General features: G+C 68.6%; 55 protein-coding genes and 1 pseudogene (1 of these 56 cut by a window edge). 27 read left to right on the top strand and 29 right to left on the bottom strand.

Annotated features, from left to right (window positions below; genetic code table 11):
• Positions 1 to 103: 103 nt before the first annotated feature.
• The 3 genes from AQJ84_RS20400 to AQJ84_RS45110 all read left to right on the top strand — a co-directional run bounded on the left by AQJ84_RS20400 (position 104) and on the right by AQJ84_RS45110 (position 3,130).
• Positions 104 to 616 (top strand): YbaK/EbsC family protein, encoded by a 513-nt coding sequence (locus tag AQJ84_RS20400; RefSeq protein WP_030039120.1) that lies wholly within the window; start codon positions 104 to 106, stop codon positions 614 to 616.
• Positions 613 to 1,389, top strand: a complete 777-nt coding sequence (locus AQJ84_RS20405; RefSeq protein WP_030039121.1) for an EamA family transporter — start codon at positions 613 to 615, stop codon at positions 1,387 to 1,389. The genes AQJ84_RS20400 and AQJ84_RS20405 overlap by 4 nt, the downstream gene beginning before the upstream one ends.
• 877 nt (positions 1,390 to 2,266) lie before the next feature.
• Entirely contained in the window at positions 2,267 to 3,130 is an 864-nt protein-coding gene (locus AQJ84_RS45110) for a macro domain-containing protein (RefSeq protein WP_220450771.1), read from the top strand.
• 80 nt (positions 3,131 to 3,210) lie between these two features.
• Here the strand turns inward: AQJ84_RS45110 and AQJ84_RS43100 are convergent, their stop codons facing one another.
• Positions 3,211 to 4,170 carry a DUF6414 family protein gene (locus AQJ84_RS43100; RefSeq protein ID WP_128092220.1) on the bottom strand — a complete coding sequence of 320 codons (960 nt, stop codon included), beginning with the start codon at positions 4,168 to 4,170 and terminating at the stop codon, positions 3,211 to 3,213.
• A gap of 263 nt (positions 4,171 to 4,433) precedes the next feature.
• Here AQJ84_RS43100 and AQJ84_RS41085 point away from each other — a divergent pair, with 263 nt between their 5' ends.
• The gene (locus AQJ84_RS41085; RefSeq protein ID WP_164873023.1) at positions 4,434 to 5,315 is read left to right on the top strand and encodes a hypothetical protein; all 882 of its coding nucleotides are present in this window, start codon (positions 4,434 to 4,436) and stop codon (positions 5,313 to 5,315) included.
• Between the two features lie 187 nt (positions 5,316 to 5,502).
• Positions 5,503 to 6,417, top strand: a complete 915-nt coding sequence (locus AQJ84_RS20415; RefSeq protein WP_030039123.1) for an aminoglycoside phosphotransferase family protein — start codon at positions 5,503 to 5,505, stop codon at positions 6,415 to 6,417.
• Between the two features lie 3 nt (positions 6,418 to 6,420).
• Here the strand turns inward: AQJ84_RS20415 and AQJ84_RS20420 are convergent, their stop codons facing one another.
• Positions 6,421 to 7,794 (bottom strand): hypothetical protein, encoded by a 1,374-nt coding sequence (locus AQJ84_RS20420; RefSeq protein WP_030039124.1) that lies wholly within the window; start codon positions 7,792 to 7,794, stop codon positions 6,421 to 6,423.
• A gap of 210 nt (positions 7,795 to 8,004) precedes the next feature.
• Between AQJ84_RS20420 and AQJ84_RS20425 the strand changes: the two genes are divergently transcribed.
• Positions 8,005 to 8,562 carry an ATP-binding protein gene (locus tag AQJ84_RS20425; protein ID WP_030039125.1) on the top strand — a complete coding sequence of 186 codons (558 nt, stop codon included), beginning with the start codon at positions 8,005 to 8,007 and terminating at the stop codon, positions 8,560 to 8,562.
• A gap of 331 nt (positions 8,563 to 8,893) precedes the next feature.
• Positions 8,894 to 9,193, top strand: a complete 300-nt coding sequence (locus AQJ84_RS20430; protein ID WP_030039126.1) for a hypothetical protein — start codon at positions 8,894 to 8,896, stop codon at positions 9,191 to 9,193.
• Between the two features lie 410 nt (positions 9,194 to 9,603).
• On the opposite strand, the gene AQJ84_RS20435 is transcribed toward AQJ84_RS20430, so the two are convergent.
• Positions 9,604 to 10,383: a GntR family transcriptional regulator gene (locus AQJ84_RS20435; protein WP_030039127.1), complete on the bottom strand. Its 780-nt coding sequence runs from the start codon at positions 10,381 to 10,383 to the stop codon at positions 9,604 to 9,606.
• 165 nt (positions 10,384 to 10,548) lie between these two features.
• On the opposite strand from AQJ84_RS20435, the gene AQJ84_RS20440 reads away from it, so the two are divergent.
• The 4 genes from AQJ84_RS20440 to AQJ84_RS20455 all read left to right on the top strand — a co-directional run bounded on the left by AQJ84_RS20440 (position 10,549) and on the right by AQJ84_RS20455 (position 14,037).
• Positions 10,549 to 10,896, top strand: a complete 348-nt coding sequence (locus tag AQJ84_RS20440; protein ID WP_030039128.1) for an SCO3933 family regulatory protein — start codon at positions 10,549 to 10,551, stop codon at positions 10,894 to 10,896.
• Positions 10,896 to 12,197, top strand: a complete 1,302-nt coding sequence (locus AQJ84_RS20445; RefSeq protein ID WP_037802498.1) for an FtsK/SpoIIIE domain-containing protein — start codon at positions 10,896 to 10,898, stop codon at positions 12,195 to 12,197. The genes AQJ84_RS20440 and AQJ84_RS20445 overlap by 1 nt, the downstream gene beginning before the upstream one ends.
• Positions 12,194 to 12,391 carry a hypothetical protein gene (locus AQJ84_RS20450; RefSeq protein WP_003991451.1) on the top strand — a complete coding sequence of 66 codons (198 nt, stop codon included), beginning with the start codon at positions 12,194 to 12,196 and terminating at the stop codon, positions 12,389 to 12,391. Before AQJ84_RS20445 ends, AQJ84_RS20450 begins: the two co-directional genes overlap by 4 nt.
• 374 nt (positions 12,392 to 12,765) lie before the next feature.
• Positions 12,766 to 14,037, top strand: a complete 1,272-nt coding sequence (locus AQJ84_RS20455; protein ID WP_404817997.1) for a replication initiator — start codon at positions 12,766 to 12,768, stop codon at positions 14,035 to 14,037.
• 747 nt (positions 14,038 to 14,784) lie between these two features.
• On the opposite strand, the gene AQJ84_RS20465 is transcribed toward AQJ84_RS20455, so the two are convergent.
• Positions 14,785 to 16,233 (bottom strand): recombinase family protein, encoded by a 1,449-nt coding sequence (locus tag AQJ84_RS20465; RefSeq protein WP_030039133.1) that lies wholly within the window; start codon positions 16,231 to 16,233, stop codon positions 14,785 to 14,787.
• Between the two features lie 26 nt (positions 16,234 to 16,259).
• Between AQJ84_RS20465 and AQJ84_RS42365 the strand changes: the two are divergent.
• A pseudogene (locus AQJ84_RS42365) lies at positions 16,260 to 16,382 on the top strand (EamA family transporter); the annotation flags it as partial.
• Between the two features lie 35 nt (positions 16,383 to 16,417).
• Here AQJ84_RS42365 and AQJ84_RS20470 read toward each other — a convergent pair.
• A complete protein-coding gene (locus tag AQJ84_RS20470) occupies positions 16,418 to 16,825 on the bottom strand; it encodes a RidA family protein (RefSeq protein ID WP_030039134.1) in 408 nt (135 codons plus the stop codon).
• Between the two features lie 174 nt (positions 16,826 to 16,999).
• On the opposite strand from AQJ84_RS20470, the gene AQJ84_RS20475 reads away from it, so the two are divergent.
• Complete coding sequence (locus tag AQJ84_RS20475; protein WP_030039135.1) at positions 17,000 to 17,275, top strand: DUF1876 domain-containing protein; 276 nt, start codon at positions 17,000 to 17,002, stop codon at positions 17,273 to 17,275.
• Between the two features lie 9 nt (positions 17,276 to 17,284).
• On the opposite strand, the gene AQJ84_RS20480 is transcribed toward AQJ84_RS20475, so the two are convergent.
• The 6 genes from AQJ84_RS20480 to AQJ84_RS20505 all read right to left on the bottom strand — a co-directional run bounded on the left by AQJ84_RS20480 (position 17,285) and on the right by AQJ84_RS20505 (position 22,133).
• Positions 17,285 to 18,457 (bottom strand): serine hydrolase domain-containing protein, encoded by a 1,173-nt coding sequence (locus tag AQJ84_RS20480; protein ID WP_053193084.1) that lies wholly within the window; start codon positions 18,455 to 18,457, stop codon positions 17,285 to 17,287.
• Positions 18,458 to 18,510: 53 nt separating this feature from the next.
• Positions 18,511 to 18,957, bottom strand: a complete 447-nt coding sequence (locus AQJ84_RS20485; RefSeq protein ID WP_030039138.1) for an organic hydroperoxide resistance protein — start codon at positions 18,955 to 18,957, stop codon at positions 18,511 to 18,513.
• 124 nt (positions 18,958 to 19,081) lie between these two features.
• Positions 19,082 to 19,549, bottom strand: a complete 468-nt coding sequence (locus tag AQJ84_RS20490; RefSeq protein WP_030039139.1) for a MarR family winged helix-turn-helix transcriptional regulator — start codon at positions 19,547 to 19,549, stop codon at positions 19,082 to 19,084.
• Positions 19,550 to 19,559: 10 nt separating this feature from the next.
• Complete coding sequence (locus AQJ84_RS20495) at positions 19,560 to 20,327, bottom strand: energy-coupling factor ABC transporter ATP-binding protein (protein WP_030039140.1); 768 nt, start codon at positions 20,325 to 20,327, stop codon at positions 19,560 to 19,562.
• Positions 20,315 to 21,076, bottom strand: a complete 762-nt coding sequence (cbiQ, locus tag AQJ84_RS20500) for a cobalt ECF transporter T component CbiQ (RefSeq protein WP_030039141.1) — start codon at positions 21,074 to 21,076, stop codon at positions 20,315 to 20,317. Before cbiQ ends, AQJ84_RS20495 begins: the two co-directional genes overlap by 13 nt.
• Position 21,077: 1 nt before the next feature.
• On the bottom strand, positions 21,078 to 22,133 hold the full coding sequence (locus tag AQJ84_RS20505; RefSeq protein WP_030039142.1) for an energy-coupling factor ABC transporter permease: 1,056 nt from the start codon (positions 22,131 to 22,133) through the stop codon (positions 21,078 to 21,080).
• A 168-nt stretch (positions 22,134 to 22,301) separates the two neighbouring features.
• Here AQJ84_RS20505 and AQJ84_RS20510 point away from each other — a divergent pair, with 168 nt between their 5' ends.
• Entirely contained in the window at positions 22,302 to 22,676 is a 375-nt protein-coding gene (locus AQJ84_RS20510) for an SsgA family sporulation/cell division regulator (RefSeq protein ID WP_030039143.1), read from the top strand.
• Here the strand turns inward: AQJ84_RS20510 and AQJ84_RS20515 are convergent.
• Both AQJ84_RS20515 and AQJ84_RS20520 read right to left on the bottom strand, forming a co-directional pair.
• A complete protein-coding gene (locus tag AQJ84_RS20515; RefSeq protein ID WP_030039144.1) occupies positions 22,653 to 24,329 on the bottom strand; it encodes a penicillin-binding transpeptidase domain-containing protein in 1,677 nt (558 codons plus the stop codon). The two genes, AQJ84_RS20510 and AQJ84_RS20515, sit on opposite strands and share 24 nt — an antisense overlap.
• Before the next feature lie 95 nt (positions 24,330 to 24,424).
• Positions 24,425 to 26,062 (bottom strand): penicillin-binding transpeptidase domain-containing protein, encoded by a 1,638-nt coding sequence (locus tag AQJ84_RS20520; RefSeq protein WP_053193081.1) that lies wholly within the window; start codon positions 26,060 to 26,062, stop codon positions 24,425 to 24,427.
• Between the two features lie 241 nt (positions 26,063 to 26,303).
• On the opposite strand from AQJ84_RS20520, the gene AQJ84_RS20525 reads away from it, so the two are divergent.
• Positions 26,304 to 26,594: an SCO0607 family lipoprotein gene (locus tag AQJ84_RS20525; RefSeq protein ID WP_030039145.1), complete on the top strand. Its 291-nt coding sequence runs from the start codon at positions 26,304 to 26,306 to the stop codon at positions 26,592 to 26,594.
• Positions 26,595 to 26,779: 185 nt separating this feature from the next.
• On the opposite strand, the gene AQJ84_RS20530 is transcribed toward AQJ84_RS20525, so the two are convergent.
• From AQJ84_RS20530 to AQJ84_RS20580, 13 genes are all read right to left on the bottom strand, one after another.
• Complete coding sequence (locus AQJ84_RS20530) at positions 26,780 to 28,045, bottom strand: tyrosine-type recombinase/integrase (RefSeq protein WP_030039146.1); 1,266 nt, start codon at positions 28,043 to 28,045, stop codon at positions 26,780 to 26,782.
• Positions 28,046 to 28,127: 82 nt separating this feature from the next.
• Positions 28,128 to 28,370: a helix-turn-helix domain-containing protein gene (locus AQJ84_RS20535; protein ID WP_030039147.1), complete on the bottom strand. Its 243-nt coding sequence runs from the start codon at positions 28,368 to 28,370 to the stop codon at positions 28,128 to 28,130.
• Between the two features lie 447 nt (positions 28,371 to 28,817).
• The gene (locus tag AQJ84_RS20540) at positions 28,818 to 30,296 is read right to left on the bottom strand and encodes a hypothetical protein (protein WP_053193079.1); all 1,479 of its coding nucleotides are present in this window, start codon (positions 30,294 to 30,296) and stop codon (positions 28,818 to 28,820) included.
• A 2-nt stretch (positions 30,297 to 30,298) separates the two neighbouring features.
• The gene (locus AQJ84_RS20545) at positions 30,299 to 31,210 is read right to left on the bottom strand and encodes a bifunctional DNA primase/polymerase (protein ID WP_225877170.1); all 912 of its coding nucleotides are present in this window, start codon (positions 31,208 to 31,210) and stop codon (positions 30,299 to 30,301) included.
• Positions 31,211 to 31,296: 86 nt separating this feature from the next.
• Positions 31,297 to 31,764, bottom strand: a complete 468-nt coding sequence (locus AQJ84_RS20550; protein WP_030039150.1) for a hypothetical protein — start codon at positions 31,762 to 31,764, stop codon at positions 31,297 to 31,299.
• 204 nt (positions 31,765 to 31,968) lie between these two features.
• Entirely contained in the window at positions 31,969 to 34,095 is a 2,127-nt protein-coding gene (locus AQJ84_RS20555) for an FtsK/SpoIIIE domain-containing protein (protein WP_053193077.1), read from the bottom strand.
• Between the two features lie 106 nt (positions 34,096 to 34,201).
• Positions 34,202 to 34,519: a hypothetical protein gene (locus tag AQJ84_RS20560; RefSeq protein WP_053193075.1), complete on the bottom strand. Its 318-nt coding sequence runs from the start codon at positions 34,517 to 34,519 to the stop codon at positions 34,202 to 34,204.
• Positions 34,519 to 34,866 carry an RRQRL motif-containing zinc-binding protein gene (locus AQJ84_RS20565; RefSeq protein ID WP_030039154.1) on the bottom strand — a complete coding sequence of 116 codons (348 nt, stop codon included), beginning with the start codon at positions 34,864 to 34,866 and terminating at the stop codon, positions 34,519 to 34,521. Before AQJ84_RS20565 ends, AQJ84_RS20560 begins: the two co-directional genes overlap by 1 nt.
• The gene (locus AQJ84_RS20570; RefSeq protein WP_053193074.1) at positions 34,866 to 35,726 is read right to left on the bottom strand and encodes a hypothetical protein; all 861 of its coding nucleotides are present in this window, start codon (positions 35,724 to 35,726) and stop codon (positions 34,866 to 34,868) included. Before AQJ84_RS20570 ends, AQJ84_RS20565 begins: the two co-directional genes overlap by 1 nt.
• Entirely contained in the window at positions 35,723 to 35,989 is a 267-nt protein-coding gene (locus tag AQJ84_RS20575; RefSeq protein ID WP_053193072.1) for a DUF6284 family protein, read from the bottom strand. Before AQJ84_RS20575 ends, AQJ84_RS20570 begins: the two co-directional genes overlap by 4 nt.
• A gap of 200 nt (positions 35,990 to 36,189) precedes the next feature.
• The gene (locus tag AQJ84_RS43105; RefSeq protein ID WP_157875023.1) at positions 36,190 to 36,360 is read right to left on the bottom strand and encodes a hypothetical protein; all 171 of its coding nucleotides are present in this window, start codon (positions 36,358 to 36,360) and stop codon (positions 36,190 to 36,192) included.
• Between the two features lie 89 nt (positions 36,361 to 36,449).
• The gene (locus AQJ84_RS43110) at positions 36,450 to 36,626 is read right to left on the bottom strand and encodes a hypothetical protein (protein WP_157874918.1); all 177 of its coding nucleotides are present in this window, start codon (positions 36,624 to 36,626) and stop codon (positions 36,450 to 36,452) included.
• 91 nt (positions 36,627 to 36,717) lie between these two features.
• The gene (locus AQJ84_RS20580) at positions 36,718 to 37,101 is read right to left on the bottom strand and encodes a RapZ C-terminal domain-containing protein (RefSeq protein ID WP_059198848.1); all 384 of its coding nucleotides are present in this window, start codon (positions 37,099 to 37,101) and stop codon (positions 36,718 to 36,720) included.
• A 410-nt stretch (positions 37,102 to 37,511) separates the two neighbouring features.
• Here AQJ84_RS20580 and AQJ84_RS20585 point away from each other — a divergent pair, with 410 nt between their 5' ends.
• A complete protein-coding gene (locus AQJ84_RS20585; protein WP_030043473.1) occupies positions 37,512 to 38,306 on the top strand; it encodes a GntR family transcriptional regulator in 795 nt (264 codons plus the stop codon).
• A complete protein-coding gene (locus AQJ84_RS20590) occupies positions 38,303 to 38,977 on the top strand; it encodes a YdcF family protein (protein ID WP_030043472.1) in 675 nt (224 codons plus the stop codon). Before AQJ84_RS20585 ends, AQJ84_RS20590 begins: the two co-directional genes overlap by 4 nt.
• A 622-nt stretch (positions 38,978 to 39,599) precedes the next feature.
• Here the strand turns inward: AQJ84_RS20590 and AQJ84_RS41090 are convergent.
• Together AQJ84_RS41090 and AQJ84_RS42370 are read right to left on the bottom strand one after the other, a co-directional pair.
• Positions 39,600 to 40,025, bottom strand: a complete 426-nt coding sequence (locus tag AQJ84_RS41090; protein ID WP_078632289.1) for a PIN domain nuclease — start codon at positions 40,023 to 40,025, stop codon at positions 39,600 to 39,602.
• A complete protein-coding gene (locus tag AQJ84_RS42370) occupies positions 40,016 to 40,216 on the bottom strand; it encodes a type II toxin-antitoxin system VapB family antitoxin (RefSeq protein ID WP_157874917.1) in 201 nt (66 codons plus the stop codon). The genes AQJ84_RS41090 and AQJ84_RS42370 overlap by 10 nt, the downstream gene beginning before the upstream one ends.
• Before the next feature lie 1,027 nt (positions 40,217 to 41,243).
• On the opposite strand from AQJ84_RS42370, the gene AQJ84_RS20595 reads away from it, so the two are divergent.
• Positions 41,244 to 41,870: a hypothetical protein gene (locus tag AQJ84_RS20595; protein WP_030043471.1), complete on the top strand. Its 627-nt coding sequence runs from the start codon at positions 41,244 to 41,246 to the stop codon at positions 41,868 to 41,870.
• Positions 41,871 to 42,269: 399 nt separating this feature from the next.
• Here the strand turns inward: AQJ84_RS20595 and AQJ84_RS20600 are convergent, their stop codons facing one another.
• Positions 42,270 to 44,012, bottom strand: coding sequence for a dolichyl-phosphate-mannose--protein mannosyltransferase (locus tag AQJ84_RS20600; RefSeq protein ID WP_053190319.1), 1,743 nt, complete (start codon positions 44,010 to 44,012; stop codon positions 42,270 to 42,272).
• Positions 44,013 to 44,109: 97 nt separating this feature from the next.
• On the opposite strand from AQJ84_RS20600, the gene rsmI reads away from it, so the two are divergent.
• From rsmI to AQJ84_RS20645, 9 genes are all read left to right on the top strand, one after another.
• Positions 44,110 to 44,982 (top strand): 16S rRNA (cytidine(1402)-2'-O)-methyltransferase, encoded by an 873-nt coding sequence (gene rsmI, locus AQJ84_RS20605; protein WP_225889112.1) that lies wholly within the window; start codon positions 44,110 to 44,112, stop codon positions 44,980 to 44,982.
• 244 nt (positions 44,983 to 45,226) lie between these two features.
• Entirely contained in the window at positions 45,227 to 45,595 is a 369-nt protein-coding gene (locus AQJ84_RS20610; RefSeq protein ID WP_053190317.1) for a hypothetical protein, read from the top strand.
• Positions 45,596 to 45,642: 47 nt separating this feature from the next.
• Positions 45,643 to 46,524, top strand: coding sequence for a TatD family hydrolase (locus AQJ84_RS20615; protein WP_053190316.1), 882 nt, complete (start codon positions 45,643 to 45,645; stop codon positions 46,522 to 46,524).
• A 140-nt stretch (positions 46,525 to 46,664) separates the two neighbouring features.
• Positions 46,665 to 48,041: a resuscitation-promoting factor gene (locus AQJ84_RS20620; RefSeq protein ID WP_030043465.1), complete on the top strand. Its 1,377-nt coding sequence runs from the start codon at positions 46,665 to 46,667 to the stop codon at positions 48,039 to 48,041.
• Between the two features lie 33 nt (positions 48,042 to 48,074).
• The gene (rsmA, locus tag AQJ84_RS20625) at positions 48,075 to 48,968 is read left to right on the top strand and encodes a 16S rRNA (adenine(1518)-N(6)/adenine(1519)-N(6))-dimethyltransferase RsmA (protein WP_053190315.1); all 894 of its coding nucleotides are present in this window, start codon (positions 48,075 to 48,077) and stop codon (positions 48,966 to 48,968) included.
• Entirely contained in the window at positions 48,965 to 49,864 is a 900-nt protein-coding gene (locus tag AQJ84_RS20630; protein WP_030043463.1) for a 4-(cytidine 5'-diphospho)-2-C-methyl-D-erythritol kinase, read from the top strand. The genes rsmA and AQJ84_RS20630 overlap by 4 nt, the downstream gene beginning before the upstream one ends.
• 78 nt (positions 49,865 to 49,942) lie before the next feature.
• Positions 49,943 to 51,754 carry an ABC-F family ATP-binding cassette domain-containing protein gene (locus AQJ84_RS20635; RefSeq protein WP_030043462.1) on the top strand — a complete coding sequence of 604 codons (1,812 nt, stop codon included), beginning with the start codon at positions 49,943 to 49,945 and terminating at the stop codon, positions 51,752 to 51,754.
• 193 nt (positions 51,755 to 51,947) lie between these two features.
• The gene (locus AQJ84_RS20640) at positions 51,948 to 53,750 is read left to right on the top strand and encodes an outer membrane protein assembly factor BamB family protein (RefSeq protein WP_053190320.1); all 1,803 of its coding nucleotides are present in this window, start codon (positions 51,948 to 51,950) and stop codon (positions 53,748 to 53,750) included.
• 82 nt (positions 53,751 to 53,832) lie between these two features.
• Positions 53,833 to 55,349: the 5' portion of an outer membrane protein assembly factor BamB family protein gene (locus tag AQJ84_RS20645; protein WP_053193653.1), read on the top strand. 457 nt of this gene lie beyond the right edge of the window; the window shows 1,517 of its 1,974 coding nt (coding positions 1–1,517); it begins with the start codon at positions 53,833 to 53,835; its stop codon lies off the right edge, out of view.

The raw sequence follows: 55,349 nt of genomic DNA on the forward strand, positions 1-55,349 counted from the left end.
CCCCCCCCCCCCCCGGGGCGCGCGGTGCGGCGGGTTCCTCCCGACGTGAGCCGGGCATGAAACGGGGTCGCGTGTCCCGTACACGCACCGCTAGCGTTCGGGCATGACGACAGCCGCCACTGACAGTCAGGGCTCCGGGGCCCACCCCCGTTTCGTCGAGGCCCTCCGCGAGCTCGGCCTCGACGACGTGCACCCCCGTATCCGCCGCTTCCCCGACGCCACCCGGACCGCGGCCGAGGCCGCCGCGGCGATCGGGTGTGAGCTGAGTCAGATCTGCAAGTCGCTGATCTTCGCGGCGGACGGGGTTCCGGTGCTGGTGCTGATGGACGGCGCCTCCCGGGTCGACGTGGACCTCGTCCGGGAGGCACTCGGCGCCGAGAAGGTCACCCGGGCCAGGGCGGACGTCGTACGGGAGACGACGGGGTACGCCATCGGCGGTGTGCCGCCGTTCGGGCACCGGACCGCGACGCGGGTGCTCGCGGACCGGTCGCTGCTCGACCACGACGTCGTGTGGGCGGCCGCCGGCACCCCGTACACCGTTTTCCCCATGCGGCCGAAGGACCTGATCGCCCACGCCGGCGCCGCCCTGGTGGACGTGCGCGAGCACACCTCGTGACCCCGCTGGTCACCACGGCCGTACTGCTCGCCGCCGTCACGCACGCCGGCTGGAACGCCCTCGCCCACCGGATCACCGACAAGCTGGTCGGATTCACTCTGATCGCGGGCGGGGGGTCGCTGATCGGGCTGGCCATGATCCCCTTCGTGCCGGTCCCGGCGGCGGGGGCGTGGCCGTATCTGATCGCCTCGGCGGTCATCCACGTCGTCTACTACGTCCTGCTGATGAAGTCCTTCCGGCTGGGCGACTTCGGGCAGGCCTATCCGATCGCACGCGGCACCGCGCCCCTGGTGGTCACCCTGCTCGCCGCGGTCTTCGCGCACGAGGTGCCGGACGGATGGGCGGCGGCGGGCATCGCCTTCTCCTGCGCGGGACTGACCGGCGTCGCCCTGTGGGGCATGCGCGGCCGCCGGCCCGACTGGGCCGCGATCAACGCCGCCCTGGCCACCGGCCTGGCCATCGCGTCGTACACCGTCGTGGACGGACTGGGGGTGCGGGCCTCGGGCTCCTCCCTCGGGTACATCGCCTGGCTGATGGCGCTGGAGGGGGTGGCGATCCCGGCGTACGCGCTCTACCGCTGGCGCGGGCAGTTCACCACCGTGCTCCGGCCGTTCGCGGCCGTCGGACTGCTGGGCGCGGCCCTCTCCGTGGGGGCGTACGGGCTCGTCCTGTGGGCCCAGACCAGGGCGGAACTGGCGCCGATCGCCGCCCTGAGAGAGTCCTCGGTCAAGCTCCGCTCATGCAGCAATAACGTCATCGCTCAGCAGGCTTGAGGACGATAGTTCGGAAGTCTGGTCCTTAATGCTCATCGTGCCTGTTGAGGACCACCCTTGCTGTCTGCGATCCTCCCGACATAGCCGCATAGGGGTGGGTTCATGGCTGATGTTTGGAACGTTGCGAGCACAGTGATTGCGGCCGGCGGTGTGGGCGTTGCTGTCGCATCGCTGTGGATACCGCACCGACGGGCCATAAAAGCTGATCAAGAAGCCATGGATCGAGCGGCCAAGGCTGCGCGGGGCCGAGCTTCTTTGGTGACCGCCTCAGTTCCGTGGTCCAGCAGTACGACCCTGGACGTCTGCATCACCAACGGTGGGCCCAGTCCCATTGGTGATGTCGAAGTCCTGGACGTTCGTCAGGCGCCTTCAGGGGGTGCAGTGGGATGGCGCCTGAACCCCAGCATCAGGCCGAACACGAAGAGCGCTTGCATCCTTCAGCCCCAGGAGACACTGACTGCGAGAGTGCAACTGATCGATCCGCATGATGAGCCGGTCCACCCTGTCTCAGATGCGAGGCTCGTGATCGTCTTCGGGTTTCGGGATACGGATGGCCAGTGGTGGAAGCGGGAGATTGGCAAGCCACCACAGCCGTGGCATGCCAGATCGGTTGGTTGACTGTCCCCCGAAGCTGTCCAGTTCTTCTTATCCAGCGCAATCACTGCTGACGGGAAGACGGCCGTACCGTCGCGCGGGGGCGTCCGGCCCTCCGAGGACCAATCACTACCGGGGGTGTGGGGGTATCCAGCCAGGTGTCGGATAGAGAGTGCCCCACCCGGCCCACGTGTTTAGATGCCCGGTCCGTCTCTGAATCATGGGCGGCCTTCTTGGGCATGACTGACCCCAAGATCTATTCTCACGCCGAGGAGTGACGTGCATGCGAGACGTGGCACGCGAAGTCCTGCTGACACGACAAGGGATAGGCGCAGTAGCTTCGGCGTCATTAGCCGCATTTGGGCTACTCAGCGCCGCCTTCCAAGTAGCTCTCGCCGTATGGCCTGGTTTGACACGTCATGATCTTTGGATTTTGGTGTCTCTGTTTGCTAGTTGCCTTCTCGTTGGTTTCTGGCGCGCTTGGCCCAGGTTCGAGACAAATCACGACTATCGAAACCCGAGCTTCGTAATTCAGGTGAAGTGTGGAGATGTGTTGAATGAGTCAAGCAATGTTATCGTCGGATTCACGGACACTTTCGATACCGATTTGGAGGATGGCGTTGTCATAAACCCTCGTAGCGTGCAAGGGCAATTTCAGCATAGGTTCTACGGTGGGTCTACTGAAGAGCTTGATTCTCAAATCGAGGCTCAATTGACTTGCATTGAGGCAGCAGATCTTGAGGACTCTGAGGATAAGCCCAAGGGGAAGCTAACTCGGTACCCTATAGGAACGACTATCGTTCTCAGGAGCTCACGAACTCGATTTTATGCCGTGGCGTACGGCTATATGAGGAATGACCTGAGAGTCAGTTGCTCTGTTGATGCCCTTTGGAGGAGCCTTACCTCAGCTTGGGATGCCGTGAGAGTCCATGGCGGACTTGATCCGGTTGCTGTTCCTGTTATCGGATCAGAGTTGGCACGGGTCGGATCACTGGATCGAACCAGCCTGATCAAAATGATTGCCCTCTCCTTTGTGGCCTCATCCCGTGAAGAAATCGTGTCTCGTCAGCTGACGATCGTCGTGCACCCGAAAGATCGTCAAACCGTTAACCTGATAGATGTCGAAAAATTCTTGCGCACTCTCTAAATGTCGTTGTCGGCGGCGGAATGGCTTGCCGCTGTCGCCAGCGATCGGGGCTCCACGCAAACACGATTGCGAGGTAGGCCTCATACAAAGATTGCCATGGGCAAAATTTGCACGGCAGGGTACCTGACGAACGGTTCGTTGGATTGCAAATTGAAGCCAGGGATGTTGGTCATTGTGTCAGTCACAGAATCCGACACATCCTCCATTTTCCCCACAACGGTTCGTCGCGAGAGATTAATGGACTCGCCTTCGCGCAATACGCGGGTTACTTTGCCCAACACGACGAAGTCCCCGGAGCTTAGCCTTTCTGCGACGGCTGCGTCATAATAATCGGAGGATACTGTCAGTACAGCTTTGACCCCTGATGCTGTTTCAAGCACGACATCGTGGATGGGGGAGGACTCTAGCTCTTCCTTCATTCTCCTCACGAAACGCATCTCGATGCTCTGTTCGAATTCACGGAACTGCTCACTCATCTCGGCATACGGATGCGGCGTACCCTTCTTCCCCGCGAGCTCGCGGTTCTGTGGATTTCCTGACTTTCGGTTAGCGGACTTCTGTGAGCGCGCTTCTTCAACGCTGTGCGAAATCTCTCCCATGTAGGACATCACCTGCGTGAAGATAGCCAGCATTTCCTCAAGCGGGTTCCCAGTGTAACGCCCGGAGAGTTTTACGAATGCGCCAGTCGCCACACTGGCCAGTTGCTCTTTATTCTCCAGTGTTTGGATTGCGTCATCTTGGTGTAGAAAACCGTAAAGGGCGTTAAACAGGCTAGCTGCTGTATGGTGACGCGCTACTTTGGTTTCAGTGCTTTCCCCGCGGGGGTGACTGCCTTCCGCGTCGAGAGACGCCCCAAGCCCAAGAAGTGCCCCCAGTGAAGGCAGCTTCACCTCATCGCGCTCAGGTTTTCCTGCACGAAGTTTTTCTCTCTGAAGGGTTTGTTCACTGGAGAGGTGTACCCCGCCCTCAAGGTATGCGAGGAAACTAACCATCATCTGCACGTCAAGGTACAAGGGGTGGGCAAGCTCGTAGTCAGCCATGTGGCAGGCATAGCACATGACGCAGTGGTGCATCACGTATTGGGGCAGGATTTAGCTCGTTCGAGGCATCTAGGTGCATGCTCGCCAGGGCTCCCCGATTCGCATATCGGGCAAATCGCGTATAGGTGGTAAAGGGTGCGACCATTGCGTGCTTCCCATCCGATAGCTCTGGCGGTCACCGGCAAGGCCTTGGGGGTGCCGCGCCGGCCAACTGTGTCAGCAAAAGCGCCGGCGGCGATAGCGTGTTCCGTTAGTCTGCTTGCATGGCCTTGCAGACGATCACGTTGAGCGTTTTGATTGCTTCTCCGGGTGACACCGCCTCCGAGCGTAACGCTGTCGAAGACGTCATCCGTAGCTGGAATAGCGACCACACGCTGCGGCGGAAGATCCACTTGCTGCCCCTGCGGTGGGAGTTGGGAGCCGTTCCGATGCTCGGCTCCAGGGATGCCCAGCAAGAGATCAATGAGCAGTTCGCCGACGCGGCAGACATCGTTATTGCCTTGTTTAACAGTCGTCTCGGTAAAGCGACCAAGCGAGCCGTGTCCGGAACTGCGGAAGAGATTCTTCGGGCTCGTGAGCGCGGAGCTGCGGTGCACGTATTCTTCTCAGAGGGTTCGATCCCGCGTGATCACGACCCCGATCAGCTGAAAGCGTTGAACGAGTTCCGCAAAGAGTTGCAGGAACACGGCTTGACGGGGAGCTATGTATCCGTTGATGACCTAGTGGCCAAAGTGCGTAGGTGCCTAGAGCATGATGCTTACGACTTGGGCGAGCTAAGCAGCAGTGAAGCTGACGTCTCCGGCGCAGTTTCAGGTGCAATTCTGCGATCAACCTATCTTTATGATCGAGAGCCGGCGACGGATAGCAAGGGGCGAGTCAAAGTAAAGTCGGTAAATGAACGCCTCCGTGTAGAGAATATCGGAGATGCGGCCGCAGAAGATGTGGTCTTGGAGCTCCGCTCTGCTGGAGAGGGGGAGGCGCCGATTACTTTCGGTGACCTCACTGCAACACGCATTCTTCCTCGCGCGCATGTTGATTTTCCGGTGGGGATGCACATGGGCGTCTCTATGCAAGGGACTGTGATTCACCGATGGAGCGAGGGCGGGGAAGCTCACTCGGAGGAACAAACCATCTCGTGGACCTAAGAAAGTTGACTGACGGCATAGTCGGTGCGCTACGTCGCTGTGGCGGTCGTGCTCAGGATTGAAGTGCTCTACGTAGCTGGCTCTCCGGTAGGTGGGTAGCGTCAAGGTCATGTCCGGTGTGCGTCGGGGTGGTCACCCGTACGCGCACGCTGGTTGATCGCGCGCGACTAGGGGAGCTGGTACGGGCATGGCGGTTGACGCTGCTCGATCGGAAGAGGGGTTCACGTCAGCGAGGGCTGCGCAGGTGATGAGTGCCGCGTGCCGGACTGCGGGGCTCGATGACGGAGGCGCGAAGTTGCTCCGGCTCGGGGAGAACGCGTTGTTCAGACTGGCCTCCGTGCCGATCATTGTGCGTGTGACTCGCGGACGGGAGTGGCTGACCACGGCTCACAAAGAGGTGACTGTCTCGCGGTGGTTGGCGGGTGAGGGATACCCTGCCGCTCGGATCGTCGAGGATCTTGAACAGCCCCTTGTGGTCGACGGGCATCCAGTGACGTTCTGGCATCTCATCGTTGAGGGTGAGCGCAAGGCCTCGTATGGGGAGCTTGGGGCGATCCTCCGGGACCTTCACTCGCTAAGGGTCCCGGACGGGCTTGAGTTGCCCTCGTTCGATCCCTTCGACAAGCAACAACGACGGCTCGATCTGGCTGTGATCCCGGAGGACGACAGGCTGTTCCTCCGGAAACGGTGGCACGAGCTGCGGGACAAGTTCGACGAGCTGCGCTTTGAATCGCCCAAGGGACCGGTCCACGGGGACGCGCACGTGCAGAACCTGATGGTTGATGATCAGGGGCAAGTGATCCTCATCGACTTCGAGGCCTTTTGCTTCGATCACCCTGAGTGGGACCTCATGGTCACGGCCGTTGAGCACCACAGCCTTGGATGGCAGACCGATGCGCAGTACGCCGACTTTGTGGCCGCATACGGCCGCGACCTGTACGACTGGCCGGGATACAAGACTCTGCGCGGAATCCAAGAGTTCGGCATGACGACATGGCTCATGCAGAACGTTCAGGAAGACGAGCGGACGGCGGCCGAGTACCGCCGGCGCATCGCTGGCCTGCGTGATGATGACGGACCGCGCGACTGGCGGCCCTGGTAACCACTACTCGTCGTCGTCCAGGCGGGCGAGTGCTTCTCGCACCTGATCGTTGAACGCGGCGACAACGGGATTCGCTGAGTGGGCGCTCACCTCAGCCTGGAAGTCGGTCACGTAGCGCTGGAAGCGGGTGGACTGGAGGGAGTCGCCGCCGTCGACTGCCAAGCTGGCGGTAGTGACGGCAGCCTCCAGTTCACCGTTCAGCAGCTGACTTTGCGCGAGCACCATCCGGCAGAACCCCAGGGTGCGGGCGTACTTCGGGTCGGTGGCGTTCACGGCGTGCTGAGCCTGCTCGATGGCCTCACGGCGCATCTTGAGGTCGCGGTAACAGTGGCAGAGTTCGCCCATGAGTTCTGCGGAGTCGAAGTAGGCGAGCCATGCGGGGTCGTCGGCTGTGTCGGCGCGCTCGAAGTGGCGCTCTGCCTCGTTCATCGCGCGGCCGGCTGCGCTGCGGTCACCTGCGTTGGACAGGGCACGGGCTTCCATCGCGGAGTAGTTCGCCATTGCCCGTGGGGTCGCCCGGCCCTTGGCACCCTCGACGGCGGCTCTGGCGAGTTGGATCGCCTGGGCGTGGTGGCCGAGGTAGTTCGCCTGGTGGCTGAGGTTTCCGAGGATGCGGGCGCCGAACATGCGGTCGTCGATGACCTGGGTCAGGCGGAGCGTGGACGTCAGGTAGCGGTAGGCGAGTCGGTGGTTTCCCGTGTCGTATGCGGTCCACGCGAGTAACTGCGAGACCTCTGCGGCGGCACCGAATAACGCGGTGCCCACCTTCTCGCTGTAACTGGCGTCCAGCAGGGGAAGAACCTCGTGCCGGAAGTAGTGGCGTAGAGCCTTATGGCCGTGACCGCCGCCGTACTTGAAGTCGAGTTGCATGAACATGCCTGCGGCGTCCCTGATGGCGCGGACGTCACGCATGCCGACTCGTTGGTGCGCGGGTCGTTCGGCCTGGATGCCGTCAGGGCGCGCGATCATCCAGGACAGCACCGCTGAACTGAGATCACTGTCCTCGACCATGAACCGGTCGGCGGAAGGGGCGTCGGAGCGCTCGTCGGCGAGACCGTCCAGTGTGGAAAGTGCATCGGGCAACGTGCTTGGGTAGCCGATCGGCTGAGGGGCGGCCGGCCGCGCGAGATCGAAGAAGCCGAGATCACCGGGTGAGACGCGGCGGCCCAGTTTGACGCTCAGGACGTCAGCCATGATGGCCGCTGCCTGCGGCTGGATGCCCGCGCCCTCGCGCCAACGCTTAACGGAGACGTGTGTGGTCCCGAGGGTGATGCCGCGTTGTGCAGCGGCGTCCTGCATTCGCTTCGCCAGGCCCTTGTTCGAGACCTTCGCCTCGTCCATGAGGGCGATCAACTGCGCGTTCGGCTCTCGGCTCATGCTCCCCTGCCAACCCGAGAATGACGGCGAGTGTTCATCGTGTCACAGCATTCTCGCGGCGGGGGGTTCATTGGTGAACCCCCCTTGGCTTTGCCGGTGTTCACGTGAACCCCCTGGTGAACGCTCCCGGTGACGTCCCGTGCGCCGTGTACTGGGTTTCCGGAAAGCAAGCGGTGCCATGAGGGCGGTAGAGGTTCGGAAGGGGACGTCATGGATGCGGGGAAGGCCATGCACCTGGCGAGTGAGTTGGATGCTTACGCGCACTGGTTCGTGGCACCGAAGCCGTCCTCGGGCGGGCACTTTCTGACGCTGACGCTGTTCGCCGAGTGCGGTAACACGGCGCGCATTGCACGGGACACGACGTCCGTGTTCCTGCGCGGCGTTGTTGCGGAGGAACTCATCTACGACGCTCGGCTGGCTGTGTCCGAACTGGTCGGGAACGTCGTGAACCACGCGGTGCCGGATCGAGGCAAGGCGCATCCCGGCTGCTGTCGACGCATCGACGTGGCGTTCAAGCTGTACCCGAAGTGGCTCTTCATCGGCGTCACGGATGAGGACTCGACGCCCCCGCTCCTGCCCATGGGCGACGTGTACTCGCCCGAGCTGATGGCGGACATCTCGGAAGCGGTCCTGCCCGACAGTGGACGCGGGTTGCTGATCGCTCAGCGGGTGGCAACGGCGGTCTGGTGGACGCCTGGCGAGCGGGGCGGCAAGACGGTCTGGTGCCGCTTCGACCTGGACGGCCGGCAACTGAGCGAACCGTCCTGATGATCTCCGGGCCTTTGCCTCCTCGTTACTCCCACGCGATCGGGAGTCGGTGGTGGCCCGGAACCCCGGCCGGAGCTGACCTTTCCGGCCAATGGGGCGCGGCCTTCGTGCGTACGGGACCCCGCAGGATCCCCTGACCCGGAGCACGGGGCCGCGCTTCACAGCCTCATACCGAGACCGGACCACCCCCGCGCCTGGCAGCAACCGGGGTGGTCCGGGAGGGGACACAGCGTTCCCCGGTGCCCGATGGTACCGGGGTCGTTGTGGTGCTCATACGCCCCGGGCCACCAAGAGTTGACGATCCGTTACCTGTACGGATGGGAGTGGCCAAGTGACTGGCGCGGGTGAGGACTGGCTGCGTGACGGCCTGGACGACATCGCGGACGCGGAGCCCAGCATGTGGGTGCGCGGCGTCGACTACATCGCGGGGTGGCGTGAGGCGCGCGCTGCCGCAGACCGGTTGAACAGGGCCCTTCTGGGAGTCGGGTTCGAGTTGTCCGGTGTGCGTGCGGTGGCCTCGACCGACGGGGCTGGGCGGGGCGTCGTCCGGCTGGCGGGGCGGCCGATCGAGGTGGAGGAGCTGGCCGGTCTTCTGGAGACGCTTCCGACCACTGACGGCGGCGTGGGATGAACGGCGTTTTCGCTGATGAGCGGCGCGGGTGGGCACGTCGTCGGCTGGAGAGACTTTGGGCGGGAGCTGCCATGGGGCGAGTGAACAGGGGGCCCTACGCTCGCCCGGCGAATCGGGCAGGTTCTGGTCCTGCCCGCGTTTGTGCCCGATGGGCCCCCTGTTCTTCGAGGCTCGCCCCATGGTGGCTGCCTAAAGTCTCGGAGGCCGGCGACCCCCAGCCCGGTGGGCTCCGGCCCTCGGCGACCGGCCGAGGCGCGAACTCCTCGGGCGCGGTGCGGTGCGGGGCGTCGGGCGACCGGACGGGACCGGCGGTCACGCCGCACGCCCGGCCGGGGCGGCCGGGCGCCCCGGCGCGCCGCAGGCGCGCCCTTGAGGAAGTGAAGGTGGTTTCGACCGATCATCGGTGCCACTCAGGCCTGACGGCGTTTGGCGGGCTGCTTGGCGGCGGTGATCCGGTAGGCGGCTTCCGCGCGGTCGGCTCCGATGCGGAGTTCTTCGAGGACCAGGGCGCGGTCTGCGGTGCCGTGGGTGACGCGGGTCAGGTGCAGGATCGGGGTCGCGTCGGGGAGCTGGAGCGTGGCGCGCTCGTCGGGCAGCGGCATACGGGCGCGTACGGTTTCCGACCACCACAGCGTGTGTCCGGCATTGGTGAGCTCCTCGTAGACCGCTGTCGGGCGCTGGCCCGGTTCTTCCGCGAGTGCGGGCACGGTCTCGGCGACCTCGAAGGGAACCAGCGTGCGGTGCATCGCGCGTGTACCGGTGGTGGCATCGGCAAGGAGCCTGTCGCAGCCGAACAGTTCCTCTTCTTCGCCCAGGTTGAGCAGTCGGCCGGTGGCCTTCGTGGTGCGGGTGCGGTAGACGCTCGGTTCCTCGGCCTCGTCCCAGACGTCGCTGTTGGGCATGACGAACTGCCCGTTCGGGGCGCGGTTGATGCGGCGTTCGAGCGTGAGTGTTGGCTGTCCGTCGGAGCGTACGAAGCTGCCCTTGCCGTGCCGGACCTCGATCAGTCCTTCGGCGCGCAGTGCCGCGATGGCGTTGCGGACGGTGGGCCGGGAGACGCCGTAGCGGGCCATGAGCTGAGCTTCGGACGGCAACAGGGACTCGGGGGCGAACTCTCCCGACAGGATCGCTTCCCGGATCGCTGCGGCCACCTGTTGGTAGAGGGCTCCGGGGCGCTGGATCTCCGTCATCTCGGCATCTCCGGTTCGAGGTCGTAGGCACGTCGCACGCGCGACATCACTCGTCAGCATAAGTAGTTGCACCCCCGCCGTACAGCACTCCATAGTCGTAACTCGTAAGGACAAGTGACGTCAGTGCATCACTGGCAATTTGGCGGGCCAAGGAGGCCACAGAACATGCAGTCCATTCCCGTGGACACGACGCGGCTCGGCGTACTGCGCTGCGCCATCGCGCCGGAAGCCAAGCTCAGCAACCCCGAGACACAGGAGGTGAAGAAGGACCGGGACGGCAACCCGGTCTACACCGTGGCCGTGACCGTGCGGCAGGACCGCCGGCGGATCTCCGTCATCGAGATCGCCGTGACCGGCGAACCCAAGGGCATCGAGGAAGGCCAGATCGTCAAGGTCACCGGGCTGACCGCGTTCGTCTGGTCGATGGGCGAACGGCACGGAGTCAGTTTCCGTGCCGACGCGATAACGCCCGTACCTGGCACAACTGCGCACACCAAGGGGGGTGCGGCATGATGCGGCCGGTCCTGCTCGCCTTCGCCTTGGCGGCGCTGGCCTGGGTGCTCGTTGTGGGGGACCTTGTGCGCCGGCATCGTCCGGCCTGGCACTGGTACCTCGTCGGCTACCCGGTTGCTGCCTTCCGAGTGGTCGTCACCTGGCGCAAGGTGGCCATGCTGAACGACCTCGCAGTCTCCCGGCGTCCGTCTCGCGGCCTGCTCGGTGACCTGATGGTCAAGGGCGATCCGCTGCGGCCGGTAGCTCCGCGGTTCTCCTTCCCTCGCGCCACGCGCATGGGCTTGACCGTGATCGTGCGCCTGCACGCAGGCCAGACACCGGCGACTTACCTGAAGGCTGCCGACGCGTTCGTTCACGCGTGGAAGGTCCACGCGGTGCGGGTGACCTCGCCCGAACGCGGGCTCGTGCTCCTGACGGCAACGGCAACGGATCCACTGGAACGGCCTGGCTTAGCCACCGCCCCGGCCGAACTCCTCTCCGCGCTCATAGGCGTGATGGAGAGCGGCGGGGCTTGGGTGATGAACCTACGGCTCGTACCGCACTGGCTCATTGCAGGGGCCACCCGGTCCGGTAAGTCGACGCTCCTTGCCCGGCTGATCACCCAACTCGCCCCGCAACGCGTCGCCCTCGTCGGCATCGACTGCAAGGGAGGTATGGAACTCGGGCTGTTCGCCGGACGTCTGAGCGCGCTGGCGACCTGCCGCCGGGAAGCGGTCGCTGTGCTCTCCGCGCTCATGGGCGACATGCAGGACCGGATGAGCGTCTGCCGGTCGGCCGGCGTGCGCTCGATCTGGGAGCTGCCCGGCAAGCTGAGGCCGGTCCCGGTCGTCGTCCTGGTCGACGAGATCGCCGAGCTGTACCTGTCCGACGGCACCCGCGAGAGCAAGGCGGAAGCGGAACAGTGCTCGACGCTGCTGCTGCGGTTGGCGCAGCTGGGTGCCGCGCTCGGTCTGCACCTGGTCGTAGCGGGACAGCGGGTCGGCTCCGACCTCGGACTCGGTGTCACCGCGCTGAGGGCCCAGCTCGGCGGCCGTATCTGCCACCGGGTGAACGACCCCGGAACGGCAGAGATGACCTTGGGCGACCTCAACAAGGACGCCGTGGCCGTGGCTCAGGCGATCACAGCGGAGGAACGGGGCGTGGCCGTGTGCACCGGTCCGGACGGTGGCTGGAGCCGCGCCCGCTCACACCTGACCGCTACGGATGAGGCCGTGGCGACGGCCCGGAAGTACTCCGGCATGACCCCGGAACTCCCTGCCCTTGACCGCGCCCTTGCGGTGCTGGAAGGAGACGGCAAGTGATCAGTGAAGGTACGGCGTTCACGTTCGCGGTGGTCTTCGGGATCATCACCGTCCTCCTCGTCCGCTCCCGCGACGTACGCGCCTGGGAAGCGGTATGCGTCGGCCTCTTCGGCCTCTACCTCGGCCAGACCCCGGTGATCTACACCGTCCACGGACTCGTCACGTGGCTGATCAACGGCTTTTCCCACACCTGAGCAGGAAGGACACACCATGCCCATGCCTCGCGTGAGGTGCCCTCACTGCAAGGGCGACGGGGCCCGCAGGACCTGGACGGGACGGCAGCGACGCTGTCGCGTCTGCCGGGGCACCGGAACCATCCGCTGACCCATCCCCACGCCCCGCCTACTCGGAAGCGAGTGATCCCCATGACTCACAACGCGCCACCACCCGCCATCCGCGCCGCTTCGGCGGCCCACCCTGGAAGGTCACCACCATCACCCCGCAGCTCACCCCGGTTGAGCGGCGCGCCGCCCTCGACCGCGCGGCGCGCCTGCGTCAGCTTTCCGAAGCAGACCGCGACGCAATCCGCATCGCTCAAGACCCTCAGTTCCCTCGCTGGCTGGAGCAGATCACCGCCACGGGCGGCTGCTCCCACCCCGTCCACCTCTCCGGCTCCACCACCACCCTGGACGCGGAAACCGGCGAGATCCTCCACCACTACGACACCCGCACCGAACCCGGCGAACGCCTCTCTGTCCGCTGCCGCAACCGGCGCGCGACCATCTGCGCCCCCTGCTCCCGACTCCACGCGGGCGACACTTTCCACCTCGTCCGCGCAGGCCTGATCGGCGGCAAGAACGTCCCCGCCACGGTCTGCAACCGGCCTCGGCTCTTCGTCACCCTCACCGCCCCGTCCTTCGGCCCCGTGCACCGCGCCGAGGAGCGCTGCCGCCCTCGCCGCGACGGCGGCACGTGCGAACACGGCCGTCCCCTCGGCTGCGCCGCCGTCCATGCCCCGGGCTCTCCCATCGTCGGCCAACCCCTCTGCGTCGACTGCTATGACTACACAGCCCACGTCCTATGGCACGCACACGCGGGCAAGTTGTGGGACCGCTTCGTCATCGGCGTCCGGCGCCAACTCGCTTCCTCTGTCGGTCTCGTGCAGTCCAGATTCCCGGACCATGCCCGCCTGTCCTTCGCACGCGTCGCCGAGTACCAGCGGCGGGCAGCCGTCCACGTCCATGCCGTCGTCCGCCTCGACGGCCCGGCCGGTCCGAACGACGAACCCCCCGTCTGGGGCGCTGCGGACCGGCTCATCGACGCCGTATACGCCTCGGCCCGGCGGGTCCTTGTCCGTACGCCGTACAGCTCCGCCGTGGGCGAGTTGGCACTGCGCTGGGGCGACCAGATCGACATCCGTCCGCTACGCGCCGATGGCACCGGGCCCAACGATGACGCCGTGGCCGCGTACGTCGCCAAGTACGTCACCAAGGGAGCGAGCGAGACAGGCGCCGGCCTCGACCACAAGGTCACCACCTGGGAAGACATAGATACGGCACCCGTGAGCAAGCACGTCCGCACCCTCATGCGTACGTCCTGGCGCCTTGGCGGCCTCCCCGAGTGCGAGCCCCTGCACCTGCGCACCTGGGCCCACACCCTCGGTTACCGGGGCCACATCCTCACCAAGTCCCGCGCCTACTCGACGACATACGCCGCGCTGCGCGCTGAGCGGGCCCAGCACGTGGGCCTCGTCGAGATCCCCGATGCAGTCACCGAGCGGGACTGGCGCTACGTCGGCTCCGGCCACACACCCGGCGCCGCATTCATCGCCGCTGGAGTCGCCGAAGACATCGCCACAAACCGTGAGATCGCCCGTGAAGAGCGTGAGGTGCGTCGGTGACGAGACACCGCAACGAGCAGTGGGCTCGGGCCGTTGAGCGCCAGGCAGCCAAGTTCCCCACACGGATAGGGCCGAAGAGCGCTGCGCGACTCGCGCGACTCCTCGGCCCTGCACGAGCTAGCGGTTCCAGATAGGGGTGGTGCTGATCGCTGTGACAGCGACCCCGGCGATCATTGCCAAGAGCCTGGCCGGTAGCTGCTTCGCGGTCATGCTGAAACCACCGATCTTGAGCACGAAGTAGGGCTCAGGGTCTCGGGTCGGTGTGTGCCCTGACTCCGGGGAAGTCTTTGTCTCCAAGGTCGGGTTTTTGGCCATGGCAGCCTCCAGTCGCAGCGTTGGAAACGCGCGCATTCACGGATGTTGAACCGACCACGGGTCGAACGCATGAGCGCTTATGTCCCCGTCAGGACGTGAATGGGCGTAGCAAACCGAACTCGGCGGGACGCGTTCCCACCGACCGCATGTCACTCGCGGTGATTGAGAGTCTTCCGAACGTGGCGTCAGGAGCCAAATGTTCTGAGGGAAACTTGAGCATAACGATCCCGCTTCCGTGGTACGCAGCACGGGCTCTGGCTGTGGCCGTCCAGTTAAGGGCGAGATGGCGGCGGCACCGACGACCTGAGTCCTGCGGGCAGCCTGGCAGAGGACGACAACCATGTAGCCGTCCTCTTTCAGGTTGCCCGTGGCCTGCGTTCACCGTGGCTCCGTGCAGGGTTCTCGGTGCTCAGCTCAGAGTCGGCCGGTCCGCTAGTCCAGCGGGTTTGGCTTAATGTCCACCCGATCGGTGTCGAACCCCCTGCCCTTTCTCGTGGGCGGACGGACGAACACGGCGGCGAACAGGAAGCGGTAGATCGCGTTCATCCTTGCGAAGTCCTCCGCCTTCTCCAGCCTCTCCCAGTTGGCCTCAGCATCCGGGCCGGCGATGCCCTCCAGGACGGCCACGGGGCGCTTCACCGTCTTGCGCTGCCGCTCCTTCATCCGCTTGACGATCGGTGCACGCATGGCCTGGAAGTCGGCTGTGCTGAAGTCGTCGTCGTTGAGCCACAGCTCTTTCAGCTCCCGCAGCTTCTCGCGGTCCTTCTCGTCCGCCATGACGTCGGCCTCCGGGCGCGTGGTCGTGGCGGGCTCGTAGCCGGACGTGTCCAGCTTCGTCAGCACCTTGATCGCCACGTCCCGTACGAACTCCTCAAGCGGCCCGGCCGAGATGGAGCGGTTGCACTTCTGCTGGTCGGTGTTGTCGGAACGGGTGCACCGGTAGTAGGCGTACCGGCCGCTGTTCGTGCCACCCATGCGGGCACCGCACGTGCAGGTGGCGACTCCGCGTAGTAGGTAGTTCCGAATGGGGCGCTTCTTCGTCTCCTGGTGCTGCTGGGCGCGGTACTCCCGGAGCCGCTGCACCTCGTCCCACTGCCCGCGGTCGATGATGGCGGGCCATGTCCCGACGGCCACTTCCTCGCCCAGGTGGAACCGCAGCCCCGCCACGAAGTGGGACGACAGCAGATGCCGAACGTTCTCGGGGTTCCACGCCTTGCCCTTCGACGTGGGGATGCCCCGGGCGACGAGATCTTGAGCTATGGCGTGCGGCGACTCTCCGTCCAGATAGCGGCGGTACACCTCGCGGACGATCTCCGCCTCCTCCTCGACGAGCGCGCGGCCGTCTCGGGTGTAGCCGTACGGTCGGTTGCCCACGTGCGGCCGGCCTTCGCGGGCGTGGTCCTTCAGGGCATCCTTGAGGCGGCGGGACGTGTCGTCGGAGGAGCGGCACGCGTGGGCGACCTCGATGCGGAGGATGAAGCGGTCGTCCGGGTCCGAGAGATCGCGGCGGTTCGCCTCGCCGTGCAGCAGGACGCGTTTGTCGTCGGCGATGGAGAGTAGCTCTTCAAGGTCTTTGGGCTGCCGCATGAGGCGGTCGGGGTGGTAGACGATGACATGCCGGATCTCTCCGGCCCCCATCGCCTTCAGCATCGCTTCCCATCCGGGGCGCTTGCGGTCGCGCTGCCAGGCCGAGCGGTTGTTGTCGACGTAGATGTGTGTCGGCTCGACGCGGAGCTGGAGGCGTTCGGCGATGTCCCGACAGATGCGTTCCTGCCGGTCGACGCCGGTCTGGTCCTCGTCCCTGGTGTGGGAGATGCGGCAGTAGATCGCTGCGGGCTCGCCCGGTGTGATGGCGGCCCTGGCTAACTTGGGTCGGGTCATGACAATCACTGTATGAGCCGGGTATGACATCGATCATCGTGGGGGCGGCCATCGGCGCGGTGTTCTTCAAGGAGCGGTTCGGGGCCCCGCGGATCCTCGCGGCGGGGCTGCTGGTGGTCGGGATCGGGCTGATGCTGCACGCGGGGTAGCCGAGCCCCACGCCGGTGTCAGGCGGCGGTGGGCGTCACGGCCGTACCGCCACCGCGTCGACCTCGAACAGCATCCCGGGCAGCGCGAGCGAGGCGACACCGCTCAGGGTCTGCGCCGGCAGCCGGTCGCCGAAGCGGGTGCGGAGTGCCTTGCCGAGGATCTCCAGCCTGCCGAGGTCGTGGTCGACGATGAACGTGCCGAGCCGGACGACGTGTTCGTACCCGAGGCCCACGCCTTCCAGGGCCGACCGCAGCCGGTCGAAGGCCAGGTCGACCTGGGCGGCGAAGTCGCCGGGGTGGACCGGAGCGCCGGTGGCGTCGGAGGCGTACTGGCCGCCGATGAAGACGAGTTCGCCGGGCGCCGAGGTGGCGTGGCTGTAGCCGAAGGGCGTCGGGTCGTGGAGCGCGGGCGGGTTGGTGATCGTGCGCTGGTCGACGGTCATGTCTGCTCGAACAGCGCACGCCGGTCCACTCATTCCGGAGGCCGCGCGCCGAGGACGGCGGAGGAGCACTCTCCGGAGACCGTGCCGAGGGCGCTGGAGGAGCACTCTCCGGAGACCGTGCGCCGAGGGCGCCGGAGGAGCACTCTGGAAGCAGGTCTTCCGGAGGTGATCCTCATGATGCACACCACTGTGGGATGGCACATCGAGCTGGAGTTCCAGGAGGATGATCAGCACACCCGGGCGGCGGCGATGGTCCGCCTGCCCGACGGCACCGAGGTACGCACCCAGGGCCACGCCAGCCGCCACCACACCGACGCGAATCAGCCACGGGTGGGGGAGGAGGTGGCCGGCGCCCGGGCTTTGAACGAACTCGCGATGCAACTGCTGACCAAGGCACACGGCGAGATCGACGAGGTGTCCGGGCGGACGTCGCACCCGATCAACGTCTGAGCCGCCGCGCTACCGCGCCACGACTGCCCGCACCGCCCTGACCAGGGCCTGCGCCCGTGGGTCGGCGGTCACGGTCTTGCGGAAGCCGTTGGTCACATAGCCGAGGGCGATGCCCGTCTCCGGGTCGGCGAGGCCGAGGGAGCCGCCGCGGCCCGGGTGTCCGAAGGAGCCGGGGCCGAGGAGCGGCGAGGCGCTGCCGTGCAGCATGTAGCCGAGGCCGAAGCGGGTGTTGACCACCAGGACGCGGTCGGGGCCCGCCGACTCCTCGGTGCGGGCCGCCTCCATGGTGGCCGGGTCGAAGAGGCGTACGCCGTCGACCTCGCCGATCAGGGCCGCGTAGACCCGGGCCAGTCCGTCGGCGGTCGCGATGCCGTTGGTCGCGGGCAGCGCGGCCGCCCGGTAGGCCGGGGTGTTCTGGTCGGGGAAGGGAGTGATCGCCGCGAAGGCCCGGCGGGTGAGGGAGGCGGGGTCGTCGTAGGCCTCGGTGACCGCACGCTTCGGGCGCACGCGCAGACCCGCCCCGCCGACGGGCTCGGGCGTCTCGACCCGCCCCACCCGGCCGGTCCGGCCCGCCGCCTCCTCCGCCGGTGGCAGCCCGAGCCACAGGTCGGCGCCCAGCGGCCCGGTGATCTCGGCGGCGATCCACTCGCCGGCCCACCGGCCCGTCACCCGCCGCACCAGCTCGTCGAGCATCCAGCCGTAGGTCAGCGCGTGGTAGCCGTGGTCGGCGCCGGGCTCCCAGACGGGGGCCTGCGCGGCGACGGCCTCGGCGCCTCGGCGCGGGTCCAGCGCCTCCTCGGGCGTGAGGGGGCGGTCGAGGACCGGGAGGCCGGAGCGGTGGTTCAGTACGTGCCTGACCAGCACCCGCTCCTTGCCACGCGCCTTGAACTCCGGCCAGTACTCGCCGACCGGGGCGTCCAGGTCCAGCAGCCCGCGCTGGTGCAGCAGCAGCGGTACGGCAGCGGCGACGCCCTTGGTCGCCGAGCGCACGATCTGTGCCGTGCCGCGGCGCCAGGGCTCGGTCCCGTCGACGTCCCTGGTACCGGCCCACAGGTCGACGACCCGTCGGCCGTCCCGGTAGACGGCGAGGGCCGCGCCCCGGTCCCCGAGCGTCTCGAAGTTCCCCGCGAACGCGTCCCTGACCGGCTCGAAGCCCTCGGCGACTGTGCCGTTCACGTCCACGTCCGTACTCCTCGTCTCACGGTCGCGCCGTCGCGCCGACGGCCTGCTCCCTCTCAGCCAAGCAGGATCGTCACGTCGATGTTCCCCCGGGTCGCGTTCGAGTACGGGCAGACCGCGTGGGCGTCCTCGACCAGCTTCGCCGCGACGTCCGCGTCGAGGACCGGCAGCGAGACGCTGAGGGCGACCGCGAGACCGTAGCCGTGATGTCTGTTGGGGCCGATGCCGACCTTCGCGGCGACCGTGGAGCCGGACAGGTCGAAGCCGGACCGCCGCCCGACCATGACGAGCGCGTTGTGGAAGCAGGAGCTGAATCCGGCCGCGAACAGCTGCTCCGGGTTGGTGCCGTTGCCGTCGCCACCGAGCGCCGGCGGCATCGCGACCTTGAGTTCGATCTGCCCGTCCTGGCTGGTGACATAGCCGTCCCGGCCGCCGTGCGCGGTGGCCTCGGCGACATACATGATCTTCGACGGACGGGTGTCGACGGCGGTGTCGTCGGGCATGGCTGGCTCCCCCCAGGAACAGGTGTGCACAAGTGCATCGTGCACAAGGTACTGGCTGGTAGGTCAGTTGCCGTTACCAGGGGGTGGCAACCGGGAGTAACCCGAGATCAGATCAGGTCGCCCGTCAGCGGGCGGGGTCCACGGCCGCGGCTGCGCCCGCCTTCTCGGCCAGCCGCCACAGCTCCTGGCGCAACCGCTCGGCCTCCGCGTCGTCGAGCTCCGTCGCCGTGAGCAGCGCACCGGGAACGCGCGCCGCGCGCGCCCGCAGTTCCTCGCCGCGTCCCGTGCACGCGACCAGCACCGACCGCTCGTCGTCCGCCGCCCGCTCCCGGCGCACCAGCCCCGCGCTCTCCAGCCGCTTGAGCAACGGCGACACCGTGCCGTAGTCCAGGCGCAGCGCGCCCGCCAGTTCCTTGACGGTGACCTCGCCGCGCTCCCACAGCACCAGCAGCACCAGATACTGCGGGTAGGTCAGACCGAGGTCCTCCAGGAGCGGCCGGTACGCGGCGGTCACCGCGCGCTGGGCGGCGTACAGCGCGAAGCACAGCTGGTCGTCCAGCAGCAGGGACCCGGCGTCCTCTTGGTTCGTCACGCGCCCATTGTCACGGACGGACCTCGGGCACCGGCACGGAACGCGGATCGAAGCCGAAGGGCAACTCCAGCCGGTGTCCCCGCATCAGCTCGTCGTCGGCCAGCAGTTCCGCGGTCTTCCCGTCGGCGGCGATGGTGCCGTCGCTCAGGATCAGGGCGCGCGGGCACAGCTCCAGGGCGTAGGGCAGGTCGTGCGTGACCATGAGGACGGTCACGTCCAACGACCGCAGGATGTCGGCCAGTTCACGGCGCGAGGCGGGGTCGAGGTTGGAGGAGGGCTCGTCGAGGACGAGGATCTCCGGCTCCATCGCCAGCACGGTCGCGACGGCCACCCGGCGCCGCTGGCCGAAGGAGAGATGGTGCGGGGGCCGGTCGGTGAACTCCGCCATGCCGACCCGCTCCAGGGCGGTGCGCACCCGCTCCTCCAGCTCGGGCCCCTTCAGCCCGGCCGCCGCCGGCCCGAACGCCACGTCCTCGCGCACGGTCGGCATGAAGAGCTGGTCGTCCGGGTCCTGGAAGACGATGCCGACCTTGCGCCGGATCTCGGCCATGTGCTGCCTGCCGACGGGCAGCCCGGCGACCTTCACCGTGCCGGTGCCGCCGCTCAGGATGCCGTTGAGGTGCAGCACCAGCGTCGTCTTGCCGGCGCCGTTCGGCCCGAGCAGCGCGACCCGTTCGCCGCGCGCGATCGAGAAGTCCACGCCGAACAGCGCCTGGTGGCCGTCGGGGTAGGCGAAGGCGAGGCCCGAGACCTCGAGGGAAGCGGTCACAGAGTCCATCCCAGCAGACATACGACGAGGGCGGCGAACGGGAGGGTCAGCGCCTGTGACCACTGCGCCCGGGAAGCGGTCACCTCGTCGATGACCGGCATCGAACCGGCGTACCCGCGGCTGACCATGGCCAGGTGCACACGCTCGCCGCGCTCGTAGGAGCGGATGAACAGCGCCCCGGCGGACTTCGCCAGCACGCCCCAGTGCTTGACGCCCCGCGCCTCGAAGCCGCGCGACTCCCGGGCGATCCGCATCCGCCGCATCTCGTCGGCGATGACGTCGCCGTACCGGATCATGAAGGAGGCGATCTGTACGAGCAGCGGCGGGAGCTTCAACCGCTGCAGGCCCAGCAGCAGTTCGCGCAGTTCGGTCGTGGAGGCGAGGAGTACGGAGGCGGTGACGCCGAGGGTGCCCTTGGCGAGCACGTTCCAGGCGCCCCACAGGCCGCTGACGCTCAGCGACATGCCGAGCACCTCGACCCGCTCGCCCTCCGCCACGAAGGGCATCAGCACCGCGAAGGCGACGAACGGGACCTCGATCAGCAGCCGCTTGAGGAGGAAACCGGCCGGCACGCGGGCCGCGCAGGCCACGCCCGCCAGGAGAACGGCGTACAGACCGAACGCCCACATCGCCTCGCGCGGGGTCGACACCACGACCACCACGAAGGCGAAGGTCGCCGCGAGTTTGGTGTGCGGAGGCAGGGCGTGCACGGGGGAGTGCCCGTGCCGGTAGAGCCTGTGCGCGTGCCCGGCGCCCATGTCAGACGCTGCTCGTGCGGGCCGGGGAGACGTCCTCGGTGCCGCGCCGCCTGCGAACCGCCCAGAACACGCCGGTGCCCGCGACGACCGTGACCCCCACGCCGAGCACGCCGGCGAGACCGCCGGACAGACGGGCGTCGTCGACGTCCTTGACGCCGTAGTCGGCGAGCGGGGAGTCGGCGGTGGCGTGCTCCTCGGTCCTCGCGTCGATCCCCTTGTCGGAGGCGACCTTCTCCAGCCCGTCGGGGTTGGCGGAGGCGTAGAAGCTGACGAACCCGGCGAGCAGCAGGGAGGTGACGAGACCGGCGACCCACACCTTGCGGTGCGAGCGGGCGGCCGCCGGGGCGGTCACGGGCTGCGCGTCCGGTACGTCGACGAGTTCGCCGTTGACCCGCAGCTTGAGCTTCTGCTGCAGGCCCCGGGCGCCGTACACGAGGTCCGGGCGCACGGCGACGACGGCGCCGACCGTCAGCGCGGTGATCGCGGCCTCACCGATACCGATGAGGATGTGCACGCCGACCATGGCGGTGGCGACCTTGCCGATGGAGACGTCGGTGGTGCCGCCGATCCAGTACAGCAGGGTGAAGGCGAGGGCCGCGGCCGGCACGGAGAGCAGGGCGGCGACGAAGGACGAGACGGTGATGGAGCGCCTGCCCCGCGGCAGGATCCTCACGAGCCCGCGGAAGACGGCGTAGGCGACGACCGTGGTGACGACCGCCATGTCCGTGATGTTCACGCCGAGGGCGGTCAGGCCGCCGTCCGCGAACAGGATGCCCTGCATCAGCAGCACCACGGACACGCACAGCACCCCTGTGTAGGGGCCGACGAGGATCGCGGCGAGCGCACCACCGAGCAGATGCCCGCTGGTACCCGCGGCGACCGGGAAGTTCAGCATCTGTACGGCGAAGATGAACGCCGCGACCAGGCCGGCCAACGGCGCGGTGCGTTCGTCCAGTTCACGGCGGGCGCCGCGAAGGCTCACGGCGACCGCGGCCACGGCGACCGCTCCGGTCGCGACCGAGATGGGGGCGTTGATGAATCCGTCAGGCACATGCACCGTTCGATGATAGTGGCTTGTTGCGAATCCTTCGCAAGAGAGACGGCCCACGAACAGCAACAGACAGGCGTACGGCCCCGAGAGCGTAATCCGGGAAATATGCGACCCTGGAGGGGGAGCGGACGCACAGCTTCCGCACAGGTTACGCAGCGTGAGAGGCCCGTCACGATGTCTGTAGTCGAACAGTACGCGCGAGCCCACATCGTTTCGGACGTGGACATCGCGGAGGACGAGGCGGTCCCGGTGGTGCTGCGCTACGACCCCGACACCGACCCGCGTTCGGTACGGGTCGGCCTGCCCGGAACCCACGACGAGTGGACGTTCGAACGGGCACTCCTCGAACAGGGCCTGCGCGCCCCGGCCGGCAGCGGAGAGGTCCGCGTGTGGCCGTGCGGGCGGGTGCAGGCCGTGGTCGAGTTCCACTCCGCGCAGGGCGTCTCGGTGGTGCAGTTCGAGACGAAGGCGCTGCTCAGGTTCCTGCGCCGGACGTACCTGGCCACCCCCGTGACGTCCCGGGAGTCAGCCACCCACCTTCAGCAGTGACGCCACGATCGGTCCCGCGGTGTCGCCGCCGTGGCCACCCGACTGGACCACGCCGGCGGCGGCCAGGTCGCCCCGGTACGCGGTGAACCAGCCGTTCGGCTTCTTCTGCCCGTCGACCTCGGCCGAACCGGTCTTCGCGCCGACGTTGCCGGTGACCCCGGACATCGCCTCCGCCGCCGTGCCGTAGGCCGCGGTGTACGCCATCAGCTCGCGCAGCTGGGAGAGCGTCGAGGACGACATCGTGCGCGAGGCCGTGGCCAGCGTGCGGTCGTCGACCGACGGGGACACCAGGTAGGGCTGCTTGAAGGTGCCGGACTCGACGGTCGCCGACACCGACGCCATGTTCAGCGGGTTCATACGGACCCCGCCCTGACCGATGAGCGAGGCCGCCATCTGGGCCGCGCTCTGCACCGGCACCGAACCGTCGAAGGTCGGCACCCCGATGGCCCAGTTGTTCCTCCCGAGGCCGAAGACCTGCTGGGCCTGCTTGGTCAGGTCGTCGTTCTCCAGGTCGGGTGCCTGGCTGATGAAGGCCGTGTTGCAGGAGCGGGCGAAGCTCGCCTTGAAGGTGCCGCCCTTGATCTGGAACTTGTCGTCGTTCTGGAACTTCCAGCCGCCGTAGGTGAAGTACTTCGGGCAGGGATGCGCCTTGTCCGCCGACGCCAGGTCCTTCTCGATCAGCAGCGAGGAGGTGATGACCTTCATGGTGGAACCGGGGGCGAGGGAGCCCTGGAAGGCGGTGTTGAAGCCGTGGGAGGCGTTGGCGGCGGCGAGGATCTCGCCGGTCGACGGACGCAGGACGACCACCGAGGACCGCGCCTTCTTGGCGACCTGGGCCTCGGCCGCCGCCTGGAGCGTCGGGTTCAGGGTCGTCTTCACCGTGCCCGGGGTGCCCTTGCTCAGCTCCAGCAGGGTCTTGTCGGACGCCTTCGACGCCTTCGCCGACTTGCCGCGGACCACCCGGAGCTCGATGCCCGCCTTGCCGCCGGCCGTCTTGCCGTACTTCTCCCGCAGGCCGTCCAGGACGGTGCCCAGCGACGGGTACTTGTCCTCGGTCAGTTCACCGCCGTCCCGGTCGACCGCCTTGATCGGCGGGGTCCCGGACGCGCCGGTGACCAGGGTGTCCCCGTCCTTCAGGTCGGGGTGCAGGACGGCGGAGTGCCACTCGACCCGGGGCTTCCCGGTGGCGGTGTCCCGGACGACGGTCAGCGCGCTGTCGTACGTCAGCGGCTTCTCGGTGCCCTTGTACGACACCGTGGCCCGCACGGAGAAGGGGACCTTGTCGCCGGTGCGGGTGCCCGCGGTGAGCGTGACGCCCTTGATGTGGGCGTCCTTGGCGTAGCCGGTGAGCTGGGAGGTGGCCGACTTCGCGTCGTCCGTGGCGGCGGCGGCCGCGGCCACCTTGCCCTGCTGCCAGGCCGTGAGGAAGGTCTGCGCGGAGCTGGTGACCTCGGTCGCCGACAGGGGGCCGGTCTTGACGTGCTTCTCCTTGGCGCTGGAGGACGTCGACTGCGTGCGGTCGTCGGCCGCCGCCCCGCCGCCGTACAGGGCGTACACGCCGAAGCCGGCGCCGGCGACGACCACGGCGATCGTGCCGCCGATCACGGCAGGGTTCGTCTTCCGACGTTCGGCGACACGCCTTCTGTTACCCACAGCTTCCCGTTCCTCCGCGCATCCCCAGGGTCCCCGTTGCCCTCGTCCACCTCAACGACGACACCACCCTAGAGTCCCGGTCCGCGGGGGTGACTTCAGCCTCCGGTTCGTAGCACAGCTGCGACAATCGGACCGGCCGCGTCACCGCCGTGCCCGCCCTTCTGGACCATGGCCGCCGCCGCGACGTCGTTGCGGAAGCCCGTGAACCAGCTGTCGGAGACCTCGTTCCCGTCGACCTCGGCGGAACCGGTCTTGGCGCCGATGTCCCCGCCGAGCCCGGCCATCGCCGGCACGGCGGTGCCCTGGGTCGCGGTCAGCCGCATCATCTGCTTCAGCTGCGCGGCGGTCTCGTACGGCAGCCCCTTGGCGGTGGCCAGTCGGCGGCCGTCGAGCTTCGGCGACACCAGGTAGGGCTGGCGGAAGGTGCCGGTGATGGCGGTGGCCGTCACGGAGGCCATGTTCAGCGGGTTCATCTGGACCTGGCCCTGCCCGATGGCGTTGGCGGCACGGTCCGGGCCGCTGACGGCGGGGACCCGGCCGTCGAAGGAGACGATGCCGGTCTTCCAGTCCTTGCCGATCCCGAACCGGCTCTCGGCCTCCGTGGTCAGCGACTCGTCGGTGAGCGGCTTCTCGTCGATGAGCTTGATGAAGGCCGTGTTGCAGGAGCGCATGAAGCTGTTGGCGAGCGTGGCGCTCTCGTTGGGCTCCATGTTCTTGAGGTTCCGGAACGTCTGGCCCTGCCACACGGCGTCGTTCGTGCAGGGCGCCGGTCCGTTCATCGAGGTCACACCGTTGTCGATGAGCATCGCGGCGGTGATGATCTTCATGGTGGAGCCGGGCGCCACGGTGCCCTCGAAGGCCGCGTTGAAGGCGTCCGTGCGGTGGTTGGCCACGGCCAGCACCTCGCCGGTGCTGGGTTTGACGGCGACGACCGACGACTGGTCGTACTGCTCGACCGCTTTCTCGGCGGCCGCCTGCGCGCTCGCGCTGATCGTGGTCCGCAGCTTGCCCGGCTCGCCCTCGACGAGGGTCAGCAGCGGGGTGTCGGCGGTGCCCTCGTCGGCGTGGTGGATCACCAGTTCGATGCCCGGGGTGCCGCCGGCCTGCTCGCCGTACTTGTCGCGCAGCGCGTCCAGTACCGGGCCCAGGGAGGGGTACTTCTCCTTGGTCAGCTCGTTGCCGTCGCGGTCCACCGCCTCGATCGGCGGGTTCGCCGACTCCTCGGTGACCAGGGTGTCGTTCCGCCCGAGCTCCGGATGGACCACGGAGGGCTGCCAGTCGACCAGCGCCCGCCCGGTGGTGACCCCGCGCACCACGGTCAGCTCGCTCCTGTACGACAGCGGCTTGGACTTCCCGTCGTACGACACCTTCGCCTTCACCGTGTAGGGCACGGTGGCGCCGGACGCCCGACCCGGGGTGATCTTCACGTCGGTTATGTGCGCGGCCCCGCCGTAGGCCGTCAGCAGCGGCTCGGCCGCCGTGGCGTTGTTCGTGTAGTCCGCCGCCTTCGCCGCGTCCGCCTTCTCCCAGGCGCCGAAGAACGCGGCCGTCGTCTCCTTGACCTCGTCCTCGCTCGGCGGCCCGCTCTTGACCGCCGCCTTCCCGGACGCGCCGCTCGACCCGCCTCCGTCGCCGTTCAGTGCGGACACGACGTTGTACGCCCCGTACCCGGCCCCGCCGACCATCACGGCGAACACGCCGCCGACGACGGCGACCTTGACCCCCCTGCCCATCGGGCTCCCTCCCCGTTGTGCCTTCCACGCATCTTGTGAACGCGTTCAGAAAGGCTGACTCCGGGTCGCACTCTATGCGCAAGCCGTGGCGGGTGTAACGGATGTTTCCCTTCTGTTGAGCGAATCCGGGGGAATCCGAGCCCGGGTACGCGGTCGCCGGATTCTGAGTACGGATACTCAGGCCGCCCCCTTGGAGCCTCGCCCAAGCTGGTCCCACAAGCCGACCAAGGGGGAGACCACCGTGCGCAAGACCATCCTGGGCCTCGTACTCGCGGGCACCACCGCCGCGCTGCTGACCGGCTGCTCTATGTCGATGGAGGACGCGAGCTGCGGCGGCGGCGAGTACGGCGTCCTCACCGTCAACGGCACCGGCAGCGCCTGCGTCCCCGACGACGAGGACCCGCCGAAGGGCTACGTCCGCTACCCGGAGGGCAAGGAGCCCGAGCACGTCGGCGACAAGTGGGACGTCTACTGGGAGACGCACACCGTCGACGAGACCGGCAAGATCATCAAGGCCCCGGACGCCGGGTGAGAGACGGCCGGTGCGGCCCTCGGGGGTCGGGCCCCGGCTAGACCCACGTATCCAGCCACATCCGTGACCGCCACTGGTCGATCGGGATCGCCGTGCCCGTGTACAGGGGCCAGAAGTAGATGAAGTTCGCCTGATCCGGCCCGGTGGGGCCGCGACCAGTGCGTTCGGCTCTGGCCGGGGCCGTCTCAGGCGGCTTGGGCCGTCTCTGGGCCGTGATCTTGAGGAGTGGACGCCAAATAGAGGCTGTCGACGGCCTTCCGGGTACGCCCCTCGCTGCTCGGCATGAGGTGCGTGTAGGTCCGGAGCGTGAACCCGGGGTCGCTGTGACCGAGGTACGAACTCAGGGCCCGGATGTTCTCGCCCGCGTCCAGCAGCACCGACGCGTAGAAGTGCCTCAGCGCGTGCATGCCGTGCTCAGGGGCCGACGCGTACCGCTTGCCGGTCTCCCGCGCCGGGATGATGCCTGCGGCGGCCAGCGAGGCTTTCCAGTGGTGCTCATTGAAGTTGCTCACGCGGACGTGATTGCCTTCGGGCCCGCTGAACAGCAGCCGCTTCCTCACGGGCGGGCCGTCTGGCGTACGCCACGGGAGAGTCACGTCGACAGGGGCGAAGGCCTCGGAATGATCGCGCAGCGCGGTAGCCACCGCCTTCGGCAACGGCACGTCCCGGACCTTGCCTCCCTTTGGCAGGGCGAACACGTACTTACCGCGGATGCGCTTGAGTTGATGCCCTACGGCCAACCATCCCCCCTCGAAGTCGAGTTCCTCTACGGACAGGCCGAAGATCTCGCCCTGACGTAGTCCGCAACCCGCTCCGGCGTCCACAGCGGCCTGATAACGGTGGGGAAGGGCCGCGCGTACGCCGAAGACCTGCGAGGCCGTCCACGGGTGGACGCGCGGCTTGCCAGGCTTGGGCAGCTTCACGGTGCGGGCTTGGCAGGGGTTCTTGCTCAACAGCCCGTCTTCGACCGCTGCACTCAATGCGGCGGAGACGGTGCCGACGATGATGCGGCGGTGCGACTCGGCCGGCACGGTGACCTCCAGGGCGGAGATCCAGGCCCGGATGTGCTCCGGCTTGAACGAGCCGAGCGGACGAGTGCCGATGTGGGGGTATGCGTGCAGTCGAAGACGACGCTCCGCAGCCTCACGGCTGTTGATCTCGCCCGTGTGTGTCTGGACCCAGCGTTCCGCGTACTGGCGGAAGGTGGTCTGTGCATTGCGGGGGTCGACGTACTGGCCACGCGACATGTCGGCCTCGATGTGGGTCAACCACTGCTCAGCCAGTCGCTTTTCACGGTCGCGGAATGACTTGCTCTTCTCGGTTCCATCAGGGCCGATATAGCGGGCGCGGTACCGCAAGCCGGTGCCGAAGCGCTCGGTCTTGACCTTGACCGACTTCCCGTCGGGGGTGGTTTCTGTCTTGTACCAGCGGTCTTGGATGTGGCCAGCCATGAGGCGGCGGTCCCTTCTGAGCATGGGCAGGGAGGGCCACGGCGTGGCCCTCCCTGTGTGCTGAGCGCTGTGGTGCGCTGTATCAGGCCGCGACCTGGTCGGCGCTCTTGCGCTGGGTGACGTAGGCCCGGACGTCGGCGGGGTCGTAGCGGACGTGCTTGCCGATGCGGAATCCGGGCGGGCCGGTGCGCTTCCGGCGCCACTGGTAGACCGTTTCCTTGGGCACCTCGAAGATCTCGGCGATGTCGTCGGGGGTGAGGTAGCGGTCGGGGAGACCTCCACGGAGGATGGCGCGGGGGTCCGGCCGATCAAGTGCGGTATCGATGAGGCGCCTCCGTACGTGATGTGTCGGGAGTCCGTGTGTGTCCGAGGTGCGGATTTCTGCGTCACCTGCGTCATGTGCGTCACTTATGGCGCTGACCTGCGGCTTTTGGGTGACGCAGGGGTCAGAGGGTGCGTCACGGGTGACGCATACCTGCGTCACGGGGTGACGCAGGTGACGCGGGGTGACGCAGGAATCGGCTGTCTGCGTCACCCGTCTTCCGGCAGGTCAGCGGCCGTTTTCGGGCTGCGGGTGACGCAGGTGACGCAGCGTCTCTCTACTTCGGACAAAGAGGGGGTGGTGTCTGTTGTTGTGCGTGGCTCAGGGCGTGAAGAAGGAGCCGCTGCGCGGCGCGACCCTGGCAGGGCGGCGCCGCCGCCGAACAGCAAGAGGAGCACGCGGCCCCGGGTGCTCCTCTTGCTTGTGCGGGCGGTCGCCCGGGGTAGCCGGTCAGAACGCGGCTTCCTGCCCGTGCGGGGGTGGTGTGGCGGACGGGCGGGCCATTTCGATGTAGCGGGCCGTGTTGTTGCGTCCCCAGTCGATGAGGACGCCCCGGGCGGCGAGGGTGGGTTGCAGGCGCTTGAGTCGGTCTGAGAGCACCTTGCCGGTGGTCGGCCACCCTTTAGGCAGGGGACGGAAGTCCTCGCCGCTGTAGAGGCCGGTGAGGCAGTGCAGCCACTCGGCCGACGTCATCCGCTGCTCGGTCCCCGGGTCGATGCCGGCGGCGTGCTTGAGCACGGTCTGTGCCAACAGGTCGCCCTCGATGACGTCGTCATTGAGGTCGTCCAGGCTGGCCCGGTAGGCGGCGAGCGCTCCCAGACCGGTGGCCGCGTCGAGCTGCGCGCACAGGTGCGCGAAGTCGGCCATGCGCAGGTCGGTGGGGATGTCCGCCTCAGCGGCGCGCACCTGCACGGTGAGGTCCAGGAGCGAGCCGAGGATGACGGGCAGGACCTCTGCGAAGTCCGACCACAGTTCGGCCTCGGTGCGCCGGACGCGGGGGCGTTCCAGGCGCAGGGGCAGGAGGCGTTCGGCGAGGTCGGGCCGGATGACGCCCACGTCGATGCCGGTCAGGAGCAGGGGGCGGCGGTAGCCGACGCGGAAGACGTCCCCGTCGGTGAACAGGGCGCGTTTGACGTTCTCGGCTCCGGTGACGATGCAGCACATGGCGTCGGACAGGTCCGGGGTCATGTGGGAGAGGTTGTCCAGGGCGGTGACCCATCCGGCCGCCACCGCCGCGATCAGGTTCTCTTCGTCCTTCGGCGCTCGGCGCAGGTCCCCGGTCATGCCTTCGATGATCCGTACGAGCATCCGCCCGCCGGTGGACTTGCCCGCGCCCTGCGGTCCGGTGAGGAACGGTGCGGGTACGGGCACGGACGGAGCCAGGCAGCCGATGAGCCAGGCGATGGCCAGGCACTCGGTCTCGGCGTTGGCGAAGTTGCACAGCCGCAGTAGCAGGTCGATGCCCTTGCCGTTGGTGTCCTTGACGGGCAGGGGCAGTTCACCGGTGAGCTGGGTGCGTCGCCAGCACACCTCACGCGGGTCCGGGGTGAGGATGTCCCAGCCGGTGGGGTGGATGCGCACGGACTGCCCGTCGTTGCGGCCCAGGTCCAGCCACGTCGCTCCGTCGAATCCGGGGGCGACGCGGATGTGAACGGGCTGCACGTCCTCGGTCAGTGCGAGGGCTTCGATCAGGTCCAGGGCCTCTTTCATGGCGGTGCCGTTGAAGACGCCCACACCGTCGCGGAAGAGGCCGACCATGAGTTCCTGCCGGTGGCTTCCCGTCGTTCCCTGCGAGCGGATCGGGCGGGCCACGGGGTGGCCGTTCTTCTGCGCGTACACGGTGCCGTCGGCGGTGCGGAAGTACCGGAAGTGGCTCTGTGCGTAGTCGGTGATGACCTGGCGTGCGGGGTTCTTCTCGTCGTCGGACATGGTCACAGTCCCAACGTGGTGCGGGCGTTGGTCCACGCGTCGGTGCAGTGCCGCAGAGTCTCGCCCTTGGTCTGCGCGGCGGTGAACAGGCGCGTGATGTGGGTGTCGGTGAGGCAGCCGCACCGGCCGTGCGTCGACAGCACCGCCAGGAACGTCCGGTACACGGCAGCGTGGACCGCGCTGCGGGCTTCCGTGATGCGCTGCTCGGCCATGGCGATGCCACGTTCCAGGTAGGCGGGCGTGCGGTGGGGGCACTGCCCGCCGCCGGACCGGGCGGGCACGGAGACGGAACGGGGCGCCGGTTGGACGGTGGGCGGTCCCTTCACGGCCAGCGCGCGGACGACGTCGGGGAGGGCGGTCATGGTGCCGGTGCCGGTGCCGAGGTAGCGGGCGTAGGACATGGTCGACTTGAGGTCGACGCCGGGGCGCACCGCGTTGTGTGACGTCATGGCGCCCTGGTAGATCCAGTGCTCACCGCGCGTCGTCTCTACGGTCCGTGTGGCGGGCAGGGTGGCGCGTGCCCAGTCGACGGCCGCCGCGTCGTCCAGGTCGACCACGGTGAGCCCGGCGGCACCAGGGTGGTAGGCCACGGTGACGGCCCGCCGCCATACGGCCTTCCAGGCCGGGGAGGTGAGGACGGCCGGGTCGGTGGTGGCGGCGGCCCACGCGTGGCAGACGCCGGGGCACCGGCACGGCCCGGCGGTCTTCATGTTCGGCCGGCCGCCGCACGCGTTGTCCGCGCAACGGTGGCAGTTGGCGAACGGCGCCTTCCCCGCGCGCAGGGGCAGCACCGGCACACCGGTGGCGGCCAGCGTCAGCGCGGTCCGCTGGGGTTCGGGCAGGGCGCAGGAGGACAAGTCCAGCAGGCGCGGCCGGTAGCCCCGCACTCGCCGGATATCGGTGGGTTGCGTCATCCTGGGTGTCTCCAGTTCGTCGCTAGCGTGCTGGATGGTCAGGCCGGCCCCGGACTTTGGCGAGACGGGGGCCGCCCTTGGCGTAGCTAGCCGTGGAAGTGGTTGCGCTTGATCACGGCTTTGCGGATGTTGACCGTGGTGCCGCCCTGGTGGCCGCTCGGGCTGAACACCTGCACGGCGATCCAGCCGCCGAAGATGACGGCGGCCAGGATGACGAGCTGGGTGATGAACGCGGTCAGGGCGGCGATGAACGAGGTGAGCAGCAACAGCCCGCCGCACACCGCGAGGAACCCGACGCCACCGAGCGCGACGTTGACGGCCGCGCGGGAGACGGGCGGCTTGGCCGTGACCGGTTCGGTCTTGGCCGGCTCGATGGCGTAGCCGGTGATGACCCGCCCGTCGGGCAGGACGACGCTGGCAACCGTCGGCACGCCGTGCAGCTGGACGGGGGCGAGGGGCGCCGCGTAGGGCGCTACGGCGGGCGGGAGCGGGGTGGGCTGGAGGACTTCCACGGCCCGTTCGGCGGGCGGGTGGTGGGTGTGGTCGGGGTACATGCGGAATCCCTTCCGTGGCTCTGTTGGGGAGGCAGGGACACCCCCTGCCGGGAGGCTTCTGGAGGGGGTCTCAGGGGTCTGACGTGGGGTGCCTCCCCGCCTCCCCGAAACGATGTTTGTGCTGATCAGAGCGGGGAGGTGGGCGCGGGGAGGTGGTTGGGGAGTTCTCCCCGCCTCCCCGCGCCGGAGGGGCGTTCCTCCCCGCTACTCGGCGGCGGAAGCGGAACCGTCCGCGTCGCGGTTGGCGAGCGCGCGGGCCACGTCGTCGCGGCGCACGACCATGACCCCGTGCGACTTCTTCGGCTCCTCGCCGTGCTCCTCGAGCAGGCGCTTGAGGCGGCCGTTGTTCCACTCGCGGTAGACAGCCGTGTCCAGGGCGTGGAGCCGCTTGAGGACCTCATCGGTGCGCAGCCGCGCGGTGTCGCCGATGACGGCGGCCACGTCGGCGAGTGGGTCACGCTCCTCGCCCCGGTCGACAGCGCGCAGGGTCGTGGCGCCGTCGCGCAAGGCCTTGGCCCTCTCCGCGATCTCGGCGGCCGGCTCGTCGTCGATGAAGTGGGTGCGGACCGTGATGGACGACTGTCCCTTTGCCATCACGATGCCGTCGGAGGCTACGACCAGGGTTCCCTTGTCCAGGCCTTGCCGAAGCAGGTGCGGGGCCGCGCCGTCGTCGACGGCCTTGTCGCCGAGGGCCATGCGGGACTGGGACTCGGTGCCCAGCACGAGGGAGGCGCGGGTGTGGGCGCCCTCGCGGACCAGCTTAGGAAGGTTCTGGTCGGTGGGGTCCTGGGTGCCCTGCCACATCAGGACGTCGACCGCACGGCCCTGGTTATGGATCTTACGGACAGCCATGAAGTACCGGGACGTTGCCTTGGAGCCGCCGTAGGGCCGCTTTTCGTCGTCCACGGCCGGGCACATGAACGCCACCTGCGCCTCATCCACCAGCACGATCAGCGGCGGGAAGACCGCGTTCGGGTCGACTAGGCGCGCCTCTGTGCGGCGGTTCATCTCGGCAACTGCGGCTTCGACCATCTCGGTGACCTGGATGACGTGTTCGTCGGTCGGTCCCTGGATCAGGACGTCGGCGATGCCGTCAAACATGGCCCAGTCTCCGACGCCCTTGAGGTCGCCCAGCCAGAACTGAACGGAGCGGTCCAGGGCCAGCCACAGGGCCAGGGCGCGCAGGGAGGCGGTCTTGCCCTGGTTCGAGCGGCCCGTGATGAGCAGGTGCCGCTGATACACGCTCAGCTCAGCCGAGTCTCCGCGCAGGTCCTGGCCCCACGGGGCCTTACCCGTCTTGTAGTTCGCGGTCATCGTCTCGTCCGTGACCAGCGGAGACGGGCCGATCGGCTCGTCCAGCGCCCCGGAATCGGCGATCCACAGCCGCACCGTGCGGGCGGCGGGCGGGATGGTGATGAACACTTCGTGCTCGTGCCGGGTGAGGTTCTCGGCGAGCTTGCGCCGCTTGCTCTGCACCTCGTTCGTCGACACCCCGGACGGCAGGGTGACGTCGACCTCCACGCCGCATCCGGCGATGGTGATCGGCGACAGCATGGAGGCGCCGGCGTCGCCCATCTCCTTGATGGCGTTCTTCAGCGGAGCGATGCCGAGGTCCCGCAGGGCCTTGACCACGATGGACGGCGTGATCGGCTCACCCTCGCCCGACCGGATGTTGGCGGGCAGCGCCCACTGGGGTGCGGCGTGCTGGTGCCGGCCAACGCCCCACAGGGCGAGCAGGGCGAGGAACGGGCCGATGGTGAGCGCCGGTCCCCAGACGACTTGCACGATCCGCATCAGCAGGGCGATGAAGTCGATGGTGGCCGACAGCGGAGTGATGACGTCCTTGACGTCGCCGTTGTTGATGGCCATGACGATCCCGAGGGCGACCAGGACACCGATGCTCATGCCGGCGCCGACGGCCACGCCCTTGGCAGCCTCTACCGGGGAGTGGAGCAGGTCCATGCGGCGGTGGTGGCGGGCGGCGCGGAAACGCTGCAACCGCTCCTCCCACTCTTCTGCCGCTTCCAGATTCCCCGCGGCTTCCGCCGCACGGATCATCCGCTCGTAGCGGGCACCGGTCCGGCCGTCCCAGGTGCGACGGGCCACTATCCGCCCGCCGTTGAGGGTGTAGAGGCTGTGCCGGGCTACCGCGCGGACAGTGGTCTTGGTCGTCTCGTGGGTGACGGCGCTCTTGACCGCGCGTCCGGAGCGGACCCACAGGGGTACGGGCGGCGCCGGCGGGGCGTCGGGCACGACGGTGAGCACCGTGGGTGCCGTGTCGTTGGTCGGGGGGTCGGTGGGCTTGTGGAGGTGAACGACGTTCTCAGACATGCTGGAACTGCTCCTGACTGCCCCTTCGCGGGGCGGGAGTGAGGGAGTGCCGGGGTGGTCGGGTCCGTGGAAAGAGCGGGCCACCCCGGCGTAAGGGGGCGGGCGGTCAGAACCAGCCGGACGACTTCTTCTTGGCCCTGGCGCGGGCGGCCTCGGTGATGAGGCGCTGACGCTCGCCGTGCAGCGCGGTCAGCTCGGCGTTCAGCCGCGTCTCGGCGGCCGTGCCGGTGGTGTCCATGCGCTGCTCGGAGCGGGCGGCGCTGCGGCCCCGGGTGACTTGGTAGGCGCCGCCGGCCAGGGCCCGGGCCATGGCCCTGCGCTCGCTGCCGTTCAGCGGCCACCACTCGCCCCGCCGGACCGCTTCCAGCTTCTTGGTGGCCTTTTCGATCTCGCGGTCCAGGCGGCGGATTTCAGAGTTGCCCATCAGGTGGTCCCTTCGGACCCGTGCGGGTCGGGGTAGGCGCAGGGCACGCAAGCGCCCAGCGAGGTGGGGATGACGTATCCGGCATCGCGTCCGCACGCGGGGCAGATGCGGCGGGCTCGGTTCGCTGCGGCGAGCGCCGCCCACCGGCCCGGTGTCATCGGCCGGACCGGCACGGCGAGGTCGATGCGGTAGAGGTAGGCGACCAGCGGCGGGCGGCGCCGCCGGGGGCGTTCGAGCTGCGCGGCCACGCACTGCCCGCCGGGACGCAGCCCGCGCGCCCGCAGTTGGCGGCGGGTGGCGTAGCCGTCCGGCGCGAGGCGCCACCGGAACACGGGCAGCGTCCCCATCAGGCGACGCGCTTCCATGCCGCCCTCAGGCGAACCTCGGAGGCGGAATGGCCGGCCGCGCGGAAGCGGATAGCCATCTCTCGGTAGGACAGAGCCGGTGTCTCGCTGTGGCGGATCTCGTCGACCAGCGCGTCCAGCGCGTCATCTGTGAGCGCCGGTGCCGACTCGAGCGAGAAGCCGGTAACCGGCGCGGTGGGGCCCCAGACCGGGAGTTCCCAGCGGGGCGTGACGCCGGGTGTGACGCGGCTCGTCACGCTGGTCAGCGCCCTGCCGGTGTCCTCGCCCTGCCGTGCCGTCTCCAGCGTCGACCACGCCCCCGCGAGGGTGGCGGCGGTCTTGGCCTGGACGCGTGCGACGCGGGCACCGGCCGCCGTGACGGCGGCAAGCCGGGTCTCCTCGGTGGCGGCCTCGGAGCGCAGCCGGGCCCGTGCCACGGCCGCTTCGTCGCGGGCCTCCTGCTGAATGCCCCGGATCGCGTCCAGCGCTACCGGGGTGAGTGCCGTCTGCTCCCACAGCCCGTGGACCAGCCACAGGGCTTTGGCCGCGACCGGCAGCCACGCCACGGCCAGCCACGCCCCGGCGGAGTGTTCGGCGGTGAGGGCGTGAGCCACCAAAACGCCGGTGGCGACCAGGCCGAAGAACCATCCGACGCCGGTCACGACGCGGTTGTGGTCGCCCTGTGCGGCCAGCCGGCGTTCGTAGGCGAGGGTGGCCAACCATCCCCCGTCGATGCCCAGACCGACGACCACAGCGACGGGCCACGGCATGGCCGTGCCGAGCCACATCACGACCACGGCCAGGGTCAGCACCATGGACACCGCCGTCATCGCCACGGCGGGGAGAACGGTCTTGGCGCTCATGCCGTACCACCAGAGGTGGTGACCGCCTCCTGATTGGTCAGGGTGCGGCGGGCGGCCAGCAGGCGCCGCCGTGCGCGGCGGATGCGCTGGGTGTCCAGCTCGTTGGGGGTGCGGTCCAGGGTGATGATCTGCGCGTCCAACAGGTCGACACCCGCGAGGATCACGGGCATCTCCTGCTCGATCGCGTCCAGTTCCGCGTTGGTCGGCTCCATGAAGTCGGCGAACGCGGTAACAGCTTCCTGAACAGTGACGATGTGCCTCATTGGGTCGTGTGTCCTCTCAAGGGGAACGGCCCGAACAGCGCCCCCGGAGTAGCCGCTCCGGGGGCGCGCGCCGTTGGGGGTGGATGCCGCACGGGGTGCGGCGCAGCCGCAGAGGGCGGCTGGAGTGCCCCGGGCCGCAGTCGATGCGGCACCCTCGCGGCATGGATGCCGGGGCGATGGTGCTGGGGGGGGTCGGCCTGTTACTTGAGGCTGTAGGAGACGCCGCCCTCGCGGTCCATCTGGTCCATGACCTTGTTGATCTGCTCGTGGTAGTGCTGGTGGCGCGGGTCGTCGGCCGGGGTGTCGGCGGCGAGGCGGGCCGTCTCGGAGATGTAGTGGCGCATGTCGTCGGCGCTGGGGTGGCTGGACATGAACTCTCCTCAAGTCGGTGTCGGTCGGGTCCGGTCTGTGCCGGCTCCCCTCGACCCCGCCCGTGCGGGACGGGCGGGGCGGGCAGCCGTCAGAACGTCTGGCTGATACCGCCGGTGAGGCCGCCCGAGATGATCCGTGAGCCCTCGCCGGTCTGGACGACCGTGTGGGTCGTGCTGCTGGAAGCGGGCTCGGTCGTGATCGTGTTGCCCGTCCCGCCGTCCTGGACGATGACGACACTGTTGTTGTTCTCGTCGTGCTTGCTCATGCGGGTGGCTCCCTTGGCTGCGTGGTGGTGTCGGGCCGGTCTGTCCGGCTCCCCTTGCCGCAGGCCCGGGGGCCTGCGACGCGGGCAGTCGTCAGCGCTGGACGACGTCCCTGGCCATGTCCCGGTGGCGGATGGTGACGCGGTGGCCGGCCGAGCTGAGCCGGTCGGCGAGGGCGCGGGCGAAGGTCGGGGCGCGGTGACGGCCGCCGGCGCATCCGTCGGCGACCGTGACGGTTCCGGCGCTGGGACCGGCAGCGAACGCGGCAACCGCCGTCGCGGTCGCCTCCACCAGGGCGGCGATACCGGGGGTGTTCAGCACCGCCGTGCGCACCGGCTCGTCATCGGCGGTCATGTAGCGCAGCTCCGGCGACACGTGCGGGTCGCGGAAGTGGTGACGCAGGTCGATGGTCAGATGCGCGGCGGGCGGCGCGTCGTGCAGGTAGCCGAACGAAACGATCTCAACAGTCGTGGTCATGCGAACTCCCAGGAGATGAAGGGGTGTTCCGGCTCCCCCCGCCTCGCCCGTACGGCCAACGGCCGGACGGGCGAGGGAGGCAACCGGCCCGCAGTTCTTGAGCTGCGGAAAGGCCGGAGTGCGCTGCGCTCGCACGTGGGGACAGAACCCACGCACGCCGCCCTCTTGCTTGCAGAGGTGGGGCGGTCTACCTCAGGCACGCTGTTGAGCTGTCAAGGAACTTCCGGCAGGGGGTCCGCCCCGAGAGGCGAGCTATCCCGAACCGGTGCGGCCTGGAAGCAGCCCAAAGAGGGCCCTTTCCGTCCGCTGTCCTAGGACTGCGGCGCCTGAGATGACAGTGCCACGCTGTCCTAGGACTGTCAACAGTCCTAGGACTATGGTTCACTGGTTTGCGTCGAGAGGAGTTCTGCGTGGCACCGAAATGGCGCGAGCTGGCGGACAGGTTCGCGGAGCAGATCAAAGGCGGTCAGTTGGCACCGGGCACCCAGTTGCCCCAGATCAGAGAGCTGGTCGAGGCGGGGGAAGGCTCAAAGGAGACAGTCCACAAGGCCTACAAGGCCTTGGAAGCTGAAGGCCTTGTGACCTCGACGCGCGGACATGGCACCGTCGTGCGTCCGCGCGCTGCGCTCAAGCGGCTGGGTATCGCCCGGTACGACAAGGCGAAGTGGCGCGACGGTGACGAAGTCGCGTTCATCGCTGACCGCGTCGCATCAGGGCGCGCGTACAAGCGCAACGAGCAGACGCAGACCGTGAGCCGTGTCGAAGCGGACAGCGTCGTAGCGGAGGGGCTAAGTGTCCCGGTCGGCTCCGAGGTGTACGCACGCGCCCGACTCGTGAAGGAAGGAGTGCAGCCGACTCACTCCCTGACTAGCTACTACAGGCCGGAACACGTCGAGGGGACACGCATCGTCGACCCCACCCCGGGGCCTGCCGGCCGCGGCGGCGGATACCGGGTCCTCTACGACGCCGGATACGAGATCGACCACATGAGGGAGGCTCTGTTCGCCCGCGTCCCGACTACGGACGAAGTGCAGCTCCTGCAGCTCCCCGCCGGCGAGCCCGTAGTTGAGCTGCACCGGACCACGTACACCGCCGATGGCACGGTGGTTGAGTTCGCGGTGGGCATTCACTCGGCTTCTCGCTTCGCGTGGGAGTACGACTTCAAGGTTCCCGACTCGGCACGGGACAGGAAGGGGCAGGAATGATCTCGGCACAGGAATGGGCGGATGCTCGACTCCTTTGGGACTACCACTTCATGCACCATGACCCACGGCCGTGTTCGGTGGCGGTGGGGCTGGGCAGTCACGACCTTGGTGTGGCTGACGTGACGGCGGAGCTGTACCACCAGGGCATGGCGCCGGTCATCGTCTTCACGGGGGCCACCAGCCCCACGACTCGGGCGCGCATGCCGCGCGGTGAGGCTGTGCACTACCGAGAGCGGGCGTTGCAGCTAGGGGTGCCCGATTCCGCAGTACTCCTGGAGCCGTGTGCCACGAACACGGGCGAGAACATCGAGTTCACGAAAGCGGTGTTGGCAGAGGCTGACGTCAAGGTCTCGTCCGTCTTGCTCGTGAGCAAGCCGTACGAAGAGCGGCGCTCGTACGGCATGATGCGGAAGCTCTGGCCCGAGGTCGAAGTGGTGTGCAGGTCCACACAGATGGGCTTGGAGGAGTATGCCGACTCCATCGGGGACGCTCGCATGGTGATCGACATGATCGTGGGCGCACTGCAACGAGTGCTCATCTTCCCGAGGTTGGGTTTGGCCATCGAGCAGGACGTGCCAGACACCGTTGCAACCGCCTTTGAGCGACTATGCGTCGAAGGATTCACTAGCCGACTCATGCCAGCTGACGTTGCTGCCCGCCCGGACACGTGATGCCAGGGTGGGCAGCAGCCCCCTGAGCTTCGTTCTGCGCTTCCCTGCCTCATCAAGGCCCGCGCACGGCGCGGGCGCGCGCCGCCTCTACGGCGCGGCCTGCCTCTGTCTTCGCCCCGGCTGGCCGCGCCAGGCGGCGCGCTGGCGAGCTGCGGGCATGAAGTGGGAGACACCCTCTGTGGCTGGGGCGGTCGGTTCCACGGCTTTAGGCAGCCATTTGGGGCGAGCCTCGAAGGTCATGGCCCCAACGTCGTGCTTTAACGGGCAGGTCCACAGAGTGCCCGACTCGCCGGAAGCATACGGGGCCATGATCACTAGCCCCATGGTAGCTCCCGCCCAAAGCCGCTCCACCGACCTTATTTAGCAGCACCCTGTGGTGAGTGCCCTTGCTCATGCTCCACTTGCCAGGCGTCCCGTGCGAGTCTCAGGACGAAGGAACTAGCGCACTGGTGGCCATGGAGGTACATGAAGTATCCAACTCCAACCCACATAACCACGTCCCCGCTGCCGTCGAATGTGTCCGCACAGAGGAAGCAGACTTGGTCTTGCGCTGGATATAGATCACTCCCAGGGCGCACGACTGACATGTTCCACCTTCCCAGGTCGCCGAATTGGCCTGAGGCTATTGGATCGAATTTCTCGGGACGACCCATTCCATGGACTGGCCGGTGAGCTCTGCGATTCGGTCGAAATCCGAGTCGTAATGGAGCAGGGTCAACTTATATCGAAAAGCGACTGCCGCGATAGTCAGGTCGGGAATCCTGGGGCCGCGGTGAATCGACTTCGCGGCCAGAGAGCGCTGAACGTCTAGCGCCTGGCTCCAGTCTTCTTCGTTCGCCTCAAGATAAGTAAAGATGGCTGCGCGTGTGGCCCGCAGTTTTTCGTACTCTGCAGGATTCCGCGCAGAATAGAGGGCCTCCAGATCCAATGCGGCGCAGGTTGCAACGAGTCCTGCCGCGATAAGGGGGCCTAGTCGCTTCTGAACGGAGTCGTATTTCATGCGATTCATCGCGCTGCTGTCGACCAGGTATTGCGGGCTTACTTCCATGCTTCGGAGCTCAGCCTCTCAAGTTCGTCCGGGTCGCGTTCGCTCATCATCTCGATGAATTCTTGTACCAGCTTCTGCCGCACCACTTCTTTCAGCGCCGCATTCACCGTGTCGCGGTTGCTGGAGGTTCCGAGGAGGCGTTGCGCTTCGGCCAAGCTCGGCTCATCGACGTTTTCGACTGTTCGACCCACGTCGCGTCCCCTTCCGTCTCCGAGGCTTGCTCTGGCTGGGCCCGGGCGATTGCTGACTCTCTGCTGAGCATGCGGAGCACATCGCACCCACGATGAAGAAATTGTCTATCCGAATCATCATAGGTTCAAGCGGGGGAGCGAACTTGCGACAGCGGTCACACGTGTGCTCCTCTTGATAGGAGAGAGGTACTTCTCCCTTTCTCACGGCTTCCTGATAGTAGGCAAAGCACTCATTGCACTTCCAGGTTCCGTCCCCGGTTGACATGTTCCAAGTTTGCGCGACGTTCGCTTTGAGATGGCCGCATACGGATGCGGCTTCAAGGTGGTCGTCGATAAATTTAGTAGCCCATTTCTCGAACTTGGCGTTCTTAATGGGAATCCTTTTGTCTTTCGGGGTGGACTCGGCTTTAAGTCGCGTCTGCCTTGTTGCGCTTTGCAGTTGCTGCTCTAGCGTCTGCCCTGCTCGTCCTCTGTGATGTTCCAGTAGTAGAGGAGTGATGTTTTCGTCTAAAGCGGGACAGTTGTTCCGGTGTGAAATTGAGCTGTGGTTGAGGGTTGTGTTAGTGGTGTTGGCGAAGGCGAGCACTCCTACGCTTGCTCCGCAATCCGAGCAGCTTCCTGTGAAGGTGGCATCCCGGCGTACTCTGAGGGCGTATTCGAGGAGCGGTGATGCGTCGGGAGGGATTGCGGGCACGATGAAAAGAGTGTCTCCAATGGCCCAAGCCTCGTCATGTCCAGATTCCGAAACTGAAACGAGCCGAGGCTCTTTCCCCTGTGAATAGACGCCAGCCAAAGCCGCCTTACTCTCAGCTTCCCCCATGATCACCTCCGTGCGATCTCCCCTGCAGCCATGCTGCCATGCAGCTGCCTGTGGCGTCTCTACCGGCGACTCGAATCGCCGAGTCGGTACTCCTCTGGCAGGACCCTCCTGGAGCGTTCCGTCTGGTGGCTGGATCGCTCCCTTGTGGCGACTTCGTGTATGTGTCAAACAGTTGGCAGCGGGGTGACCGGGGGAGGGGGACGCTGCATGTCTGCGTTGAGTGAGGGGCGGGCTCTGCCGTCGGATTGGGCGGTGGAGCGGTTCGGGCAGCATGCCGGCCAGCTCGCTGCGGCGGTTCCGGTGCAACTGGCAAGCGCTCACGCGCGGGCTCACGCCGTGCACCTGACGGCCCGGCTGAAGAAGCGAAGCCCCTACGGCGCCACCCTGGCGGAAGCCGTGCGCGAGAATCTGGCGGATACGGCGCGGGAGCTCGGCGAAGCCGTGCGGGACGTGCGTGGGTATGAGTATGCGGTCATCAACGACCACGCGCTCTTCCCCTTCAAGTACGCCGACCGTCCGAAGCCGCTTGATCGTGCGCGGTTGGCTTCCGACGCTTCTCCAACCCGCCGCCGGATGCTCTTGGGACACGGGCCGCAGCTTCCGGAAGGCCTCTTCCCCCTCGACGACGACATGATGACGGAGGAGTACGAGGAGCTGCACGAGACGTTCGAGGCGCTCGGTGCCTCTACGAAGCTCGTTTGCCTGTTCTTCGCGGCCGACCCGGAGAACGGCATCCACGTCATCCACTGGGGAGACGCGCACCTCGAACCTGACCGCACCTTCACCTGGCTCTACAGCGAACAGCTCCCGGTCGCTCCCCAACCGCTTGAGTGACGGCCCGGGGCGGGCACGACCTGCGCCGTATCGCCGACGGTAAGCACTCTCCGCCGAAGCAGTATTTCGGCTGCCCTGAGCATCTGGACACGTGTCGCGCAGCGATCGCCTTCGGGCACAGTGGCGACCCTGCGTAGCAGTGTCCCTAACAACTGAGGGTGGTGTCTGACTGCGTGACACAACGCCGATGAACAGCGGCGGACAAGCGCGGACACCTGCGGACCATCGCAACAGGTGAGAGGCATAGCGACGCAAGGTCAGACGCCCGCCAGCTTCGGGATGAAGCGATCGCTGGGCCGTCCTCGGGCCGTCCGAGGGCGACCAACGACAATCGCTAACGGCCAACAACGACCGAGAGGGCGCGGCAGTCTGCCGCGCCCTCTCGGTACGTCTGCACAGCTAGACCCAGGTGTCCAGCCACATCCGCGAGCGCCACTGGTCGATCGGGATCGCCGTGCCCGTGTACAGGGGCCAGAAGTAGATGAAGTTCCAGGCGACCAGCAGCACCAGGACGCCCGCGCCCGTGACGCCCGCCACCCGCCGGGTTTCGCTGGAGCCCGGTGGACCGACGATCGCGCCGAGGAGCATGGCGACGGCCAGGCAGAGGAACGGGACGAAGACGATCGTGTAGAAGAAGAAGATCGTGCGGTCCTGGTACAGGAACCAGGGGAGGTACCCGGCGGCGATACCGCAGGCGATCGCGCCGGCCCGCCAGTCGCGGCGGAAGAACCAGCGCCACAGGACGTACAGGATCGCGAAGCAGGCCACCCACCACAGCAGCGGCGTGCCGATCGCGAGGACCTCGCGGGCGCACTTCTCGCCCGCGTCGGCCGGGCAGCCGTCCTTGCCGGGGGCGGGGGACTCGTAGAAGTAGGAGACCGGGCGGCCGGTGACGATCCAGCTCCACGGGTTGGACTGGTAGGTGTGCGGCGAGGAGAGGTTGATGTTGAACTTGTAGACCTCGTGCTCGTAGTGCCACAGGCTGAGCCACCAGTCCGGGAAGAGCCACGACCAGCTGCTGCTCCTGCCGTCGGCACTCGCCCAGTCGCGGTAGTAGCCGCCGTCGCCGTTGGTGGGGGAGAGGATCCAGCCCAGCCACGACAGGATGTACGTGGCGATCGCGACCGGCACGGTGGCCAGGAACGCCAGGCCGAGGTCACGCCTGAGCACCGCCGCGTACGGGCGGCCCGCGCCCGCGACCTTGCGGGTGCCGACGTCCCACAGCACGGCCAGCACGCAGAAGGCTGCCAGGACGTAGAGGCCGTTCCACTTGGTGCCGATCGCCAGGCCCAGCATCAGGCCCGCCAGCCACCGCCAGGGCCGCCATCCGAACCGGGTCGTCTCGGCGACGTGCGCGTCCGGGCGGACCCGGCCGTCGGCGTCGGCCGGCAGCGCGGCGGCGAGTTTCTCCCTGGCCCGGTCGCGGTCGATCAGCAGACAGCCGAACGCGGCCAGCACGAAGAACATCAGCACACCGTCGAGCAGCGAGGTACGCGCCATCACGAACGCCAGGCCGTCCACCGCCATCAGCGCGCCGGCCAGGCAGCCCAGGAACGTCGAGCGGAACAGACGGCGGCCGATCCGGCACAGCATCAGGATCGACAGGGTGCCGAGCAGGGCGGTCATGAACCGCCAGCCGAACGGGTTGAACCCGAACATCAGCTCGCCCAGCCCGATGACGTACTTGCCGACCGGCGGGTGCACGACATAAGCCGCGTCCGTCGGGATCGGGACGTTCCCGTTGTTCGAGAGGATGAGGTCGTTGACGTTCTTGTCCCAGTTGACCTCGAACCCGCGGTGCACGAGCGCCCACGCGTCCTTGGCGTAGTACGTCTCGTCGAATATCACCTTCTTCGGGCTGCCCAGGTTCCAGAACCGCAGCACGCCCGCGAACAGTGTCACCAGCAGCGGGCCGCCCCAGGCGGACCAGCGGGTGATCCGCCCGGCGAACTCCCTGGACACCCCGAGGACCTGCCACAACCGCGGGCTGGGCTCGACGTACGGCGGCACGAGGCGGTCGCGGACGTCGCCTCTGGGCCCCGCCGCATAACCGAAACGGCGCAGCCGTTGCTGCCACGACGGCCGCTGGTCCTGAAGGGCCTGCTCCTGCCGGGTGTCCATGGAGGACGCGGTACTGGTCACCGCGCCATCGTAGGGAACCGTGCTGTGTGAGTCCCGTGCTTGGGTGGCTCAGGTGCGGATGCGTTGGCATTCGTCGGCCCCTGGGAGGATGGGACACGTGACATCTACGCCCGGAACCCTGGTCCTCGCCGGTACTCCCATCGGTGACATCTCCGACGCCCCGCCCCGGCTCGCCGAGGAACTGGCCGGGGCCGACGTCGTCGCCGCCGAGGACACCCGGCGGCTGCGGCGGCTGACACAGGCGCTGGGCGTGACGCCCAAGGGGAGGGTCGTCTCGTATTTCGAGGGCAACGAGGCCGCCCGGACGCCGGAGCTGGTCGAGGAGCTGCTGGGCGGCGCGCGGGTGCTGCTCGTCACGGACGCGGGCATGCCGTCCGTGTCCGACCCCGGCTACCGGCTGGTCGCCGCCGCCGTGGAGAAGGACGTCAAGGTCACCGCCGTACCGGGGCCGTCCGCCGTGCTCACCGCGCTCGCGCTGTCCGGCCTGCCCGTGGACCGCTTCTGCTTCGAGGGGTTCCTGCCCCGCAAGGCGGGCGAACGGCTGTCCCGGCTGCGCGAGGTGGCCGAGGAGCGCCGGACCCTCGTCTACTTCGAGGCACCGCACCGGCTCGACGACACCCTCGCCGCGATGGCCGAGGTGTTCGGCGCGGACCGGCGGGCCGCCGTGTGCCGGGAGCTGACCAAGACGTACGAGGAGGTCAGGCGCGGCGGGCTCGGCGAGCTGGCGGCGTGGGCGGCCGAGGGCGTGCGGGGGGAGATCACCGTCGTCGTGGAGGGGGCCCCGGAGCGCGGCCCCGAGGAGCTCGACGCCGAGGAGCTCGTCCGGCGGGTGCGGGTGCGCGAGGAGGCGGGGGAGCGCCGCAAGGAGGCGATCGCCGCGGTGGCCGCCGAGGCGGGGCTGCCGAAGCGGCAGGTGTTCGACGCGGTGGTGGCGGCGAAGAACGCCGCGTCGGGGAAGAGCCCTTCCTGAGGGGCGCACAGAGGGACGCGCAGGGGGCCTGAGCAGGGCGTATCTCCTTTGAGCGTGCGCCCCATGGGTGCGCAAAGAGCCTCGCTATAAGGCAAAGCGCCGAGCCGGTCAACGGGCCGTTCGGCAAGGAACACCCAAATCGGCTCCAACACTCGACAGGCTTGCTGCGTTCGCCCCCGTGGAGGCGTCCACTGGAGCAAGGGACGTACCCGTCCCTCCCGACCAGCGGAACCCAGGAGCCGGCATGAGTGAGATCGCCGTCGTTCACGAGGCCTATTCCTTCGCCTGCATGCGCTGTGGGCACGGGTGGGAGCAGTCGTACGAGATAGAGCACCACGTGGACGCCGGCGGCCACGAGTTCGTGGTCTACGTCGCGAACGGGCAGGTCGTGCCCTCCCCGCTCTCCCGGCCCACCTGCACCAACTGCGACAACCACGTCGTACGGATCATGCGGCCGGGCCGGGTCGCCTCGGCCCGGGAGGCGGCCCACCGGCCGCACCGGACGCCGTCCGCCGTGCCCGCGCAGGCACCGACGGCAGCCGACGGGCAGCACGAGGACCACCACTGGCACCTGTCCGACCTGCTGCACCCGTTCCAGCGCAAGGCGAGCTGACCCGCTCCGGAGGCGGCGGGGGCGTGCCCCTTTCGTAGGATCGGGGCATGCCTTCGAACGCCGCCGACAAGAACGCCGCCCCGCCGCTCCCAAAACCCCTGCGGGTACCGGTCGCCGACTCCCACACCCACCTCGACATGCAGGCGGGCACCGTGGAGGAGGGGCTCGCCAAGGCCGCGTCGGTGGGCGTGACCACGGTCGTGCAGGTCGGCTGCGACGTGGCCGGCTCCCGGTGGGCGGCCGAGACGGCGGCACGGTTCGACGCCGTGCACGCGACCGTCGCCCTGCACCCCAACGAGGCCCCGCGCATCGTCCACGGCGACCCCGACGGCTGGTCCCGGCAGGGGGCGCGGCAGCCCGGCGGCGACGCGGGCCTGGACGAGGCGCTCGCCGAGATCGACCGGCTGGCCGCGCTGCCCCAGGTCAAGGGCGTCGGCGAGACGGGCCTCGACTTCTTCCGCACCGGGCCCGAGGGCAAGGAGGCGCAGGAGCGGTCCTTCCGCGCCCACATTGAGATGGCCAAGCGGCACGGCAAGGCCCTGGTCATCCACGACCGGGACGCCCACGCCGACGTCCTGCGCGTCCTGAAGGAGGAGGGCGCCCCCGAGCGCACCGTCTTCCACTGCTACTCCGGCGACGCCGAGATGGCGGAGATCTGCGCCCGCGCCGGATACTTCATGTCCTTCGCCGGCAACGTCACCTTCAAGAACGCCCAGAACCTGCGCGACGCGGTGGCCGTGGCCCCGCCGGAGCTGCTCCTGGTGGAGACCGACGCGCCCTTCCTGACGCCGGTGCCGTACCGCGGACGGCCCAACGCCCCGTATCTCATTCCGGTCACGGTGCGTGCGATGGCCGCCGTGCGCGGCATGGACGAGGACGCGCTGGCGTCGGCACTCGCGGCCAACACCGCACGCGCGTTCGGCTACTGACCCGCCGCGGGCCCGTCAACGCCGAGCCCGAACACAACTCTGGGTAGCCGCGTCACTTTGGAGAGTGACGATCGCTCCGCTAGGTTCTGGTGGCCCGATCCGGACCCCTCTGGACCCTGCGGCCCCTGGAGCGTGTCGGCGTGAGCAACTCGCAGTACCAGACGTTCGAGACCTACGGCCCGAGCGAGCCGTACCCCGATGTGCACAACGCGGAGACGCTGGCCTACGGCGTGTACGCGGCGCCGACGTCGTACGACGACACGTACCGGCCCGCCTACGAGGTGCCGGGAACTCGCGAACCCGAGCTGCCCGACCTGCCCCGGCAGAGCACGCCGCAGGCACCCGAACCCGTCGCGCGCGCCGGGACGGCCGGGGTGAGCGGGCGGGCCGCGCGGCGGCGCCGGGCCCGGTACGCGGAGCGATCGGACACCACCATGCGGCGGCTGCTTCCCCAGGCGCTGGTCGTCGCCTTCCTCGCGGGCGGCACCACCGCCTTCGTCGCCAAGGACAAGGCGATCGAGCTGAGCGTCGACGGCAGACAGCGCACCCTGCACACCTTCGCCGACGACGTCACCGAACTGCTCGCCGAGGAGGGCGTGCGGATGGGGGCGCACGACGTGGTCGCACCCGCCCCCGGCGAGGCGCTCGCCAACGGCGACGAGGTCGCGGTGCGCTACGGGCGGCCCGTGCGGCTCACACTCGACGGGCACCTGCGCGAGGTGTGGACGACGGCACGGACGGTGGACGAGGCGCTGCGACAACTGGGGGTGCGCGCGGAGGGCGCGTACATGTCCGTCTCGCGCTCCCGGCCCATCGGACGCGAGGGGCTCGCGCTGGACGTACGGACCGAACGCGCGGTGACGGTCATGGCGGACGGCCGGGCCCGCACGATCCGGACCAACGCGGCGACCGTGCGCGAGGCCGTCGAGGAGGCCGGGATCACCCTGCGCGGGCAGGACACCACCTCCGTGGCGCAGGACAGTTTCCCGCGCGACGGCCAGACGATCACCGTGCTGCGCATCACCGGCACCAAGGAGGTCCGGGAGGAGCAGATCCCCTTCGAGTCGGCGCGGATCGAGGACCCGGCCCTGTTCCGGGGCACCGAGATCGTCGAGCGGGCCGGGCAGCCGGGGCTGCGCCGGGTCACGTACTCCGTGCGGACCGTCAACGGGGTACGGCAGAAACCCCGGCGCACCCGCACCGAGGTGGTGCGCGAGCCGCGCACGCAGGTCGTGAAGGTCGGCACGAAGCAACTGCCGACGTCCGTCCGGGGCGCCGACCACCTCGACTGGCAGTCCCTGGCGACCTGCGAGTCCGGCGGCCGGCCGAACGCCGTCGACCCCTCGGGGACGTACGGCGGCCTCTACCAGTTCGACACCCGGACCTGGCAGAGCCTCGGCGGCCAGGGCCGCCCCCAGGACGCGACGGCGGCGGAGCAGACCCATCGCGCCAAGAAGCTGTACGTACGGCGGGGGTCGAGCCCCTGGCCGCACTGCGGGACGCGGCTGCACGGGTGAGGGGGTCCCGGCTGAGCCCCGTACCCTTGTCGGGTGAGCAGCCCCACCCCAGACGCCCTCCTCGGCGCCTCCGACGTCCGTGAACTCGCGGCGGCCCTCGGTGTGCGTCCCACCAAGCAGCGCGGTCAGAACTTCGTGATCGACGCCAACACGGTCCGCCGCATCGTGCGCACCGCGCAGGTCCGCCCCGACGACACGGTGGTCGAGGTGGGACCGGGACTCGGCTCGCTCACGCTCGCCCTGCTGGAGGCCGCCGACCGGGTCACCGCCGTCGAGATCGACGACGTCCTCGCCGCGGCGCTGCCCGCCACCGTCGAGGCCCGGATGCCTCAGCGGGCCGGCCGGTTCGCGCTGGTGCACTCCGACGCGATGCAGGTGCGGGAGCTGCCCGGCCCGGCGCCGACCGCGCTGGTCGCCAACCTCCCGTACAACGTGGCCGTGCCGGTGCTGCTGCACATGCTGGAGACCTTCCCGAGCATCGAGCGCACCCTGGTGATGGTCCAGTCGGAGGTCGCCGACCGGCTCGCCGCCCCGCCCGGCTCGAAGGTGTACGGCGTCCCCTCGGTCAAGGCCAACTGGTACGCCGAGGTCAAGCGGGCCGGTGCCATCGGGCGCAACGTCTTCTGGCCCGCTCCGAACGTCGACAGCGGGCTGGTCGCGCTGGTGCGGCGGGCCGAACCGATCAAGACCACCGCCTCCCGGCGCGAGGTCTTCGCCGTCGTGGACGCCGCGTTCGCCCAGCGCCGCAAGACCCTGCGGGCCGCGCTGGCCGGCTGGGCCGGGTCGGCGGCCGCCGCCGAGGCCGCCCTCGTCGCCGCCGGGGTCTCGCCGCAGGCGCGCGGGGAGGGGCTCACGGTCGAGGAGTTCGCCCGGATCGCGGAACACCGCGCCGCCGAGGACACCCAGCACGAGGAGCCCGGCACGTGAGCGTCACCGTCCGCGTCCCCGCCAAGGTCAACGTCCAGCTCGCGGTCGGCGCCGCCCGACCCGACGGCTTCCACGACCTGGCCAACGTCTTCCTCGCGGTCGGCCTGTACGACGAGGTGACGGTGACCCCGGCCGACACGCTGCGCGTGACCTGCGCCGGGCCGGACGCCGACCAGGTACCGCTGGACCGTACGAACCTGGCGGCCCGCGCGGCCGAGGCGCTGGCCGGGCGGTACGGCCGTGAGGCCGCCGTCCACATCCACATCGCCAAGGACATCCCGGTCGCCGGAGGCATGGCGGGCGGCAGCGCGGACGGCGCCGGGGCCCTCCTGGCCTGTGACGCCCTGTGGGGCACGGACGCCTCCCGCGAAGAACTCCTCGACATCTGCGCCGAGTTGGGCAGCGACGTGCCGTTCAGCCTGGTGGGCGGGGCGGCACTGGGCACCGGACGCGGCGAGAAGCTCACGCCCCTCGAGGTCGGCGGGAGCTTCCACTGGGTGTTCGCGATGGCGGTGCGCGGGCTGTCGACCCCGGCCGTCTTCCGCGAGTTCGACCGGCTGGTGGAAGGGCTGGACGTGCCCGAGCCGGTCGCCTCCCAGCCGCTGCTCGACGCCCTCGCCAAGGGCGACCCGGACGCGCTCGCCGCCGCCGTCTCCAACGACCTCCAGCCCGCCGCCCTCTCCCTCTTCCCGGAACTGGCCGACACCCTCGCGGCCGGCCGCGAGGCCGGTGCCCTCGCCATGCTCGTCTCGGGCTCGGGCCCCACCACCGCGTTCCTCACACCGGACGCCGAGTCGGCCCAGGCGGTGGCGACGGCGCTGCGGACGTCCGGCACGTGCCGCAGCGTGCGGGTGGCGGCGGGCCCGGCGCCGGGCGCGACGGTGATCGACGGCTGACCGCGGGACGCGAGGCGAGGGGGCGACCGTCCGCCCGACTACCCTGGAAGGTCGATCGTCCCCCCTGTCAGGAGAGAAATGGCCGTCAACCTGGTCAATGTCGAGAACGTCAGCAAGGTGTACGGCACTCGTGCCCTCCTCGACGGCGTGTCGCTCGGCGTCTCCGAAGGGGACCGCATCGGCGTGGTCGGCCGCAACGGTGACGGAAAGACCACCCTCATCCGGATGCTCGCCAAGCTGGAGGACGCCGACACCGGCCGCGTCACGCACTCCGGCGGTCTGCGGATCGGGGTCCTCACCCAGCACGACTCCCTGGACCCCACCGCCACCGTCCGGCACGAGGTCATCCGGGACATGGCCGACCACGAGTGGGCCGGCAACGCCAAGGTCAGGGACGTGCTCACCGGGCTGTTCGGCGGGCTCGACCTGCCCGGCTTCCCGCAGGGCCTCGACACCGTCATCGCCCCGCTGTCCGGTGGCGAGCGGCGCCGCATCGCGCTGGCCAAGCTCCTCATCGAGGAGCAGGACCTGATCGTCCTGGACGAGCCCACCAACCACCTCGACGTCGAGGGCATCGCCTGGCTCGCCCGGCACCTGCGCGAGCGCCGGTCCGCGCTCGTGTGCGTGACCCACGACCGGTGGTTCCTGGACCAGGTCTGCACGCGGATGTGGGACGTGCAGCGCGGAGACGTCTTCGAGTACGAGGGCGGCTACTCCGACTACGTCTTCGCCCGCGCCGAGCGTGAGCGCATCGCCGCCACGGAGGAGACCAAGCGGCAGAACCTGGTCCGCAAGGAACTGGCGTGGCTGCGGCGCGGAGCCCCGGCCCGTACGTCCAAGCCGCGCTTTCGCGTGGAGGCGGCCAACGAGCTCATCGCGGACGTGCCGCCGCCCCGGGACAGCAGCGAGCTGATGAAGTTCGCCTCGTCGCGGCTCGGGAAGACCGTCTTCGACCTGGAGGACGTGACCGTCCAGGCCGGCCCCAAGGTGCTGCTCAAGCACGTGACCTGGCAGCTCGGTCCCGGCGACCGGATCGGTCTCGTCGGGGTGAACGGCGCCGGGAAGACCTCCCTGCTGCGGGCCATGGCCGAGGCCGCCCGGACGCAGGGCGAGACCCAGCCGGTCGGCGGGCGGGTCGCCGTCGGCAGGACCGTCAAGCTCGCCTACCTCTCCCAGGAGGTCGCCGAGCTCAACCCGAACCTGCGGGTGCTGGAGGCCGTGCAGCAGGTGCGGGAGCGCGTCGACCTCGGCAAGGGACGCGAGATGACCGCCGGGCAGCTGTGCGAGACGTTCGGCTTCAACAAGGAGAAGCAGTGGACCCCCGTCGGGGACCTCTCCGGCGGTGAGCGGCGGCGGCTGCAGCTGCTGCGGCTGCTGATGGACGAGCCCAACGTGCTCTTCCTCGACGAGCCCACCAACGACCTCGACATCGAGACCCTCACCCAGCTCGAGGACGTCCTCGACAGCTGGCCCGGCTCGATGATCGTCATCTCCCACGACCGGTTCTTCGTCGAGCGCACCACCGACCGTGTCTTCGCCCTCCTCGGCGACGCCACCCTGCGCATGCTGCCGCGCGGCATCGACGAGTACCTGGAGCGCCGCCGCCGGATGGAGGAGGCGGCAGCCGCCTCGGTCCCCGCACCGGCCGCCGCGCACAAGGCCGTTCCGGAGAAGAGCGCCGCCGACCAGCGTGCCGCCAAGAAGGAACTCCAGAAGATCGAGCGGCAGTTGGACAAGGTCTCCGAGCGCGAGGCCAAGCTGCACGCGCAGATCGCCGACAACGCCACCGACTTCGAGAAGGTGGCCAAACTCGACGCCGAGCTGCGGGACTTGGCCGGCGAGCGCGACGACCTGGAGCTGCGCTGGCTGGAACTCGCCGAGGAGGCGTGAAGGGCGCGTGAAGGCGCATAACGGGGGCGTCACGGGCCGGTTCTCCCTTGGGAACAGGGGCTGAACCGGCCCGGTGCACTGTCGGTGCCGGGTGATACAAAGAGCCGTCTGAGAACTTGACGAGTACGACTCTGGGTCACAACGAACCTCAGGGCGTGGCTAAAAATCAGTGATGGAACGGGGGAACGCGCTGATGGCTCAGCCGCCCAACCAGCCGCCGCAGGGTGGCTTCGGAGCGCCGCAGGACCAGCCGGAACAACAGCCGCAGGGGGGTTTCGGGGCCCCGCCGCCGCCCCAGGGGCCGCCCCAGACGCCACCGCCTCCGCAGACCCCGCCGTCCGGCGCACCGCAGCCAGGCTACGGCTACCCGCAGCAGCCCCCGCAGCCCTCCGGCCCGTACGCCCAGCCCGGCCCCTACGCCCAGCAGGGTCCGTACGGCGCGCCGGGTGCGCCCGGACCGTACGGCCAGCCGCAGCAGCCGGGTCCGTACGGCCAGCCGCAGGGCTACGGCTACCCGCAGCAGCCCCAGTTCCCGGGTGGGCCCGGTACTCCGCCGCCGCCCGGCTCGGGGAACCGTTTCAAGGGCAAGCCGGCCGTCATCATCGGTGCCGCCGTGGCCGCCCTGCTCGTCGTCGGCGGGACCGTGTACGCGGTCGCCGGCGGCGGTGACGAGGAAAAGAAGCCGGTCGCCCAGAAGAGCGACGACCCCAAGCCCACCGCCTCCGACTCCCCGGTCAACCCGGGTGACGGCAGCGGAGCCGGCGGCGCGGACCCGGAGAACCTCAACGACGGCCGCAAGGCCGGCGAGGCCAAGGTGCTCTGGTACAAGGAGGCACCCGACGCACCTGGTGACGGGGCTGACGCGCCCGGCATGTGGATCACCGACAAGACCGCGGTGAAGGCGGCGTACAAGCAGCTCGTCGCGTACAACGTGGGTGACGGCGCCCCCACTTGGGACACGATCACCTTCGATCAGAAGATCTGCGCGGTCACCCCGCAGAAGACGTCCGACGACAAGATCGTCGTCGCGTACATGAACGGCAGCAGCGACCGCGCCGAGTGCAACCAGCTCCAGGAGATCGACCTCGACACCGGTGAGAAGGGCTGGACCGGCGAGGTCGCCGACGGCGCGCTGTTCGACAGCACCGCCTCCATCGAGCTCTCCATCACCGGCAAGACGCTGATGGTGGGCCGCTCGCAGTCCGGCACGGCGTACGACGTGACGACCGGCAAGAAGCTCTTCGACAAGAAGAAGTACGGCAACGCCTGCTTCCCGACCGCGTTCGCGGGCGGCGCCCGGCTCGTCGTCGTCGCCTCCTGCGACGCCACCAAGTCGACCGAGCACGACGAGATGCAGGAACTGGATCCCACCACCGGCAAGGTCAAGTGGACCCAGAAGTTCGACAAGGGCTGGAGGGTCGAGCACACCTACTCCATGGACCCGCTGGTCGTCTACAGCACCAACGACGACAAGAAGGCGTGGAACATCTCCACCCTCACCGCCACCGGCAAGTTCCGTTCGCAGGTCGACTTCGACGAGGAGTTCGCCCCCCAGTGCGGCTGGGGTTTCCTCGGCGGTGACCTCCAGGCCTGCGAGGGTGTGGCCGCCGACGCCGACAACCTCTACCTGCCCACCGAGGCGACCACCGGCGCGAACGAGATCGTCGCGATCAGCCTCGCCAGCGGCAAGGAGAAGTGGCGGGTGAAGTCCCCGGCGGACGAGTCGATGCTGCCGATGAAGGTCGAGGACGGCAAGCTCGTCGCGTACGTCGAGCCGTCGTACGACAAGGGCGGCCGGATCGTGTCGATCCCGACGACCGGCGGCAAGCACACGCCGACGACGCTGCTGCAGATGCCCGAGGGCACCGTCGACATCGAGAGCGGCTTCTACTCGAAGGCCATCGACTGGGTGGACGGGCGCTTCTACATCTCGACCACCCGGCTGGCCGGCGACACCGACGCGAAGGAGAAGTTGATGCTCGCCTACGGCAAGTGAGCCTCCTCCGACGGTGTTCCGCCGTCCCCGCCGCCGTCCCCGCCGCTGTCCCCGCCGACTCCGCCTCCGAGGTACTCACGTCATGACCCAGCCCCCGCCGCCGCCCAACCAGCCGCCGCAGCAGGGCGGATTCGGCCCGCCGCAGGACCAGCCGCCGCAGCCGCAGGACCAGCCGCCGCAGCCGCCGGCCCAGACTCCGCAGCCGAGTCAGCCCGCTCAGCCGGCCCAGCCTCCGCAGCCGGCGGGCGGTTTCGGCGCGCCCCAGGCACCCCAGCCGCCGCAGGACCCCCGGGCGCCCCAGGCCACCCCGCAGACGCCCCCGCCGCCTCCGCCGGGCCAGCCCCAGCCGGGCTACGGCTACCCGCAGTCGCCCCAGCCGCCGCAGCCCCCCGCGGGTTACGGCTATCCGCAGGCGGCGCCGCCGCAGGCCCCGCAGCCGCCGACGGGCTACGGCTACCCCGGCCAGCAGCCCAACCCCTACGGCCAGCAGCCGAACCCGTACGGCCAGCAGCCCGGTTACGGCTACCCGCAGGCGACCGTGCCGATGCAGCCGCAGGCCGGGGCGGCCGGCGGCAAGAAGTTCAACGCGCAGCTGCTCATCATCGTGGCGGCGGTCGTCGCGATCGCGCTGATCATCGGTGGTGGCGTCTGGTACGCCTCCTCCGGTGACGAGGGCGGCAAGAAGGACGACACCGCGAGCTCCGGCGGCGCCACCGGCGGCACCGACGACAAGAGCGGCGGAAGCACCGGCGGCGACACGGACAGCGGCGGCACCACGGGCACCTCCACCACCCCGGTGGAGAAGGTTCCCTCCAGCCCCGCCGCCAAGGTCCTCTTCCAGGTCCCGGCCCCCGAGGTCGGCAAGGACAGCACCATCTCCACGGCCGGCTCCTGGCTCACCGACAAGGTGTACGCCAAGAGCGGTGTCGCCGAGATCGTCGGCTACGACCCCGACAAGGGCACCAAGCTCTGGACGATCAAGCTCCCCGGCCCGGTGTGCCAGGGCAGCAAGTACGCCACCACCGACAACAAGACGGCGATCGTCTACCAGCCGAAGATGCCGACGAAGGCCGAGCCCTCGCACGGCTGCAGCCAGATCGCGGCGATCGACCTCGCGGCCGGCAAGAAGCTGTGGACGAAGACCGCCAACTCCGGTGACGAGCCGATCAGCTTCAACAACATCACCGTCAGCGCGAACACCGTCGCCCTGGGCAGCTCCAGCGGCGGCGCCGCCTTCGACCTCACCTCCGGCAAGCAGTTGTGGGCCCCGAAGCCGACCGACACCTGCTACGACGCCGGGTACGGCGGCGGCCCGAAGCTGGTGGCGGTGCGCCGGTGCGGTGCGTACGACGCTCCCGAACTGCACGTGCAGACCATCGACCCCAAGGGCGGGAAGGTGATCTCCGACTACAAGATGGCCACGGGTATCTCCTACGCCAGTGTCGTGTCGACCGACCCGCTGGTCGTGGCCGCCGACGTCGGCGAGGCCGCGAAGGACGGCAGCGGCATCTCGGACTTCTTCTCCATCGACAACAAGACCGGCAAGCTGCGCACCCGTATCTCGGCGCCGAGCGACCAGTACGCGGCCAACTGCGACGG

This window comes from Streptomyces resistomycificus, from assembly GCF_001514265.1.
Lineage (GTDB): Bacteria > Actinomycetota > Actinomycetes > Streptomycetales > Streptomycetaceae > Streptomyces > Streptomyces resistomycificus.

Bases quoted from the DNA above. Each gene is read 5' to 3' on its own strand.
- AQJ84_RS20440 (WP_030039128.1), top strand. From the start codon at position 10,549: ATGCAGTCCATTCCCGTGGACACGACGCGGCTCGGCGTACTGCGCTGC.
- AQJ84_RS20640 (WP_053190320.1), top strand. From the start codon at position 51,948: ATGGCTCAGCCGCCCAACCAGCCGCCGCAGGGTGGCTTCGGAGCGCCG.
- AQJ84_RS20420 (WP_030039124.1), bottom strand. From the start codon at position 7,794: ATGAGCCGAGAGCCGAACGCGCAGTTGATCGCCCTCATGGACGAGGCG.
- AQJ84_RS45110 (WP_220450771.1), top strand. From the start codon at position 2,267: ATGCGAGACGTGGCACGCGAAGTCCTGCTGACACGACAAGGGATAGGC.
- cbiQ (WP_030039141.1), bottom strand. From the start codon at position 21,076: ATGGGCGCCGGGCACGCGCACAGGCTCTACCGGCACGGGCACTCCCCC.
- AQJ84_RS20415 (WP_030039123.1), top strand. From the start codon at position 5,503: ATGGCGGTTGACGCTGCTCGATCGGAAGAGGGGTTCACGTCAGCGAGG.
- AQJ84_RS20400 (WP_030039120.1), top strand. From the start codon at position 104: ATGACGACAGCCGCCACTGACAGTCAGGGCTCCGGGGCCCACCCCCGT.
- AQJ84_RS41085 (WP_164873023.1), top strand. From the start codon at position 4,434: ATGGCCTTGCAGACGATCACGTTGAGCGTTTTGATTGCTTCTCCGGGT.
- AQJ84_RS20570 (WP_053193074.1), bottom strand. From the start codon at position 35,726: ATGAGCGCCAAGACCGTTCTCCCCGCCGTGGCGATGACGGCGGTGTCC.
- AQJ84_RS20575 (WP_053193072.1), bottom strand. From the start codon at position 35,989: ATGAGGCACATCGTCACTGTTCAGGAAGCTGTTACCGCGTTCGCCGAC.
- AQJ84_RS20435 (WP_030039127.1), bottom strand. From the start codon at position 10,383: ATGACGGAGATCCAGCGCCCCGGAGCCCTCTACCAACAGGTGGCCGCA.
- AQJ84_RS20615 (WP_053190316.1), top strand. From the start codon at position 45,643: ATGCCTTCGAACGCCGCCGACAAGAACGCCGCCCCGCCGCTCCCAAAA.
- AQJ84_RS43110 (WP_157874918.1), bottom strand. From the start codon at position 36,626: ATGAGCAAGCACGACGAGAACAACAACAGTGTCGTCATCGTCCAGGAC.
- AQJ84_RS20580 (WP_059198848.1), bottom strand. From the start codon at position 37,101: ATGACCACGACTGTTGAGATCGTTTCGTTCGGCTACCTGCACGACGCG.
- AQJ84_RS20530 (WP_030039146.1), bottom strand. From the start codon at position 28,045: ATGGCTGGCCACATCCAAGACCGCTGGTACAAGACAGAAACCACCCCC.
- AQJ84_RS20555 (WP_053193077.1), bottom strand. From the start codon at position 34,095: ATGTCTGAGAACGTCGTTCACCTCCACAAGCCCACCGACCCCCCGACC.
- AQJ84_RS20635 (WP_030043462.1), top strand. From the start codon at position 49,943: ATGGCCGTCAACCTGGTCAATGTCGAGAACGTCAGCAAGGTGTACGGC.
- AQJ84_RS20465 (WP_030039133.1), bottom strand. From the start codon at position 16,233: ATGACCCGACCCAAGTTAGCCAGGGCCGCCATCACACCGGGCGAGCCC.
- AQJ84_RS20565 (WP_030039154.1), bottom strand. From the start codon at position 34,866: ATGGGGACGCTGCCCGTGTTCCGGTGGCGCCTCGCGCCGGACGGCTAC.
- AQJ84_RS20475 (WP_030039135.1), top strand. From the start codon at position 17,000: ATGATGCACACCACTGTGGGATGGCACATCGAGCTGGAGTTCCAGGAG.
- AQJ84_RS41090 (WP_078632289.1), bottom strand. From the start codon at position 40,025: ATGGAAGTAAGCCCGCAATACCTGGTCGACAGCAGCGCGATGAATCGC.
- AQJ84_RS20445 (WP_037802498.1), top strand. From the start codon at position 10,896: ATGCGGCCGGTCCTGCTCGCCTTCGCCTTGGCGGCGCTGGCCTGGGTG.
- AQJ84_RS20610 (WP_053190317.1), top strand. From the start codon at position 45,227: ATGAGTGAGATCGCCGTCGTTCACGAGGCCTATTCCTTCGCCTGCATG.
- AQJ84_RS20425 (WP_030039125.1), top strand. From the start codon at position 8,005: ATGGATGCGGGGAAGGCCATGCACCTGGCGAGTGAGTTGGATGCTTAC.
- AQJ84_RS20495 (WP_030039140.1), bottom strand. From the start codon at position 20,327: ATGGACTCTGTGACCGCTTCCCTCGAGGTCTCGGGCCTCGCCTTCGCC.
- AQJ84_RS20595 (WP_030043471.1), top strand. From the start codon at position 41,244: ATGTCTGCGTTGAGTGAGGGGCGGGCTCTGCCGTCGGATTGGGCGGTG.
- AQJ84_RS43100 (WP_128092220.1), bottom strand. From the start codon at position 4,170: ATGGCTGACTACGAGCTTGCCCACCCCTTGTACCTTGACGTGCAGATG.
- AQJ84_RS20590 (WP_030043472.1), top strand. From the start codon at position 38,303: ATGATCTCGGCACAGGAATGGGCGGATGCTCGACTCCTTTGGGACTAC.
- AQJ84_RS20510 (WP_030039143.1), top strand. From the start codon at position 22,302: ATGTCTGTAGTCGAACAGTACGCGCGAGCCCACATCGTTTCGGACGTG.
- AQJ84_RS20550 (WP_030039150.1), bottom strand. From the start codon at position 31,764: ATGTACCCCGACCACACCCACCACCCGCCCGCCGAACGGGCCGTGGAA.
- AQJ84_RS20520 (WP_053193081.1), bottom strand. From the start codon at position 26,062: ATGGGCAGGGGGGTCAAGGTCGCCGTCGTCGGCGGCGTGTTCGCCGTG.
- AQJ84_RS20540 (WP_053193079.1), bottom strand. From the start codon at position 30,296: ATGTCCGACGACGAGAAGAACCCCGCACGCCAGGTCATCACCGACTAC.
- AQJ84_RS20470 (WP_030039134.1), bottom strand. From the start codon at position 16,825: ATGACCGTCGACCAGCGCACGATCACCAACCCGCCCGCGCTCCACGAC.
- AQJ84_RS43105 (WP_157875023.1), bottom strand. From the start codon at position 36,360: ATGTCCAGCCACCCCAGCGCCGACGACATGCGCCACTACATCTCCGAG.
- AQJ84_RS20545 (WP_225877170.1), bottom strand. From the start codon at position 31,210: ATGACGCAACCCACCGATATCCGGCGAGTGCGGGGCTACCGGCCGCGC.
- AQJ84_RS20560 (WP_053193075.1), bottom strand. From the start codon at position 34,519: ATGGGCAACTCTGAAATCCGCCGCCTGGACCGCGAGATCGAAAAGGCC.
- AQJ84_RS20485 (WP_030039138.1), bottom strand. From the start codon at position 18,957: ATGCCCGACGACACCGCCGTCGACACCCGTCCGTCGAAGATCATGTAT.